The sequence below is a fragment of the Mycobacterium sp. Aquia_216 genome (genome assembly GCF_026723865.1).
In the GTDB taxonomy this organism is placed as follows: Bacteria; Actinomycetota; Actinomycetes; order Mycobacteriales; family Mycobacteriaceae; genus Mycobacterium.
In genome coordinates this window covers 634,386-691,109 of the sequence record NZ_CP113529.1, presented here as the reverse complement: position 1 = coordinate 691,109, position 56,724 = coordinate 634,386, and the positions used below count along the sequence as shown (strand labels likewise).

General features: G+C 65.5%; 54 protein-coding genes and 1 riboswitch (2 of these 55 running past the window's edge). Of the genes, 25 read left to right on the top strand and 29 right to left on the bottom strand.

All coding sequences use genetic code 11. The features are described from left to right. Positions 1-845, bottom strand: partial view of a DNA-3-methyladenine glycosylase family protein gene (locus tag OK015_RS03270; protein WP_268132402.1) — the 5' portion only. The gene continues 67 nt to the left of window position 1, outside the view; 845 of the gene's 912 nt are visible here — the first part of the coding sequence; the start codon lies at positions 843-845; its stop codon lies beyond the left edge, outside the window. A gap of 61 nt (positions 846-906) precedes the next feature. Between OK015_RS03270 and OK015_RS03265 the strand changes: the two genes are divergently transcribed. Next, the gene (locus OK015_RS03265; RefSeq protein ID WP_268129221.1) at positions 907-1,296 is read left to right on the top strand and encodes a nuclear transport factor 2 family protein; all 390 of its coding nucleotides are present in this window, start codon (positions 907-909) and stop codon (positions 1,294-1,296) included. A 15-nt stretch (positions 1,297-1,311) separates the two neighbouring features. Here the strand turns inward: OK015_RS03265 and OK015_RS03260 are convergent, their stop codons facing one another. The 3 genes from OK015_RS03260 to OK015_RS03250 form a co-directional block, all read right to left on the bottom strand. Next, positions 1,312-1,692, bottom strand: coding sequence for a DUF427 domain-containing protein (locus OK015_RS03260; protein ID WP_268129219.1), 381 nt, complete (start codon positions 1,690-1,692; stop codon positions 1,312-1,314). 366 nt (positions 1,693-2,058) lie between these two features. Beyond that, entirely contained in the window at positions 2,059-3,093 is a 1,035-nt protein-coding gene (locus tag OK015_RS03255; protein ID WP_268129218.1) for an NAD-dependent epimerase/dehydratase family protein, read from the bottom strand. Next, positions 3,090-3,596, bottom strand: a complete 507-nt coding sequence (locus OK015_RS03250) for a nuclear transport factor 2 family protein (RefSeq protein WP_268129216.1) — start codon at positions 3,594-3,596, stop codon at positions 3,090-3,092. The genes OK015_RS03255 and OK015_RS03250 overlap by 4 nt, the downstream gene beginning before the upstream one ends. Positions 3,597-3,725: 129 nt before the next feature. Here OK015_RS03250 and msrA point away from each other — a divergent pair, with 129 nt between their 5' ends. Beyond that, positions 3,726-4,241: a peptide-methionine (S)-S-oxide reductase MsrA gene (msrA, locus tag OK015_RS03245; RefSeq protein WP_268129215.1), complete on the top strand. Its 516-nt coding sequence runs from the start codon at positions 3,726-3,728 to the stop codon at positions 4,239-4,241. A gap of 6 nt (positions 4,242-4,247) precedes the next feature. Here msrA and OK015_RS03240 read toward each other — a convergent pair whose 3' ends face one another. After that, on the bottom strand, positions 4,248-5,573 hold the full coding sequence (locus tag OK015_RS03240) for a cytochrome P450 (RefSeq protein ID WP_268129213.1): 1,326 nt from the start codon (positions 5,571-5,573) through the stop codon (positions 4,248-4,250). 130 nt (positions 5,574-5,703) lie between these two features. Between OK015_RS03240 and OK015_RS03235 the strand changes: the two genes are divergently transcribed. The 3 genes from OK015_RS03235 to OK015_RS03225 are packed head-to-tail and all read left to right on the top strand — an operon-like array spanning position 5,704 to position 7,642. After that, positions 5,704-6,321 carry a TetR/AcrR family transcriptional regulator gene (locus tag OK015_RS03235; protein WP_268129212.1) on the top strand — a complete coding sequence of 206 codons (618 nt, stop codon included), beginning with the start codon at positions 5,704-5,706 and terminating at the stop codon, positions 6,319-6,321. A 55-nt stretch (positions 6,322-6,376) separates the two neighbouring features. Next, positions 6,377-6,589, top strand: coding sequence for a TOBE domain-containing protein (locus tag OK015_RS03230; RefSeq protein WP_268129210.1), 213 nt, complete (start codon positions 6,377-6,379; stop codon positions 6,587-6,589). 9 nt (positions 6,590-6,598) lie between these two features. Continuing rightward, entirely contained in the window at positions 6,599-7,642 is a 1,044-nt protein-coding gene (locus tag OK015_RS03225) for a zinc-binding dehydrogenase (RefSeq protein WP_268129208.1), read from the top strand. Here the strand turns inward: OK015_RS03225 and OK015_RS03220 are convergent. The 4 genes from OK015_RS03220 to OK015_RS03205 all read right to left on the bottom strand — a co-directional run bounded on the left by OK015_RS03220 (position 7,632) and on the right by OK015_RS03205 (position 11,156). Next, a complete protein-coding gene (locus OK015_RS03220; RefSeq protein WP_268129207.1) occupies positions 7,632-8,516 on the bottom strand; it encodes an alpha/beta fold hydrolase in 885 nt (294 codons plus the stop codon). The genes OK015_RS03225 and OK015_RS03220 overlap by 11 nt on opposite strands. Before the next feature lie 57 nt (positions 8,517-8,573). Then, positions 8,574-9,248: an IF2 family translation initiation factor gene (locus tag OK015_RS03215; RefSeq protein WP_268129205.1), complete on the bottom strand. Its 675-nt coding sequence runs from the start codon at positions 9,246-9,248 to the stop codon at positions 8,574-8,576. A gap of 27 nt (positions 9,249-9,275) precedes the next feature. Continuing rightward, entirely contained in the window at positions 9,276-9,833 is a 558-nt protein-coding gene (locus OK015_RS03210) for a CsbD family protein (protein ID WP_268129203.1), read from the bottom strand. A 159-nt stretch (positions 9,834-9,992) separates the two neighbouring features. After that, positions 9,993-11,156, bottom strand: coding sequence for a sulfotransferase family protein (locus OK015_RS03205; RefSeq protein WP_268132401.1), 1,164 nt, complete (start codon positions 11,154-11,156; stop codon positions 9,993-9,995). Positions 11,157-11,259: 103 nt separating this feature from the next. On the opposite strand from OK015_RS03205, the gene OK015_RS03200 reads away from it, so the two are divergent. Beyond that, positions 11,260-11,835 carry a TetR/AcrR family transcriptional regulator gene (locus OK015_RS03200; RefSeq protein WP_268129201.1) on the top strand — a complete coding sequence of 192 codons (576 nt, stop codon included), beginning with the start codon at positions 11,260-11,262 and terminating at the stop codon, positions 11,833-11,835. After that, positions 11,832-12,935, top strand: coding sequence for a DUF1214 domain-containing protein (locus OK015_RS03195; protein WP_268129199.1), 1,104 nt, complete (start codon positions 11,832-11,834; stop codon positions 12,933-12,935). The genes OK015_RS03200 and OK015_RS03195 overlap by 4 nt, the downstream gene beginning before the upstream one ends. Before the next feature lie 7 nt (positions 12,936-12,942). On the opposite strand, the gene OK015_RS03190 is transcribed toward OK015_RS03195, so the two are convergent. From OK015_RS03190 to OK015_RS03175, 4 genes are all read right to left on the bottom strand, one after another. After that, positions 12,943-13,989 carry an LLM class flavin-dependent oxidoreductase gene (locus OK015_RS03190; protein ID WP_268129197.1) on the bottom strand — a complete coding sequence of 349 codons (1,047 nt, stop codon included), beginning with the start codon at positions 13,987-13,989 and terminating at the stop codon, positions 12,943-12,945. Then, positions 13,989-14,513, bottom strand: a complete 525-nt coding sequence (locus OK015_RS03185) for an SRPBCC family protein (RefSeq protein WP_268129195.1) — start codon at positions 14,511-14,513, stop codon at positions 13,989-13,991. Before OK015_RS03185 ends, OK015_RS03190 begins: the two co-directional genes overlap by 1 nt. 21 nt (positions 14,514-14,534) lie before the next feature. Then, positions 14,535-15,656, bottom strand: a complete 1,122-nt coding sequence (locus tag OK015_RS03180; RefSeq protein ID WP_268129193.1) for a fatty acid desaturase family protein — start codon at positions 15,654-15,656, stop codon at positions 14,535-14,537. Positions 15,657-15,751: 95 nt separating this feature from the next. Continuing rightward, positions 15,752-16,858 carry a ferredoxin reductase gene (locus OK015_RS03175; RefSeq protein WP_268129192.1) on the bottom strand — a complete coding sequence of 369 codons (1,107 nt, stop codon included), beginning with the start codon at positions 16,856-16,858 and terminating at the stop codon, positions 15,752-15,754. Between the two features lie 69 nt (positions 16,859-16,927). Here OK015_RS03175 and OK015_RS03170 point away from each other — a divergent pair, with 69 nt between their 5' ends. Beyond that, positions 16,928-17,602 carry a TetR family transcriptional regulator gene (locus tag OK015_RS03170; RefSeq protein ID WP_268129190.1) on the top strand — a complete coding sequence of 225 codons (675 nt, stop codon included), beginning with the start codon at positions 16,928-16,930 and terminating at the stop codon, positions 17,600-17,602. Here OK015_RS03170 and OK015_RS03165 read toward each other — a convergent pair. Next, positions 17,599-18,207 carry a GNAT family N-acetyltransferase gene (locus tag OK015_RS03165; protein ID WP_268129188.1) on the bottom strand — a complete coding sequence of 203 codons (609 nt, stop codon included), beginning with the start codon at positions 18,205-18,207 and terminating at the stop codon, positions 17,599-17,601. The genes OK015_RS03170 and OK015_RS03165 overlap by 4 nt on opposite strands. Before the next feature lie 84 nt (positions 18,208-18,291). Between OK015_RS03165 and OK015_RS03160 the strand changes: the two genes are divergently transcribed. Both OK015_RS03160 and OK015_RS03155 read left to right on the top strand, forming a co-directional pair. Continuing rightward, the gene (locus tag OK015_RS03160; RefSeq protein WP_268129187.1) at positions 18,292-19,383 is read left to right on the top strand and encodes a F420-dependent hydroxymycolic acid dehydrogenase; all 1,092 of its coding nucleotides are present in this window, start codon (positions 18,292-18,294) and stop codon (positions 19,381-19,383) included. Positions 19,384-19,453: 70 nt separating this feature from the next. Then, positions 19,454-20,797 (top strand): acyl-CoA dehydrogenase family protein, encoded by a 1,344-nt coding sequence (locus OK015_RS03155; protein WP_268129186.1) that lies wholly within the window; start codon positions 19,454-19,456, stop codon positions 20,795-20,797. 16 nt (positions 20,798-20,813) lie between these two features. On the opposite strand, the gene OK015_RS03150 is transcribed toward OK015_RS03155, so the two are convergent. The 4 genes from OK015_RS03150 to OK015_RS03135 all read right to left on the bottom strand — a co-directional run bounded on the left by OK015_RS03150 (position 20,814) and on the right by OK015_RS03135 (position 22,763). Beyond that, on the bottom strand, positions 20,814-21,269 hold the full coding sequence (locus OK015_RS03150) for a MaoC family dehydratase (protein ID WP_268129185.1): 456 nt from the start codon (positions 21,267-21,269) through the stop codon (positions 20,814-20,816). An 86-nt stretch (positions 21,270-21,355) separates the two neighbouring features. Next, on the bottom strand, positions 21,356-21,757 hold the full coding sequence (locus OK015_RS03145; protein WP_268129184.1) for a DUF302 domain-containing protein: 402 nt from the start codon (positions 21,755-21,757) through the stop codon (positions 21,356-21,358). 52 nt (positions 21,758-21,809) lie between these two features. Next, positions 21,810-22,424, bottom strand: a complete 615-nt coding sequence (locus tag OK015_RS03140) for a mycothiol-dependent nitroreductase Rv2466c family protein (RefSeq protein WP_268129182.1) — start codon at positions 22,422-22,424, stop codon at positions 21,810-21,812. A 30-nt stretch (positions 22,425-22,454) separates the two neighbouring features. Continuing rightward, positions 22,455-22,763 carry a metal-sensitive transcriptional regulator gene (locus OK015_RS03135; protein ID WP_268129180.1) on the bottom strand — a complete coding sequence of 103 codons (309 nt, stop codon included), beginning with the start codon at positions 22,761-22,763 and terminating at the stop codon, positions 22,455-22,457. 133 nt (positions 22,764-22,896) lie between these two features. Here OK015_RS03135 and OK015_RS03130 point away from each other — a divergent pair, with 133 nt between their 5' ends. The 7 genes from OK015_RS03130 to ag85C all read left to right on the top strand — a co-directional run bounded on the left by OK015_RS03130 (position 22,897) and on the right by ag85C (position 30,238). After that, a complete protein-coding gene (locus tag OK015_RS03130; protein ID WP_268129178.1) occupies positions 22,897-23,328 on the top strand; it encodes an MmpS family transport accessory protein in 432 nt (143 codons plus the stop codon). After that, the gene (locus tag OK015_RS03125) at positions 23,325-26,240 is read left to right on the top strand and encodes an MMPL/RND family transporter (RefSeq protein WP_268129176.1); all 2,916 of its coding nucleotides are present in this window, start codon (positions 23,325-23,327) and stop codon (positions 26,238-26,240) included. The genes OK015_RS03130 and OK015_RS03125 overlap by 4 nt, the downstream gene beginning before the upstream one ends. A gap of 44 nt (positions 26,241-26,284) precedes the next feature. Beyond that, positions 26,285-26,782 (top strand): metallophosphoesterase family protein, encoded by a 498-nt coding sequence (locus tag OK015_RS03120; protein WP_268129174.1) that lies wholly within the window; start codon positions 26,285-26,287, stop codon positions 26,780-26,782. 58 nt (positions 26,783-26,840) lie between these two features. Next, positions 26,841-27,302, top strand: coding sequence for a MarR family winged helix-turn-helix transcriptional regulator (locus OK015_RS03115; RefSeq protein ID WP_268129173.1), 462 nt, complete (start codon positions 26,841-26,843; stop codon positions 27,300-27,302). After that, complete coding sequence (locus OK015_RS03110) at positions 27,299-28,129, top strand: ATP-binding cassette domain-containing protein (protein ID WP_268129171.1); 831 nt, start codon at positions 27,299-27,301, stop codon at positions 28,127-28,129. The genes OK015_RS03115 and OK015_RS03110 overlap by 4 nt, the downstream gene beginning before the upstream one ends. A 13-nt stretch (positions 28,130-28,142) precedes the next feature. Further along, the gene (locus OK015_RS03105) at positions 28,143-28,946 is read left to right on the top strand and encodes an ABC transporter permease (protein ID WP_442791259.1); all 804 of its coding nucleotides are present in this window, start codon (positions 28,143-28,145) and stop codon (positions 28,944-28,946) included. Positions 28,947-29,242: 296 nt separating this feature from the next. Beyond that, positions 29,243-30,238 (top strand): diacylglycerol acyltransferase/mycolyltransferase Ag85C, encoded by a 996-nt coding sequence (gene ag85C, locus OK015_RS03100; RefSeq protein WP_268129168.1) that lies wholly within the window; start codon positions 29,243-29,245, stop codon positions 30,236-30,238. Positions 30,239-30,308: 70 nt separating this feature from the next. On the opposite strand, the gene OK015_RS03095 is transcribed toward ag85C, so the two are convergent. The 4 genes from OK015_RS03095 to OK015_RS03080 all read right to left on the bottom strand — a co-directional run bounded on the left by OK015_RS03095 (position 30,309) and on the right by OK015_RS03080 (position 35,396). Further along, positions 30,309-30,998, bottom strand: coding sequence for a YoaK family protein (locus OK015_RS03095; protein ID WP_442791193.1), 690 nt, complete (start codon positions 30,996-30,998; stop codon positions 30,309-30,311). A 34-nt stretch (positions 30,999-31,032) separates the two neighbouring features. Beyond that, positions 31,033-32,382, bottom strand: a complete 1,350-nt coding sequence (locus tag OK015_RS03090) for a maltokinase N-terminal cap-like domain-containing protein (RefSeq protein ID WP_268129166.1) — start codon at positions 32,380-32,382, stop codon at positions 31,033-31,035. Positions 32,383-32,431: 49 nt separating this feature from the next. Beyond that, the gene (gene treS / locus OK015_RS03085; protein WP_268129164.1) at positions 32,432-34,216 is read right to left on the bottom strand and encodes a maltose alpha-D-glucosyltransferase; all 1,785 of its coding nucleotides are present in this window, start codon (positions 34,214-34,216) and stop codon (positions 32,432-32,434) included. A 109-nt stretch (positions 34,217-34,325) separates the two neighbouring features. Next, complete coding sequence (locus tag OK015_RS03080; RefSeq protein WP_268129163.1) at positions 34,326-35,396, bottom strand: S1C family serine protease; 1,071 nt, start codon at positions 35,394-35,396, stop codon at positions 34,326-34,328. 147 nt (positions 35,397-35,543) lie between these two features. Here OK015_RS03080 and OK015_RS03075 point away from each other — a divergent pair, with 147 nt between their 5' ends. The 3 genes from OK015_RS03075 (at position 35,544) to OK015_RS03065 (ending at position 38,797) form a co-directional block, all read left to right on the top strand. Beyond that, positions 35,544-35,981 (top strand): TIGR03668 family PPOX class F420-dependent oxidoreductase, encoded by a 438-nt coding sequence (locus OK015_RS03075; protein ID WP_268129162.1) that lies wholly within the window; start codon positions 35,544-35,546, stop codon positions 35,979-35,981. Positions 35,982-36,111: 130 nt separating this feature from the next. After that, positions 36,112-38,280 carry an elongation factor G-like protein EF-G2 gene (locus OK015_RS03070; RefSeq protein WP_268129161.1) on the top strand — a complete coding sequence of 723 codons (2,169 nt, stop codon included), beginning with the start codon at positions 36,112-36,114 and terminating at the stop codon, positions 38,278-38,280. A gap of 43 nt (positions 38,281-38,323) precedes the next feature. Continuing rightward, positions 38,324-38,797, top strand: a complete 474-nt coding sequence (locus OK015_RS03065; protein ID WP_268129159.1) for a DUF2231 domain-containing protein — start codon at positions 38,324-38,326, stop codon at positions 38,795-38,797. Positions 38,798-38,816: 19 nt separating this feature from the next. On the opposite strand, the gene OK015_RS03060 is transcribed toward OK015_RS03065, so the two are convergent. Next, positions 38,817-40,400, bottom strand: coding sequence for a FadD7 family fatty acid--CoA ligase (locus OK015_RS03060; protein WP_268129158.1), 1,584 nt, complete (start codon positions 40,398-40,400; stop codon positions 38,817-38,819). A 234-nt stretch (positions 40,401-40,634) separates the two neighbouring features. Here OK015_RS03060 and oxc point away from each other — a divergent pair, with 234 nt between their 5' ends. Beyond that, positions 40,635-42,389 (top strand): oxalyl-CoA decarboxylase, encoded by a 1,755-nt coding sequence (oxc, locus tag OK015_RS03055; RefSeq protein ID WP_268129156.1) that lies wholly within the window; start codon positions 40,635-40,637, stop codon positions 42,387-42,389. Here the strand turns inward: oxc and OK015_RS03050 are convergent. Both OK015_RS03050 and OK015_RS03045 read right to left on the bottom strand, forming a co-directional pair. Then, the gene (locus OK015_RS03050) at positions 42,373-43,305 is read right to left on the bottom strand and encodes a LysR family transcriptional regulator (RefSeq protein ID WP_268129154.1); all 933 of its coding nucleotides are present in this window, start codon (positions 43,303-43,305) and stop codon (positions 42,373-42,375) included. The two genes, oxc and OK015_RS03050, sit on opposite strands and share 17 nt — an antisense overlap. 50 nt (positions 43,306-43,355) lie before the next feature. Continuing rightward, on the bottom strand, positions 43,356-44,006 hold the full coding sequence (locus OK015_RS03045; RefSeq protein ID WP_268129152.1) for a cysteine hydrolase family protein: 651 nt from the start codon (positions 44,004-44,006) through the stop codon (positions 43,356-43,358). A 167-nt stretch (positions 44,007-44,173) separates the two neighbouring features. Here OK015_RS03045 and OK015_RS03040 point away from each other — a divergent pair, with 167 nt between their 5' ends. Together OK015_RS03040 and car are read left to right on the top strand one after the other, a co-directional pair. Further along, positions 44,174-44,929 carry a L,D-transpeptidase gene (locus OK015_RS03040; RefSeq protein WP_268129150.1) on the top strand — a complete coding sequence of 252 codons (756 nt, stop codon included), beginning with the start codon at positions 44,174-44,176 and terminating at the stop codon, positions 44,927-44,929. Between the two features lie 164 nt (positions 44,930-45,093). After that, positions 45,094-48,678 carry a carboxylic acid reductase gene (gene car, locus OK015_RS03035; RefSeq protein ID WP_268129148.1) on the top strand — a complete coding sequence of 1,195 codons (3,585 nt, stop codon included), beginning with the start codon at positions 45,094-45,096 and terminating at the stop codon, positions 48,676-48,678. 9 nt (positions 48,679-48,687) lie between these two features. On the opposite strand, the gene OK015_RS03030 is transcribed toward car, so the two are convergent. Beyond that, positions 48,688-49,281 carry a hypothetical protein gene (locus OK015_RS03030; protein WP_268129146.1) on the bottom strand — a complete coding sequence of 198 codons (594 nt, stop codon included), beginning with the start codon at positions 49,279-49,281 and terminating at the stop codon, positions 48,688-48,690. 133 nt (positions 49,282-49,414) lie between these two features. Here OK015_RS03030 and OK015_RS03025 point away from each other — a divergent pair, with 133 nt between their 5' ends. Continuing rightward, a complete protein-coding gene (locus OK015_RS03025; protein WP_268129144.1) occupies positions 49,415-50,359 on the top strand; it encodes an NADP-dependent oxidoreductase in 945 nt (314 codons plus the stop codon). 3 nt (positions 50,360-50,362) lie between these two features. Here OK015_RS03025 and OK015_RS03020 read toward each other — a convergent pair whose 3' ends face one another. Beyond that, positions 50,363-52,006, bottom strand: a complete 1,644-nt coding sequence (locus OK015_RS03020) for an NRAMP family divalent metal transporter (RefSeq protein ID WP_268129142.1) — start codon at positions 52,004-52,006, stop codon at positions 50,363-50,365. Between the two features lie 564 nt (positions 52,007-52,570). Continuing rightward, positions 52,571-52,744, bottom strand: a riboswitch (M-box (ykoK) riboswitch). A 137-nt stretch (positions 52,745-52,881) separates the two neighbouring features. On the opposite strand from OK015_RS03020, the gene OK015_RS03015 reads away from it, so the two are divergent. Further along, positions 52,882-53,541, top strand: coding sequence for a class I SAM-dependent methyltransferase (locus tag OK015_RS03015; RefSeq protein WP_268129141.1), 660 nt, complete (start codon positions 52,882-52,884; stop codon positions 53,539-53,541). A 4-nt stretch (positions 53,542-53,545) separates the two neighbouring features. Here the strand turns inward: OK015_RS03015 and OK015_RS03010 are convergent, their stop codons facing one another. Next, positions 53,546-55,540, bottom strand: coding sequence for an acyltransferase family protein (locus OK015_RS03010; protein ID WP_268132398.1), 1,995 nt, complete (start codon positions 55,538-55,540; stop codon positions 53,546-53,548). Between the two features lie 236 nt (positions 55,541-55,776). Beyond that, positions 55,777-56,724, bottom strand: partial view of an aldehyde dehydrogenase family protein gene (locus OK015_RS03005; protein ID WP_268129140.1) — the 3' portion only. The gene runs 483 nt beyond the window's last position; the window shows 948 of its 1,431 coding nt (coding positions 484-1,431); its start codon lies off the right edge, out of view; its stop codon occupies positions 55,777-55,779.

The window sequence follows — 56,724 nt, the reverse complement described above, 5'->3', positions numbered from 1 at the left end:
GCGTAGAGCACGCAGATCACCCGGTGGCGGTGCGGTCGCATCGGTTCGAGCATCTCGAGCATCGCCTCGTCATCGACGGGGTGGCCCAGCAGCGTCCAGCCGATCATCTTCGGGATGTGATAGTCGCCGATCGAGACGGCGTCGGCGTCACCGAATGCCCGCTGCGCGGTCTCGGCGGCCGTCCACTCCCCAACTCCTGGTAGCGACGTCAGCGCCTTGCGCACCTGCTCCGCCGGCCGTGACGACAGGCGTTCCAGCGAGGCGGCGCGGCGGGCGCAAGTCACCACGGCCTGGGCCCGCCGTGGATCGACATTGGCGCGATGGAATTCCCACGATGGGATGGTTCGCCAGACCTCGGCCGACGGCGGCACGCGCATGCCGGCCGGTGCCGGGCCCGGCGCCGGCGTGCCGTACTTGGTCACCAGCACCCGCCAGGACCGGAACGCGTCGGCGCCGGGGACCCGCTGCTCGATGATCGCCGGGATCAGGGCTTCCAGCACCTGCCCGGTGCGGCCCAGGCGCAGGTGCGGTACGCGCCGGTGCGCGGCGGCCACCGTCGGGTGCGTCGGCACGAAGTCCGAGGCGTCGTCGTCGGCTCCGATCAGCGCGGGCAGCCGCTCCATGAATTCCTGGGCGCCGCTGCCCCATGCTTCGCAGTACGCCGCGTCGGCAGCCGCGCGGGTGATGCGCGCCGTGACGGGTCCGCTGGGCAGCAGGCTAGTTCGCCAGATGGTGCCGTCACCCGGGAGGCGAAAGCATGGGTCCCGGGGTCCGCGGCGAAGCGGCGCCAGGGTGTGCCCGAAGCTGACCGCCCCGGGGAACGTGACCCTGCGCGCGCTCTTCACCGACAACCCCGGATTTCCGCTCTGATTGACCGTCCACTACCTGCCAAGACACTATTGCGATGTGATGACGCCGTTCGACGCTCCCAATGCCGAACTGGCCTGGATGTTCCTCCAGAGTCTGAGCGAGGACGGCGACCTCGACGAGGGTTTCGCGTTGCTCAGCGACGACTTCAGCTATTGGAGCCTGTTCACCCGCGAGTCCTACGACAAACAAGCCCTGCGGCGCGCGACCGACCGGCGCAAACAGTCCATCGAGCTCACCATCGATTTGCTCCGCTGCATCAACGAGGGCGACACGGTGGTCGTGGAGGCGCACGCCACCGGCACCAACTCCGGCGGCGAACAGTACGACACCCCGTTCGTGTGCATCTTCGAGACGCTGGACGGATTGATCGTCTCGATGCGCGAATACAGCGACACTCGCGCCCGCGCCACACTGCTCGGCGAGTGATCCGGGCGCCGGGGTCTATTCGGCGCTGACGCTGATGTCGGCCTTATCGGGGTAAAACGCGACGTGCCCGGCGATCTCGGCCACCGCGGGGTACGGCTGCTCGTAGGTCCAGATCACGTCCTCGACGGTGTCACCGGCCGAGGTGGTCACGGCGTAGTAGCTGGCATCGCCTTTGAACGGGCAGTAGGTGACGGTTTCGGTCCGAGTCAGCCGGTCCTGGGCCACGTCGTCCAGCGGAATGTATTGCACCGCAGGGATGGTGGCTTCGCGCAATTCGAGTGCCGCCGTACTGTCCGCGACGAGCTCGCCGTTGACGCGAACCTGCACCCTCCCCTCGGTCGGCGTGATGGTGATCGGGTGCCCGGCATTCGGCTCCAAGACCTGTTTGTGAGTCATGGTTATTCCTCCTCAGATGTACGGGTGCAACACCGGCCGGGTCTCAAGACTTCCCGACCTTGTTCACCGGGACCGGCCCGAATGCGTAGCGATGGTATTGCGCCATTGTGCGTAGTGCCGGCACCGCCGCCATCGCCCTGCCTACCCGGCGCACGCACGGTGAAACCAGGCCGAAAGTGTCGCTGTCGAAGACTGATTGCCATAGCAGTAGGCGCACCCCGGGAACGGCGTCGACGATGTCGCTCGGCCCGTCGATGCCCCAGTGCAGCTTCGAGCCGGAGAGACGGACGACGGGCGTACAGCGTCGCCAGCGTCGTCTGCGGCGGTCCGTTCAGATCCACGCGTATCCGGTCCATTCCGACCGAGCTAATCCGGTTGCGCGGCCGTTCGAGGGGTGCGCATCGCGGCCCAGAACCGGGCGGCCTCGCGGATCGATTCCTCGACCGGGCGTGGTTGCCAGCCCAGTTCCCGCCTCGCCTTGCTGCTGTCCACGGGTGCTTCGGCGCGCATCATCCGCACCGACGCGAGGCTGAGTTGGGCATCCGTGCCACTGAGCTTGGCCTTGAGGGTTCCCGCAGCGGCCAGGGCGTAGAGCATCGGGACTGAGATCGCGCGTTGCGGCGGCGGGACGCCGGCCTCGTCGGCCGCGATCCGGATCGAATCGTTCAACGCCATCATCTTTTCGGAGACCAGGTACCGCTCACCGACGCGGCCGTGCTCGGCGGCCAGGATCATGGCCCGGGCGGCATCGTCGACACCGACGACCTCGAGCTCAATGCCGTTCATCAGGAACGGCAGCTTGCCGAATACCGCACCGGCGATGAAGGCACCGTGCGGGGTGCCGCCCCAGTCGCCATCGCCGTACGTCGTGGACACGCACATCGCGACGGCAGGCAGCCCCGCGTCCGCGACGTAGCGCATGACCAGGTTTTCGGCTTGGACCCGGGATTGCACGTAGGGCGTCAGCCCGGCCGACGCGATCACATCGTCTTCGGTCGCCACGTGACCATGCCGTCGGCCGACCGTCGCGTAGGTGCTGGTGAAGATGAACTTGCGCAAGGGTTGATTGACGGCGACATCGAGAACGTTGCGCAGGCCCTCCACGTTGGTACGAAACAGCGGCGCCGTGTCACGCAGCCACGCGCGGGTGTCGACGACGCAGTAGTACACGTCGTCGACACCGTCCATCGCTGCGCGCACCGCATCGGTGTCGAAGACGTCGCCATGGAATCGGGTGAGCTCGAGGTCGTCGATGGAGCGGGTATTCGCGCCCTCGCGCACCATCGCCCGCACTTCATAGTTTTCTTGGTTTTCATGGGCACCCTCGGCGACGAGCTGGCGGGTCACATGCGAGCCCAGAAAACCGTTGGCGCCGATGACAAGTTTGGGTTTGGCGCTCACCGAGCGCCGCCGTACTGCTCCATGAACCGTGCGGCGTCCTCGTCAAGGGTGCCCAGTTCCTGCGCCTTGTGGCACCACTTCATCGAGGCCTGCACGAAGCGCAGCGGGTTATAGATGTCTTCCTGCTGACGCCACAGGCCGTCGCCGGCGTAGGTGATGATCGAGATGTTCGTCGCGCCGATGACGGTGCCGTCACCGGGATCCTTCATCGGATTGTCGAGTTCCATGATGACGCGCCCGGTGGGCTCGTCGATCACCGACCACAGCGACGGAAACGCGACCATGTGGCTGCCCGGAAAGCTCCCCATCGTCCGACCGATCCACTCGCGGACCTCGTCGCGGCCGTGCATGGTGCCGGCCGCGTGTTCGATGTACAACACGTCGGGCGTGTAGTGCTGGACCCAGGCGTCCCAGTCCTGCGATTGCGCCGCCGCATCGACGGTCGCTTCGAATTTCTCGAAGGCGGCGGCGAGTTCGCTACGGGAGAATTGCGGGCTGCTCACGCCAAAACTAGAACACGTTCTACCGCGCTTTGTCGAGAGCTTCGCCTCGCCGGTGCACCCCGGTCCGAAACATCAGCATAATCGGAAGGAGACTGCGACCATTCGGTCCGAGCGAAACGAGGCAATGACATGACCAACACGCAAAGGGCGATCCTCGCCGGCGGCTGCTTCTGGGGCGTGCAGGACCTGATCCGCAAGCAGCCGGGTGTGATCTCGAGCCGTGTCGGTTACAGCGGTGGTGACGTCCCCAACGCGACGTACCGCAACCACGGCACACACGCCGAGGCGGTCGAGATCGTCTACGACCCCACTGTCACGGACTACCGCGCCTTGCTCGAGTTCTTCTTCCAGATCCACGATCCGACCACCAAGGACCGGCAGGGCAACGACCGCGGCACCAGCTACCGATCGGCGATCTTCTACGTCGACGACGAGCAGAAGCAAATCGCGCTGGACACCATCGCCGACGTCGAGGCCTCGGGGCTATGGCCCGGCAAAGTCGTGACCGAAGTCAGTCCCGCCGGAGACTTCTGGGAGGCCGAGCCCGAGCACCAGGACTACCTGGAGCGCTTCCCCAGCGGGTACACGTGCCACTTCATCCGTCCCGGCTGGAAGCTGCCCCGGCGCGCGTCGGCCAGTCAATAGCGGGACTTAGCGCCGCCGCATCACAACCCGGCCGCCGTCCTTCGGGATGAACGCGACCCCGCGGCAGTGCCAGTGCTCGTCGGGGGCATCGGTCGTCTCAATGGTGAAGTGGCGCAGCACCGTTCGGAGCACCACATCCATCTCCATGTTGGCGAACGCCGCACCGACGCAGCGGCGCGTCCCGCCACCGAACGGAATCCAGGACAGCGCCGACGGTTTGGTGCCGATGAACCGCTGCGGGTCGAAGCGCGCGGGATCGGGGAACACGTCGGGGTTGTCGTGTAGCTGCGCGATGCCGACCAGCAGCGAATAACCGCGCGGAATCACCCACTCGCCGAGTTGATATGTCTCCGGGTAGATGTGACGACCGGCGAAATCGATGACGGTTCTTGCCCGTTGGACTTCCAGAATCGTCGCCTGGCGTAGCTCGTTGCCGCCACTGTCGGCCTCTTCGACGAGCGCCGCCAGCAGCTGCGGGTGCCGGCTGATCCGTTCGAAGGCCCACGCCAGCGTGGACGCGGTGGTTTCGTGGCCCGCGGCCAGCAGCGCGAGCAGCTCGTCACCAATGTCCTTGTGCGACATGGTAGATCCGTCTTCGTAGCTACTGCGCAGCAGCAGCGCGAGCACGTCGTTGCGGTCGGCGAAGTTCGGGTCCGCCCGCTCGGCGGCGATCAACTTCTCGATGACGTTGTCGTACTGATCTCGCCACACGTCCAGCCGGTACCACGGGCTGAACCGCCCATAGTTGCGCTTCGGCTTGGGTAGCGCCGCCAGACGCGAGCCGAGGGTGACCCATGGCGGGATGAGCCGGCGCAGCTCGTCGAGTTCGGCACCGTCGGCGCCGAATACCGCGCGCAGGATCGCGTTCAGCGTGATCCGCATCATCGCAGACAGCGTCGCGAACGTCGTGCCCTCCGGCCAGTCGGCGGTCTCGCGCAGCGTCTCTTCTTCGATGATGCTCTCGTAGTTCTTCATGCTCTTGCCGTGAAACGGCGGCGCCAATAGCCGTCGCCGGCGGCGGTGTTCGTCACCCTCCAGCGCGAAGACCGAACCGTATCCGAACAGCCTGCCCAGATTCGGCTGGATATTGCCGAGTTCGTCTGGGCTGCTGGTGAAGATCTGCTTCGCCAGCTGCGGGTCACTGACCGCGATGACGCGCCCCCACATCGGGAGCTTCAGCGCGAAGACGCTGCCATGGCGGCGCGACAGTCGCCGCATCATCGAGCGCCTGGACATCGCAAAGCCAAAGCCCTGCACTATCTTCGGGACTCGCACTGCCGGGGGTAACCGGACTGCGGAGACCGGCGATGCGACGGTGACTACTTCGCTCATGGCGTCATTGCTCCCTACATCTGCCCCCGCGCCAGGGGTTGGTACCGCGATGTACCACAGACCTTTCCGGGTACGGTACTCTGTAGTACCGAACCTGACAAGGGCGGATGAACCGAGAGGGCCGTCGACGATGCCATCAGCGACAACAGCGGTAGCCGCGGTTGACGTCGTGGCTGGGCAAGATCCTTTTCGGCTGCGGCTGCTCGACGGCCTGGCCACCTCGATAGGCGAGCGCGGCTACCGCGCCAGCACCGTCGCCGATGTGGTGCGCCACGCGCGCACGTCCAAGCGCACGTTTTACGACCAATTCGCCAGCAAGGAAGAGTGCTTCCTCGAATTACTGGCCGCGGACATCGAACAGCTCGGCGCGAGCATCGCCGCCGCCGTCGATCCCGACGACGACTGGCACCAGCAGATCCGTCAGGCCGTCGAGGCCTACGTCGCGTATATCGAAGCTCGACCGGCCATCACCTTGAGCTGGATTCGGGAGCTCCCCTCGCTGGGGGCGGTCGGGCGACCGGTCCAGCGCCGCGGAATACAGCTGCTGTCCGACCTACTGATCGACCTCAGCGCCAGCGCCGGGTTCCGGCGTGCCGACCTGCCGCCGTTGACCGCGCCGCTGGCGGTGATCCTGCTCGGCGGGCTCCGGGAATTGACCGCACTCGCCGTCGAAGACTCTCAGTCCGTCCGCGAGATCGTCGAGCCCGCCGTGGATGCGTGCATCGCGCTGCTCGGGCCGCGCTCCTAGCGCGATCGTGCGTCTAGGCTCGTCGAAGACCACCCCTACCCACGCAAGGACTGTGATGCGGCTATCCACCCGAAACCAGCTCAAAGGCGTCATCACCGCGGTCGACCTCGGCACCGTGATGGCCGTCGTCAAGATCAAGCTCGACGGTGGCGATCAGGTGGTCACGTCCTCGGTCACCAGGGACGCGGCGCTCGATCTCGGCCTGACGGTCGGTCAGCCGGCGACGGTGTTCATCAAATCCACCGAAGTCACCATCGGGGTCGAGTAGCGCCACGACATGACGTCGACCATGCGCGCCGAGCGCTTTTACGCTGATACCAAAACGGTTGTCCTGGAAGATGTTCCGATCCCTGAGCCGGGCCCGGGTGAAGTTTTGGTCAAGGTGGCGTTCTGCGGGATCTGCCATTCGGACCTAAGCCTGATCAACGGAACCTTCCCCGCTCAGGTGCCGGTGGTGACCCAGGGCCACGAAGCCTCGGGCACGATCGCGAAACTGGGTCCAGACGTGACGGACTGGGCCGAGGGCGATCGGGTGGTGGTCGCCGCCGGCCGGCCGTGCCAGGCCTGCGCGAACTGCCGCCGCGGCGACACGGCCAACTGCCTTCGGATTCAATTGATGGCCTTCGCCTACGACGGCGCCTGGGCCGAATACACCGTGGCCCAGGCGGCCGGGCTGACCCGGGTGCCGGACAACGTCTCGCTGGAGCAGGCCGCAATCCTGGCCGATGCGGTGTCGACCCCGTACGGGGCAGTGGTGCGAACGGGCAAGGTGGCGGTCGGCGAAGCGGTCGGCGTCTGGGGAGTCGGAGGCGTCGGGACCCACATCGTGCAGCTCGCGAGATTGATCGGTGCGGTACCGGTGATCGCCCTCGACATCAATCCGGCCGTTCTGCAACGTGCCGTCGAACTCGGCGCGGACTATGCCTTCGACTCACGCGACGACGACCTGAGCGACAAGATCGCCGAGGTCAACGGCGGACGCAAACTGGATGTGGCCTTCGACGCCGTCGGACTGAAGGTGACCTTCGAGCAGGCTCTGGCCTGTCTGCGACCCGGCGGCCGACTGGTGGGTGTCGGAATGAGCGTGGAGTCACCGAGCATCGGGCCCACGGCCATGTTCGCATTGGCCCACAAGCAGGTGCTCGGTCACCTCGGCTACCAGAACGTCGACATCGAGACCTTGGCGAAACTGGTTTCGCTTGGGCGCCTTGATCTTTCGCGTTCGATCAGTAAGGTCGTACCGCTCGAAGACGTCGGGTCAGGGATCGAGATGCTGGAGCACGCGGACGGCAGCCCGATCCGGATCTTGGTCAAGCCGTAAGGAACGTTCGCAGTCGATCAAGCACCAGCTCGGGTCGCTGCGCGACGATCCAGTGCCCGACGCCGTCGACCAGCTCCAACTCGAAATCGCTTATGCGGTCGGCGTATCCGTCCAATAGCCGCGGAGTGATCACCGGGTCGGCGGTGCCGCTGAGCCAGCGAACCGGCACGTCGACGCGAAGGTCGTCGTACTCCCCGCCCAGCCAGCTGCGCATCTCCGTGGTCTGGAAGCTGCGATACCACCGCGAACCGGCTTCCGCGTGTCCGGGCTGGCGCATGCATTCGCTGTACAGCCGGACGCTTTCGTCAGGCAGCGAGAAGCCGCCGCCGACCCACGAACCCAGTATTCGGAGAAACCGCGAGTTGGGGTCGCTGATCACCCGTGGCCCGATGACCGGCAGCAACATCGGAACCTGATACCAGAACCGCCAGAGGTCGCGAACCGTGGCGAGATCGAACTTCGCCCACGGCGCCACGGTGTTCAGCCCGAAAAAGCCGGACACCTTCTCGGGATGGCGCAGCATCAAGATGAATGCGGCGGGCCCGCCCCAGTCGTGGGCGACAAGTTTCACCCTGTCGATGCCCAAGTGGTCCAGCACGCCGGCGAGATCCTCGGCCAGCTCAGCCTTCAGGTACCGCGACCGGGGCGCCGAACTCCATCCGGCACCACGCAGGTCGGGGCACAACACGCGGTAGCCGTCGGCGGCCAGCGGACCGATCAGCTCGTGCCACTCCCACCAGTTCTCCGGGAAGCCGTGCACCAGCATGACGGCCGGTCCGTCGGGCGGGCCGGCGTCCGCGACATGGATGGTGACGCCGTCGCCGAGCTCTACGTACCGGTGTTCGACACCGTCCAACGCGGGCATTGTGACCATGCTTTGAAAAGTAGCCGTCTCTGCGCGCGCGCGACAGGCCGACCTTCGCGGGCCCGGTTAGTCGTTGGCGCGCTCCGCTTGGCGTTTCTCCTTTTCGGCGTGAGCCAGTTCCTCCAGCCGGTTCGCCTCGGCCCGCTTGCCGGCGGCCTCACTGCGCTTTTCCCGGGCGCCGTCGAGCTTTGATTCGGCAACCTTCGACGCGGCCTTCTCGGCGGCCCGAGTTCTCGTCTGAACGTGGCGTCTTGCCGATTCGGCCGCCTCTTTGCGATCGGCAGCAACCCGATCGGCTTGTCGCTTGGCCGCGGCGCTCTGCTCGTGGGCGGAATCGATTGCTTCACGCTTGCGGTCCTGTGCAGCTTCGCGCGCTTGCTTGATCTCTTGCTCGGTCGCGGCCTGGGCTTGCTGACGATCCTCGATTGCACTGTCACGCGCGGTTTTCAGCTTGTTGTCCGCTTGTTCTAGCCGCGCCGCCGCCTTCGCCTCGAGTGTTGCGGCCCGTCCCAGCGTTTCGGTGCGCTCGACGAGCGCCGCGCCGCGTTCGGCGAGCTTTGCGTCCCCGAGCGCATTGCCGACAGCAGCGTCAAGCGTGCCCAGCGACCGCTCATACATCAGTCGTGCCGGAGCTTCCGTCCCGATCCGCGTGATAACCCGATCCTCGATCAGCTGCAACGGGTACCGCGCAAGCTGGTATTGAAATCGCAAGACTGCGAACGGGACGTCGGATATTTTCATGTACCACTCCTGTGTCTGGTCGAACCGTTAAGGAAGATCGGCTTCATTTGTCAAGTCGGCGGCATCACGGCGAAGTCGCTCCGCTGCCAGTTGTTCCGTAGCGGCTACCTGTGCCGAACTTTGATGTTCGGCAGCGGCATCGGTGACTTCCTTTGCTGCATCCTGCATTTCATCGCGCTCCTCGGCTTTGGCCTGTTGCACCTGGCGCTGGGCGTCGATTTCGGCCTGAGCCTGTTTTGCCGCAGCGCTCTGCTGAGCGGCCTTGTCGGCGGCGCGCTTGCGGGCCGCCTGTTGGGCTTCGATCGAATCCTCGACGAGAGCTGCCTGTGCGTCGGCCATGAGGCGCTCATGGGTGCCTTCGACTTTCGTTTCCGCTTCTTCAGCCCGCGCCTGTCGGGCCTCAGACTCGGCTACGGCCTCAATCGCGTCAGCTTGCTTGCGCTGGTGCGCTTGGATCTGGTCGAGTTGCCCTTCAGCGGTCAGCGAATCGTTGCCGGTAAAGGCGCCGACGACCTCTTTTGCCTTGCCCTTCACCGAATCGATCAGGCCTTTACGCGCCTGGCCGGACTTGTCTTGCTCAGCCATAGAAAATCTCCTTCGGCCCGGAATGCGGGTTCATGGGTGCGAAATCCAGCGTTTCCACGGTCACGAGCGATATGACCCAGCCCCCGAAAATGGGTGGCCGCCGAGCCGTGGTGTTTTACCGGGTTCCCAATTGCCGCCGACCGAACCGGACGACTTGAGCTAGACCAGGAACCGCTCGACGTAGGGTGCGAACCGTTCGCGCACGGCGTCCTCCTGCAGCCCGAACATTTCAAACGATATTTCGACTCTTCCCAATCGGCCGCGCTGGTGGCCCGCCAGATAATCAGCGACTGCTTTACCCGCTTCGTCGGTGAACGGTTCGCCGGCCAAGGCGTAGACCCGCTCGGCAACGCCGAGTTCGTCGGCCATGAAGTCGTCGAAACGGATGTCGACCGAACGCTGCGGACCTATCGCATCGCGGTCGCGGACGAGTGCGGTGAGCATCCGATCCAGCCGGTCGATCCAGGATTTGGCGATCTGTTCCACCGGCACCGGCGAGCGGTGCATGCGCGCGGAGTAGGTGATCATGGCGATCATCGACAGTGCCACCGGCACCGGGTCCCGGTGGGTGAACACGACGATGCTGTCGGGGAACACTCGATCCAGCACCCGCACCTGCTCGAGATGCTGGGGTGACTTGAGCAGCCAGCGCTGGCCCCCGCGCAGGAACTGCATCGCCTTGAGTTGGGTGGCGAGATATTGATAGTGGGGTGTCTGGTCGTGCGCCCGGTAGTAGTCACGCCACCGCGGCACCTCGGCGAGCGTCTCGAACAGCATCGTCGAAATGTCGTTGGCCAAAAGCTGGATCTCTTCGTGCACGTGATCGGTGGTCATCTCGTGCATCAGCGGGAAATGCGGCATCACCATGTTGATCACGCCGACCGCGACGTCCATCCGCGTTCGGCGCGGATCCGGTTGGATGCCAACCTCATTCGAGAGCGGGAACGGCTCGTTGCTTTCCCAATACGGCATAGTGCGGAAGGTCGGCGGCGCGGCCAGCAGGTTATGCAGATGCGTGGTGCCGGTGCGGGGCAACCCGGCAATCACCACCGGGGAGCGCAGTTCGATGTCGTTGACTTCGGGATGCCGACGCAATAGGTCGCTCAGCAGCAGCCGGTTCTTGAGCAGCTGCAACAGTTGCCCGTAGAAGTTCACCACCCCGGCGTCGTGCAGCCCGTCTATCTCGCGCAGCGCCGCGAGATAGACGTCGAGCCGCTCCCGGTAGGTGTCCGGCCCGAAATCGTGTAGGCCGGTGTCGGCGCTGGCCTGCGCGTGCAGCGCGTCGGCATCCAACGGGCACTGGGGAGCCATCATGGCCATCATGTCGAGGATCTGCTGACCCTCGGCGCTGAATTGGGGCAGGGGCAGGTCTTCGAGACGAACTGAGTGAATGGTCACGGCGACTTATGTTACTCTGAGTTTCGTAATGGTAGTGGATTTTGGCCGACCCCGTGACCCCCGCATCGACGGCGCGGTGCTCCGCGCCACCGTCGAACTGCTCGCGGAGACGGGTTATCCCGGGCTGTTGGTCTCCGCGATCGCCGAACGCGCCGGCACCAGCAAGCCCTCGATCTACCGCCGGTGGCCGAGCAAGGCGCACCTGGTGCACGAGGCGGTTTTCCCGATCGGCGCGGCGACGGCGATCCCCGATACCGGATCGCTGTCCGAAGATCTGCGCGAGATGGTCCGTCGCTCAATGGATTTCCTGACGACACCGGCCGCACGCGCTGCATTGCCCGGGCTGGTCGGCGAGATGGCAGCCGACCCGACCCTGCATTCCAAACTGTTGGAGCGGTTCGCCGGCATTATCGGCGGCGGTCTCGCCGAGTGCCTGGCGCGGGCCGCGACCAGGGGCGAGGTCTCCCCCGACGTCACCGCCACCGAACTCACCGAGGCCATCGCCGGCATCACGCTGATCGGCCTGCTCACCCGCCCGGACGAACTCGATGACACCTGGGTCGACCGCACCACCACGTTGCTCCTGAAAGGAATCAGCGCATGACGCACGAATCGACGACCGCGTGGAAAGAGCTGCTCGCCACCGTCGGCGACCTCGACGCCTCCTTCCTGGAAGGCGACCGCGCGGTCACCGACGACCGCCACATTGCCGATGGCTACCGCATGCTGGCCACCACGCTCGGCGTGGCCTTTGACACCTACCTGTTCGCCGAGCCCGGTCGACCCCAGTTCGTCGCGGTCAACACGCCGTTTCGTCGCGATCGCCGGTGGGGCGGCGACAACACCGATGCGTACTACTTCATCTGTCCGGTCGATGCGCAACGTCGCTACCGCATCAGCGGCAACAGGGGCGACAGCGTGTACTTCTCGGTGACCGCGTACAACGAGCCCTCGCCGGGCGCGTGGTCGGACCGCATCGTCGCGATCGTCCGCGACACCGATCTCGACATCGACGCCGACGGCAACTTCTCCTTCGAATTTCCCGCGACACCCGATGCGGCCGTGCTGATGACCCGCGACTATCAAGCAAACCCGCTGACCGGGCGCCCGATTGCCTGGAACATCGAGGCGCTCGAGGACCCCGATCCGATCCGGCATGGCGACGCCGAGACCGCGGCCAGCCTGCGGGCCGCCGCGGCGTGGCTGCGCATGATGTTTGCCATCGTCCCGTTGGCGGTGGGATCGCGGGTCGATGATGAGCACGGGCTCGGGCATGAAACTGCCCACGCCGCAAATCAATTCGCCGATCCCTATCAAGTTCCCGACGCCAACTTCGGCTGGTCGGCGCGCGACGCGTGCTACTCGTACGGCAGTTTCGTGCTCGACGACGACGAGGCGCTGGTCATCACGCACCGGCCGCCGTCGTGCCGGTTCTGGAACCTGGTGGTGTGGAACCAGTTCATGGCCAGCTACGGCGCCAAGGACGCCCGTTCGTCGCTGAACAATCACAGCGCCGTACCCAACAGCGACGGCTCCGTCACGGTCGTCTTGTCCCGCGAGCTAACCGGGCACCCGAATTCACTGACGACGCTCGGCTATCCGCGCGGCAACCTCGCGTTCCGCTGGTTCCTCACCGACGCGGTGCCGCAGCGCGCTCAGGTCGAGCTGGTCAAGGTTTCGGACGCGCCGACCGCGGTGAGCTAAGCCGCCGCTACGTTTCGCGGACCAGCTCGATCGCCCGGCCCAGCGTCGCCAGCTTGGCATCGATGTTGTCGCCGGCCGGATAGAGCCGCACGGTGTTGACACCGGCGTCGCGCCATACCGCCAGCCGTGCGCGCACCATCTGCTCGGTCCCGATCAGCGTGGTGCCCAGCACCATGTCGTCGGTCACCAGCTGCGCGGCGCCGTCGCGGTCACCTGCCTGCCAGAGCTCGCGCACCGCGGCGGCGACGTCGGCCCAGCCCTGCCGGCTGTAGGCCTGGTTGTAGAAGTTCGTGCTCGACGACCCCATGCCGCCGAGGCTGAAGGCGAGCTCCTTTTTGCGATTGGCGACCACGGCGCTCAGTTCGTCCTCGTCGGCCGCGAACGCGACCTCGGCGCCCTGACAGATGTCGAGGTCCGCGCGGGTGCGGCCGGCGGCCGCGAGACCGGCGTCGAGGTGGGCGAAGTACGCCTCGCCGGCCCCCTCGGGAACGAAGCTGGTGCCCAGCCAGCCGTCGGCGACCTGTCCGGTCAGCCGCAGCATCGCCGGTGACAGCGTGGCCAGGTAGATCGGAATGGCATGCTCGGGCGCGTTCGACACCCTCATCGGCACTGCCTCGCCGGGACGAGGGATCTCAAATTCCTTGCCGGAGTAGGAGATCTTGCCTCCGCCGAACACCTGCCGCACGATGTCGACGGTTTCGGCGATGCGGGCCAGCGGGCGGCGGAACGAAACGCCGTGCAGGCCCTCGATCACCTGGGGACCAGAGGCGCCCAGGCCCAGCAAGAATCGCCCATTCGACAGGTTGGACAGCGTGATCGCGGTCTGTGCGACCAGCACCGGCGATCGAGTGCCGACCTGCAGGATGCCGGAGCCGAGCAGCATCTTCTCGGTACGCGCCGCGAGGTAGCCCAGCGCCGATGGTGCATCCGCGCCCCACGCCTCGGCGACCCAACAGACATCCAGACCCAGCTTTTCCGCCTCGACGGCCAGCGTCACCACCTTGGCGGCTTCGTCGCTGCCGCCGGACAGCTCGACCGTCGTCGCGGTGCGCATCAGCGCACTCCGTGTTCGGCCAGCCTCTTGATGGCCGCTAGGGTCTTGCTGATCGCCGTCTCGAACTCGCGCATCCGCACGAATACGATCTTTTCTTCTTTGTCCGGCATCGAGTCGATCGCCACCGACAACCCCGAGCGTCCCGGCCCCATCTGCATCCAATAGCTCAGGGCGGTGCCGCCGTCCCGGGGTGTCAGCCGGAACCGCCAGATCGACGAGGGGTAATCGGTATCGCCGACTGCCCAGGCGAATTCCCGCTGCTGGTCGTAGGCGACGATGTGCGAGGTGGTGCTCCACTCCCCGAACGCGTCGTGCTGGCTGTACCCGACGAAGCGGGCACCCACCTTGGGCCGATCGGCACCGGAGGCCCACTCCACGGATTGCAACTCGTTGCTGAACGTGGGCATCAGCTTGATGTCCGAGATCAGGTTCCAGACGCGGGCCGGATCGGCGTCAATCCACGTCGTCGCTTCCACCGTCGGTTTGTCCGCGTAACGTGCACCGGTCCATTCCACGCAACCCATTGTCCCCCACCCGGGGCGGACTCAGGCCGCGACGGGTTCCCGGTCGGCCGGCTTGCCGGCCGTGATCTTCGGCAGCAACGAGGACAGTTTGCCCGGGTCCGGGAAGGTCAGCTTGACGATCTTGCGCACCACGGTGCCGAACTGCTGCGGGAGCGGGCCCTTGTTGTAGGGGATCCCGTAGCGCTCGCAAATCTCCTGCACCTCGTCCGCGATGTCCGAATAGCGTCGGGCCGGCATGTCCGGGAACAGGTGGTGCTCGATCTGGTGCGACAGGTTGCCGGACAGCAGATGGAAGATCCTGCCCCCGGTGAGATTGGCCGAACCCAGCACCTGGCGGAAGTACCACTGGCCGCGGGACTCGTCCTTGGTTTCCTCGATGGTGAATTCCTGGGTGCCGTCCGGGAAGTGACCGCAGAAGATGATCATGTACGACCACACGTTGCGCATCAGGTTGGCCGTCATGTTGCCCGTGAAGACGAACGGCGCGAACGGGCCGGCCAGCAGCGGGAAGGCGACGTAGTCCTTGAGCGTCTGGCGCTTCGTCTTCTTCCAGATCGCCTTCAGCGTGTCCAGTTTTTCCCACACCCGGATCTCACCGGAGCGGATCTTCTCGGTCTCCAGTTCGTGCAGCGCGACGCCGTATTGGAACAGCACCATCAGCAGGAACGCGTACAGCGGGTTGCCGATGAAGTACGGGCTCCACTTCTGGTCTTCGCTCATCCGGATGATGCCGTAGCCGATGTCGCGGTCCATCCCGACGATGTTGGTGTGGGTGTGGTGCATGTAGTTGTGCGAGTGCCGCCATTGGTCGGCCGGGCAGGCGGTGTCCCATTCGAAGGAGCGCCCGGAGATGTTCGGGTCGCGCATCCAGTCGTACTGGCCGTGCATGATGTTGTGGCCGATCTCCATGTTGTCCAGGATTTTCGCGACGCCCAGCATCGCGGTGCCCAGTAGCCAGGCCGGCGGCAGGTACAGCAGAACGCGTCCGCCGACTTCCAGCGCCCGCTGGGCCTTGATGACGCGGCGGATGTAGTCGGCGTCTACTTCGCCGAGGTCTGCCATCACGCGATCTCTGATGGCGTCGAGTTCACGGCCGAACGTGTCGGCCTGCTCGGGGGTAAGGGCGGTCTTGTCGTGTGACATGGCTCCTCCTCCTAAAGATTGGTGGGACTGTGTTGTTGGGCTTGTGTCGGTGGCGAAGACCCGTGCGCCCGGCTGCGCCGAGCTTGCGATCGCCGCTAAAGCGCGAGGTCGACGTCCCCGACGGGGACGGATACGCAGATCTGGATGTCTTCGTCCGGGGCGGTGGAGACCGCGCCGGTGGTCAGGCTGCGCACGGTGCCGGAAACCTTCCGACGCGTGCACGTGTGACAGATGCCCATCCGGCATCCGCTCTCCGGGGTCAGCCCGGCGGATTCGGCCTGCTCGAGCAGCGAGCGGCCGTCGTCGACGACGTCAACGTCGCTGTCAGCGAACGTTATTCGGCCACCCGACGGGTTCGCCGGCGCCGTGATCACCGGTGGCACGAAGCTCTCCGTGTACACGTTGTCACAGTGCTCGCCGACGGATTCGACCAAAGCGGTTGGGCCGCACACGAATACCGCGTCCGGCGAGGGCATTGCCGCATTGAGGTGCTCGACACCGAAGCGTCCGACGAGGTCGCCCGAACCCGAACGGGTGAACCCGTGTAGCACCCGCACACCGGGCATCGCGCTCAGCTCGTCGCGGTAACAGGCCTCCGCGGGCGTGCGGGCGTAGTGGACGAACGCGATTTCCGCCCCCTGGTTTTGCAAATGGCCCTCGGCGACCAGGGTGCGCACCATCGCCATGACGGGCGTGATGCCGCTGCCGCCGGAGACCAGCAGGATCCGCCGGGGACGTTGCGCCGGCAGGACGAAGTCGCCGCCGACACCGGTCAGCCCGACCACCATGCCGCTGCGGGCCTGCTCGTACAGGTGGTTCGAGACCAGGCCGTCCTCGTGGTGGCCGATGGTCAGCTCGAGGGTCAAGGCGCCTTCGGCATTGGCCGGTGAATAGCAGCGGGTGTGCCGGCGGCCGTCGATGTCGAGCGCGAGGTTGACGTACTGACCGGCCTTGACGGCATGGGTGGACGTGAAGCTCCCGTTCGGAGCGAGGGTGAGGGTGACGCTGCGCGGCGTGGTACGGCGCACGTCGACGACCTTGGCGCGGGCTTCGCCCTGTGTCCAGGTGGGATCTACCAGCTCGGTGTAGCGGTCCACGCCGTGCGGGCCGGTGAGCAGGTCAACCAGATCGGAACCGAGGATTCGGTCCCGGAAAGTCTTAGCGAAGCTGCGACGCGAGGTCTGACTTCTTTCAGTGAACATATGTACACCGTCCTCTCCGACGCCGCAGCTAGTCAAGGGTTTGTGCAGCTCTGTGGTAGGCTTCACATAGTGAACGGTCGTACTCCTAGCTCACGGCCGCACCGGTCTAGTCGCGAGCGCTCACGGGAAAGTCCGTCGCGCGAAGAGCGCAAGGAAGCGACCCGGCGCGCCATCATCGCTGCGGCACTCAAGCTGCTGCAGGATCGCAGTTTTTCTGCCCTGAGCCTGCGCGAGGTGACCCGCGAGGTCGGGATCGTGCCCGCGGCGTTCTATCGGCACTTCGAGTCGATGGAGGCCCTCGGTCTGGTGCTCATCGACGAGTCGTTTCGCAGCTTGCGCGACACTCTGCGCGATGCGCGCGCCGGCAAGCTCGACCCGAACCGGGTGATCGAGTCGTCCGTCGAAATCCTGATCGCCAGCGTTGCCGATCGGCGCGAGCACTGGCGTCTGATCGCCCGCGAGCGCAACAGCGGGCTGAGCGTGTTGCGCTACGCGATCCGCACCGAGATCCGGCTGATCACCTCCGAGCTCGCCACCGACCTGGCGCGCTTCCCGGGGCTCAACGCCTGGAGCACCGAGGATCTCAACGTGCTGGCGACCCTGTTCGTCAACTCGATGATCGTGATCGCCGAGGCGATCGAAGACGCCCAGTCCGCCGAAGCGCTGGAAGACATCCGGCGTATCGCCGTCAAGCAGCTGCGCATGATCGCGATCGGTATCGCCGGCTGGCGCAGCAACCCTTAACGCGGATCCCGCCACATCGCCCATAGCGGTGGGCCGCCGTTGGGCAGCGCGATCTCCTGGGTGACCGTGAAGCCGAAGCGCAAGTAGTAAGGCACATTTTCGGGCTTACTCGACTCGAGATACGCCGGAGCATGCTCGGCGTCGCAGCGGTCCAGCCGCGACCGCATCAACACCTGACCGTAGCCCTGGCCGCGGACCGACGGGTCACTGCCGATCGCGGCCAGATACCAGTGCGGCTCCTCGGGATGCTCGCGCTTCATCGTCTCCTGGATGCCCCGCGCCATCCCGGTCCGCAGCCCGAACACCCGCAGGAAGGCCGGCGTCATCGCGAACTGGGCCCAGCGCGATTCCTGCCATTGATTCGGCGGATCCCACAGGGCAGCCGCACCGATGCCGGATTCGTCGTGGGCCACCTCGACCCCGCCGAGAGGCAGATGATGGTGCCGGGTCATGGCGGCGAACATCCGGGTCAGATTCGTGGTCCGCGTCATGCTGTCGGGAAATATCCAGGCCATCACCGGGTCGTCGAAAAAGGCCCGGGTCAAAGTCGCCGATAGCTCGTGCACGTCGGCTTTGCGTGCCGGACGTGCCCGGGGAGGAGCCATGCCGCCCAGGCTAGTGGGTGCCCCGCGGAATGAACACGGAAATTCCCCGGGCGTGACGGTGCGGGCCGTGGGTACCCTGGCCCGATGACCGGACTCTCGCGACGGACATTCGGGCGCATCGCGACAGGGGCGGGCGTGCTCGGCGCCGGCGGATTGGCCGGCGCTTGCGCCGGCGACCACCGCGGCACCCCCGCCGCTACCCCGCTTCCGGTAGCAAAGGGTGTGGGAATCACCTTGTCGCACGAACAATTTCGCACCGATCAGCTGGTGGCGCAGGCTCAGGCAGCCGAAAAGGCCGGCTTTCAATATGTCTGGGCCAGCGACCACATCCAGCCGTGGCAGGACAACGAGGGCCACTCGATGTTCCCGTGGCTGACCCTGGCCCTGGTGGGCAACAGCACCAGCCGAATCTCCTTCGGCACCGGGGTCACCTGTCCGACCTACCGTTATCACCCTGCGACGGTGGCGCAGGCGTTTGCCTCGCTGGCGATCCTGAGCCCGGGCCGGGTATTTCTGGGGTTAGGCACCGGCGAGCGACTCAACGAACAGGCCACCACCAACACATTCGGCAAATACGCGGAACGCCACGACCGGTTGATCGAGGCGATTGAGCTTATCCGTCAGCTGTGGGGCGGTCAGCGAATATCTTTCGCGGGCAAGTATTTTCAGACCAACTCGCTGAAGCTCTATGACACGCCGCCGACACCGCCACCCATCTACGTCGCCGCCAGTGGTCCCAAAAGCGCAAGGCTGGCAGGACAATACGGGGACGGATGGATCACCCAATCCCGCGATCTCACGAACCCCAAACTGCTGGCCGCGCTCAGTGCCGGCGCCCACGCCGCGGGGCGTGATCCCGCGAGTCTGGGCAAGCGGGCCGAGCTCTTCGCCGTCGTCGGCGACAGCGAGGAGGCCGCCCGCACGGCGGCCCTGTGGCGCTTTACCGCCGGGGCCGTCGATCAACCCAATCCCGTCGAGATTCAGCGCGCCGCCGAGTCGAACCCGATCGAGAAGGTGGTCGCCAATTGGACGGTCGGCACTGATGCCGCCACACACATCACCGCCGTGCAATGGGTTATCGACGGCGGCGCCGTCCCGTTTTTGCATTTCCCGCAGGGCGACCCCATCGCGGCCATCAACTTCTACCGCGACTACGTCCTACCCAAGCTGCACTAAACAGTCTCCGCTCCGCTACCCGTCGCGGGCCGCGCATACGATGACATAACTCCTTCAGGGTTTATCTAAGATGCCGGCGCGACGATGCGCCGGGGAACGGTTGGCCACGGTGTGGGACTTCGAAACGGACCCGGAATACCAGGCGAAGCTGGACTGGGTGGAAAAATTCATGGTCGAGGAGCTGGAACCGCTCGATCTGGTCGCCCTCGATCCCTACGACAAGCAGAACGCCGAGATGATGGCCATCCTGCGGCCGCTGCAGCAGCAGGTGAAGGACCAAGGTCTATGGGCCGCGCATCTGGGGCCCGAACTCGGCGGCCAAGGCTACGGCCAGGTCAAGCTCGCGCTGCTCAACGAGATCCTCGGGCGTTCCCGCTGGGCCCCGTCGGTGTTCGGCTGCCAGGCGCCCGACTCCGGAAATGCCGAGATACTCGCGCTGTTCGGTACCGACGAGCAGAAGGCCCGCTATCTGCAGCCGCTGCTCGACGGCGAGATCACCTCGTGCTACTCGATGACCGAACCGCAGGGCGGCTCCGATCCCGGCATGTTCGTGACGTCGGCGACCCAGGACGGTGCTGGAAATGGGGACTGGGTCATCAACGGGGAGAAGTGGTTTTCCAGCAACGCCAAGCACGCATCGTTCTTCATCGTGATGGCGGTGACCAAACCCGACGCCCGCACGTACGACAAGATGTCGCTGTTCATCGTCCCGGGCGAGACCCCGGGCATCGAGATCATCCGCAACGTCGCGGTCGGAGGCGAGTCGGGCAAGCACGGCTCGCACGGCTACGTGCGTTACAACGACGTCCGCGTGCCCGCCGATCACGTGCTAGGCGGTGAAGGCTCGGCCTTCATGATCGCGCAGACCCGCCTCGGCGGCGGCCGCATCCATCACGCCATGCGCACAATTGCGCTGGCGCGCAAGGCTTTCGACATGATGTGCGAGCGGGCGGTGTCACGCCAGACCCGGCACGGCAAACTGGCCGACTTCCAGATGACCCAGGAGAAGATCGCCGACAGCTGGATTCAGATCGAGCAGTTCCGGCTGCTGGTGCTGCGCACCGCGTGGCTGATCGACAAGCATCACGACTACCAGAAGGTGCGCCGCGATATCGCGGCCGTGAAAGTCGCGATGCCCCAGGTGCTGCACGACGTCGCGCAGCGCGCCCTGCACTTGCACGGCGCGTTAGGGGTTTCCGACGAGATGCCGTTCGTCAAGATGCTTGTCGCCGCCGAGTCGCTGGGCATCGCCGACGGCGCCACCGAACTGCACAAGATGACGGTGGCCCGCCGCACGCTGCGCGAATACCAGCCTGTGACAACGCCCTTCCCGTCGGCGCACATACCCACCCGGCGGGCCGAAGCCCAAGCCCGGCTAGCGGAACGACTGGAGCACTCGGTCGCCGAGTTCTAACCGCCGAGCAGATGCATCAGGAAATGTAGCGGATGATGCTCTCGGCGACACAGGCCGGTTTCGGCGATCCGTCCACCTCGATGGTCGTCGACATCGTCCCCTGCACGGTGCCGTTGCCCAGGTCCTCGACGCCGACCAGCGACGTCGTCGCACGTACCTTGGAGCCCACCGGTACCGGCGACGGGAAGCGAACCTTGTTCAGCCCGTAGTTGATTGCCAGCTTGATGCCCTTGACGGTGTACATGTCGTGTTGCAGCCGAGGCAGCAACGACAGAGTCATGAAGCCATGAGCGATGGTCTTGCCGAATGGACCGTCCTTCGCCCGTTCCGGGTCGACGTGGATCCATTGGTGGTCGCCGGTCGCGTCGGCGAAAAGGTTGACCTCTTCCTGAGTGATGGTCACCCAGTCGCTTTGCCCGATCGTCTCGCCCGTGGCGGCGGCCAAGTCGGAGACTGACTCGAAGGTACGCATGCTTTCTCCTCTGCTCGCGGGTAAGCATAGAACTCGTGAGGCTGCTGCCGATTGCCGATACCCCTGTCCCGGCGCGCGGCAAAGAGTTACCCCAGTGCGCCGATCGCCGCCTGTAGTTTGGCGGCGGCCTGGTCCGCGACGTCCTGCAAAGCCCCCGACTCGCCTGTCACTTTGACCATGAGTTGGGGATCCATCGCCTCGACCAAAACGGCATCGCCTTCGCGAGCGGGGTCGGACCGCACCACCACGTTGCACGGCAGTAACTGGCCGATCTGGCGGTGGATGCCCAGCGCGCGATGCGCCAGCGCCGGGTTGCAGGCACCCAGGATGATGTAGTTCTCCATATCCTCCCCGAGCTTCTGCTGCAGCGTGGCTTTCACGTCGATTGTGGTCAGTACGCCGAAACCCTGTGCGGCCAGCGCCTTTGTCGTCCGGTCCACCGCGTCCTCGAACGAGGTGTGCAGCGTGGTCCTCAATCCTGACGTCATTTGTTCCTCCTCTTTTCGGCCTTGAACTACCAAAAGTTCGCCGCGCTCCGGGCTAGGCCGCGGTGCGTGGTCGTTGCAGCTGAGTGAACTGCGCAGTCGCGACCAGAGTGGCCACCGCGTCGAACAATGCGACCGTGGTCTGCGCATCGGGCAGTGCAGTCAGGACCGGCCCGAAAAATGCGCGTCCGCCGATGCGCAGAATCGGACTGCCGCCGACCTCCCCGAGCGCGTCTTGTCCTCCCTGGTGCCCGTCCCGTACAGCTTCGTCCAGCGATGAATCGGAGACAATCGCAGGGGTTATGTCGCGCACGGCCGCCGCGTTCAAGACGTGCGCGACGAGGGAGTCGGTGATGGGTTCGGAGTGGTCGAAATATCGCTCACCAAAGGCGAAGTACGCGGCGATCCATCCGGCATCGTTCTGTTCGCGGGCGATGGCCACCATCAACCTGCCAACCTGTCGTGAGTCGCGCATCCGGGCCTGCTGGGCGGGCGGCAGTTCGCGTCCTTCATTGAGAACCGCCAGATTCATCAGTTGCCAATCGACAGCCAACCCGAGGTTCGCGGCGGCGGCGCGTAGCCAACGTGCGGTATTCCACGAGAAGGGACACACCGGGTCCAGCCACAGTGTCACCTTCGGTTTAGCTCGGTCACTTTGAACCGCTGACATTTGCTGCTTCCTTCCGTCGCAGCCGGGCGATCACGCCAGGCTTAGGAATAGCTTCTCCAGTTCATCGATCGACAGGGGTGGCTGATCCCCTGACCGCGTGATGCAGTCACGCAGGCCGGAGGCGATGATTTTGAAACCCGCGCGATCCAGCGCCTTTGACACCGCAGCCAGCTGGGTGACGACGTCCTTACAGCTGCGTCCCTGCTCGATCATCGAGATGACTCCCCCGAGCTGACCGTGCGCCCGGCGCAACCGAGTGAGGACAACTTCGATGTCGCCGGCGTCATGCCTTGCGACATCCGCTGCGCGCGGTCCGCTCTTGCCATCTTCGATTGCCATGGCTCCTTTATACCATACCCGGTAGGGTATATGCTGACGGACAGCGCTCGACCCGCACCGCATTTGGAATGCGTCGACGCGGGCAGATCATCGCTTGTCCATAAGGACGAGCACCGGCGAAGGGAATCTCGAGGTGTTGACGTTCGTGAAACGTACGTGGGTGCCGCTCGTCGTCGTGGTGGCGATTACCCTCGGAGGCCAAGCCGTCATGCGGCTGCGGGGCGTGTTCGGCTCCGACGAGATCTTTTCCGCAACCGGCGCGGCCGCCGAGCCGCTCGAAGCTTCGCACGTGAAGCGGGTCACTTACGAGGTCTACGGGGCCGCAGACTCGGCAGGAAGCGTGAGCTACCTGGATAAGAATGACCAGCCGGTACAGGCGAACTTTACCGGCCTGCCCTGGACCCTTTCGGTCGCAACGACAGTGCCGGCCGTGATCGCCAGCGTTGTAGCGCAGGGCAATAGCGACAACATCGGGTGCCGTATCACCGTCAACGGCCAGGTGACGAACGAACACGTTTCAATCGGGCGCCACGCCCAAACTTCCTGTCTGGTGAAAGCCGCATGAACGCTGACAACGCCTCCCAAGGCGAGATCCGCCCGAGATTCCCACGATTCGTCCGCAGGTTGGCGGTGCCGATCCTGGTGGCGTGGCTGCTGCTGACCGTCGCCCTCAATGTGCTTGTGCCGCCGATCGAATCAGTCGCGCGGACCCACGCGGTGACGATGTCGCCACAAGACGCGCCGGCAATGATCGCCGCCAAACACATCGGCAAGACTTTTCACGAGTCGGACTCCGACAGCATCGCGATGATCGTCCTCGAGAGCGATCACCCGCTCGGAGATGAGGCGCACCGCTACTTCGACGGCCTCGTGCGAAGATTAAACACCGACTCCAAACACGTGCAGCATGTGCAGAACCTCTGGGGGGACGCGTTAACCGCCGCCGGCGTCCAGAGCCGAGACGGTAAAGCTGCTTACGTCCAACTCAATTTGGCCGGAGACCAGGGCAGCACCCAGGGAAACAAGTCCGTCAAAGCGGTCCGGGAGATCGTTGACGGGTCCGGACCGCCCAACGGCCTGAGGGTATACGTCACGGGCGCCGCGCCCCTGACCACAGACATGAACGAAGCCGCCGACAAGAGCATGTTCAAGATGATGGGCGTGACAGGGGTGGTCATCATGATCATGCTGTTCATCGCCTACCGTTCCATCAGCACGGTGCTTCTAGTTCTCGTCATGGTCGGCTTCGAAATGGGAACGGCCCGAGGACTGGTGGCGCTCCTCGGGAACAACGGTTTGTTGGGATTTTCCACATTCGTCGTTGCCATGTTGTCGTCCTTGGCGATCGCGGCAGGAACCGATTACGCGATCTTTCTCATCGGTCGGTACCAGGAGGCGCGCCTAGCCGGTCAGGATCGAGAGACCGCCTATTACAAGATGTTTCGCGGGACATTCCATATCATTCTGGGCTCGGGGCTGACCATCGCCGGGGCCACCTTCTGCCTCCACTTGGCACGACTGTCGTACTTCAAGGCGCTGGGCATTCCGTCCGCATTGGGGCTGCTCGTTGTCGTGGCCGGTGCGCTCACCGCCGCGCCGGCCGTGGTCACCGTAGCCAGCCGATTCGGCCTACTCGACGCGAAACGGGCTGTCAAAGTCCGGCGATGGCGGCGCATCGGCACCGCTGCGGTGCGTTGGCCCGGTCCGGTGTTCGCGGTCTCACTAGCCATCGCCATCGTCGGCATCCTCATCATGCCGAGCATGAAGATCAGCTACAACGATCGCTTCTACGTACCGAGCAACCTACCGTCGAATGTCGGATATGCCGCTGCGGAGCGGCATTTCAGCGCCGCGACAATGAATCCCGATATCCTGATGATCGAGAGCGATCACGACATGCGCAATAGCGGTGACATGATCATCCTCGACAGGGTCGCCAAAGATGTCTTCCGAGCGCCGGGAATCGCCATGGTGCAAAGCATCACGCGTCCATTGGGCGGGCCGATCGAGCACACGTCCATACCGTTCCAGATCAGCGCTCAATCGATCCCGATCCAGCAGAACCTCCAATTCATGAAGGACCGGACGGCCGACATGCTCAAGATGAGCGACGACCTTGGCGCCATGATCGGCTCGATGCAGCGAATGCAGGGCCTGCTAGGACAAATGAGCGGCGCGACCCGTCACATGGTCGGCGATATGCACGCCATGCAGGCCACGCTGGACGGGATGCGAGACCATCTAGCGGATTTCGATGACTTCGCCAGGCCGCTCCGCGGCTATCTATATTGGGAGCCACACTGTTTCAACATCCCGGTGTGCTGGGCCTCCAGGTCGGTATTCGAGGCGATCGACGGTGTGGACAAATTCAGCGAGAACATGAGCACGCTGATCAGCGACCTGAACAATGTCGATGCCACATTGCCTCAGATGCTCGCTGAGTTCCCGCCGATCATCGCCATCGCCCAGTCGATGCAGGACACCCTGCTAACGATGCACAGCAGCTTCTCGGGTCTGGTCGCGCAAATGGCACAGATGACAGACACGGCGGGCGCGATGGGCCAGGCCTTCGACGCCTCCAGAAGCGGGGACTACTTCTACCTTCCTCCGGAAGCGTTCCAAAATGCGGACTTTCAGCGGGGTTTGAAGCTATTCCTTTCACCGGACGGCAAGGCTGCGCGCTTTGTCATCATTCACGACACGGATCCTGCGACTCCGGCAGGCATCTCCGCGGTCAAGCCGGAACTGGCGGCTGCGCAGCAAGCCGTGAAGGGCACGGCCCTGACCGACGCCAAGTTCTACCTCGCCGGCACTGCGGCGATATACCGCGACATCCAGGCAGGATCTCAATACGACCTGCTCATCGTCGGAATCGCCGCTCTGACACTCATTTTCGCCGTTATGGTGCTCATCACCCGGGCGTTGGTGGCGTCCCTGGTGATCGTCGGTACGGTTCTACTCTCACTCGGCGCCGCCTTCGGGCTGTCGGTGCTGGTGTGGCAACATATCTTGGGCTTGGACCTGAACTGGATCGCACCGGTGTTCGGGTTGATCATTCTGCTGGCTGTCGGTTCCGACTACAACTTGTTGCTGGTGTCACGGTTTCAGGAGGAGTTCGGCGCCGGGCTGAAAACCGGCATCATCCGTTCGATAGGGGAGACGGGTGGTGTCGTGACGGTTGCGGGGCTCGTTTTCGCCTTCACCATGATGTCCATGGCCGCCAGCGATCTCCGCTCGATCGGTCAGGCCGGCACCACAATTGGACTCGGCCTGCTCTTCGACACTCTCGTCGTGCGCTCCTTGATGACACCGTCGATCGCAGCGCTGCTCGGGCGCTGGTTCTGGTGGCCGATCCGCGTGCGCCCGCGGCCGGCCGGCCAACTGCTCCGGCCATCCGGACCGCGTCGACTCGTTCGTTCGCCTCTTCCCGGTGAGGGTGTCTCGACGCCAGCCACCAAGCTCCAGACAGCGGGATGAAGGCCGGCGGCCGACAGACCACGAAGAACGCCCACAATGGGTTGGTGAGGCTGCTGTTGATTGCCGATACCCATGTCCCGGTGCGCGCCCGCGATCTGCCCGCGCGGGTGTGGGAGGAAGTCGAGCGGGCCGACGTCGTCATCCATGCCGGCGACTGGATCGCGCTCGAGTTGCTCGACGAGCTGGAGTCCAGGGCCGCGCGGCTGATCGGATGCTGGGGCAACAACGACGGCCCGGAGTTGCGGGCGCGACTGCCGGAGCGTGCGGACGTGACGTTGGCGGGCGTGCGCTTCACGGTCGTGCACGAAACCGGCGCCTCATCCGGCCGCGAAGCCCGGATGTCGCGGCTGTATCCGGACAGCGAGGTGCTGGTTTTCGGACACAGCCACATTCCGTGGGATAGCACCACCAAGACCGGGCTGCGCCTGCTCAACCCGGGCTCGCCCACCGACCGCCGCCGTCAGCCGTTCCGCAGCTACATGACGACCAGCGTCGATGACGGCACCGTGACGGACGTCATGCTGCACCACCTGGACAAGTAGCCCAGATATAAGCCCTACATAGCTGGCACACATATATAGCTCGTAAACAGAGCTGTATATGCAAGCGCTGGGATCACGCACCGACCTGGTCACCGACGTGTTCGGCGTCGTCGGCCGATTCCGCCGCCAGCTACGCAGGTCTGCCGGCCGGGGACTCGACTCCGCGCGGTTCACCGAGTCACAGTCAGAGCTGCTCTGGCTGGTCGGCCGGCGGCCGGGAATCTCGGTCCGTGCCGCGGCAGGCGACCTTGGGCTGGTGCCCAACACCGCCTCGACGCTGGTCTCCAAGCTGGTGGCCAACGGCTCACTGATCCGAACCGTCGACGATACGGACCGACGCGCCTGCCAGCTTCGGCTCGCCGAGACCACCCAGCAGATCATCGACGCATCGCGAGCGGCCCGGCGCGCGCTGCTGTCCGAGGTGTTGGGCGAACTCGATCACGACCAAATCAATTCTCTGACAAAGGGGTTGGAGGTTCTCGACACGGTGGCCCGCAGATTACAGGAGAGACGACCATGACGAAATTACTACCGATGGCAATCGACTGCCGGCACCTGACCTTCCACTACGGCCGGTTTACCGCCGTCGACGACTTGACGTTGCAGGTGCGGCCCGGCGAAACGATGGGCCTGCTCGGACCCAACGGCGCGGGAAAGACGACGCTGGTGCGGATGCTCACCACGCTGACCCCGGTGCAGCGCGGTGAACTGCGCATCTTCGGGCTGGACTCCCGCCGCCAGACCATCGACATTCGTAGCAATATCGGCTATGTGCCGCAACAACTTTCGATCGAGCCCGCACTGACCGGCCGGCAGAACGTGGAATGGTTCGTCCGGCTGTACGGCGTGCCGCGCGCCGAGCGTGCCGACCGTGTCGAGCAGGCGCTGGTTGCCATGGCGCTGCTCGACGTGGCCGACCGGCTGGCGGGGACCTATTCGGGCGGCATGGTGCGTCGCCTGGAAGTGGCGCAGGCGCTGGTCAATCGCCCCTCACTGCTGGTGCTCGACGAGCCGACGGTCGGTCTGGACCCGATCGCCCGCGACGGCGTGTGGACTCAGGTCCAGCGCATGCAGGCCCAGTTCGGCATGACCGTGCTGCTGACCACGCACTACATGGAGGAAGCCGACGCCTTGTGCGATCGCGTCGCGCTGATGCATCGCGGCGTCCTACGCGCCGTCGGCACTCCCACCGAGTTGAAGTCCAAGGTCTGCCCCGGCGCCACGCTCGAGGACGTATTCCGCCACTACGCCTCTTCGGACCTGCGCGGCGACCCGTCGCCCGAATCATCGACATCCGATTTCCGCGAGATCCGGTCCAGTAGAAAGGTTGCCAGCCGTGCGAGTTGATCACGCCAGCGAAATGCCGGCAGCCACCCTGGTGCGCGCACCGCGCGGTTGGCAACGGGTCAGCGCAACGTTCGGCCGCATGGGGGCGTTCGCGATCGTCGAATTGCAGAAGCTGCGGCATGACCGCACCGAACTTGTCACCCGAATGGTGCAACCGGCGTTGTGGCTGCTGATCTTCGGAACGACATTCAGCAAGTTGCACGTGATCAACACCGGATCGGTGTCCTATCTGGCTTTCCTGGCACCGGGCATCATCGCCCAGTCGGCGCTGTTCATCTCGATTTTCTATGGCATACAGATCATTTGGGATCGAGACGCCGGCGTGCTGGCCAAGCTGATGGTGACGCCGGCGCCGGCGTCGGCACTGATCACCGGCAAGGCGTTCGCGGCCGGGGTGCGCTCGGTCGCCCAGGTCGTCGGCGTGCTGGCGCTCGCTTATCTGATGCGGGTCGGCCTGACCGTCAACCCGCTGCGAATCCTGGCGGCGATGAGCGTCGTCATGCTCGGCGCCGCGTTCTTCGCTTGCCTGTCGATGACATTGGCCGGGCTGGTTCGCAGCCGAGATCGTCTGATGGGCATCGGGCAGGCCATCACGATGCCGTTGTTCTTCGCGTCCAACGCGCTGTACCCGGTCGACGTCATGCCCTCGTGGCTGCGTGTGCTGAGCACCGTCAACCCGCTGAGCTACGAGGTCGACGCCCTGCGGGCGCTGTTGATCGGCACCCCGCTGCACCCGCTGGGCATAGTCGTGTTGATCATGGCGGCCGTGCTCGGAATTGCCACGGCCTCAACGCTTTTGCGTCGCCTAGTGGCGTGACGCCGTTCGCCATCGACTGCCGACCGCGACATCGACGTAAGCGTGACGACACGCCGCGCGTGGGCGCGCTGGTGTCGATCTCGCGGTGACCTGCCGGTGGCGCGACGTCGCGTGCGGTTCCGCAAGCCAACCGTGACCTGAACGAGACGATTCCTGGCCGACTCTCAATCGTTAGCCAACCGCGATCTGCCACCCCGGCCGCGACAAACGAATTAGACCCTCCCACTGTGTTTCACTCCCGGAGAACAGATTCCACCGCGCAACGCGGCAGATGAAAGTTGGGATGGGTAAGAGCTATGACATTCGTTGAGAAGTTGCGTGGCGCTGCGACAACCATGCCGCGCCGGCTGGCTATCGCGGTTGTAGGCGCTGCCCTGTTGTCCGGTCTGGTCGCTGTTGTTGGCGGCTCGGCGACTGCGGGGGCGTTCTCGAAGCCGGGTCTTCCAGTGGAGACCCTGCAGATTCCATCACCGTCGATGGGTCGCAACATCAAGGTTCAATTCCAGGGCGGCGGACCGCACGCCGTGTACCTGCTCGATGGCCTGCGCGCGCAGGACGACTACAACGGCTGGGACATCAATACCCCGGCGTTCGAGGAGTTCTACCAGTCCGGCCTGTCGGTGGTCATGCCCGTCGGCGGCCAGTCCAGCTTCTACAGCAACTGGTACCAGCCGTCGTCAAGCAACGGCCAGACCTACACCTACAAATGGGAGACCTTCCTGACTCAGGAGATGCCTCTCTGGTTGCAGGCCAACAAGCAGGTAGATCCGCTCGGCAACGCCGCGGTGGGCCTGTCGATGTCGGGCGGCTCCTCGCTGATCCTGGCCGCCTACTACCCGCAGCAGTTCCCGTACGCCGCGTCGCTGTCGGGCTTCCTCAACCCGTCCGATGGCTGGTGGCCGACGCTGATCGGCTTGGCGATGAGCGACTCGGGCGGTTACAGCGCCAACAGCATGTGGGGTCCGTCCAGCGACCCGGCGTGGAAGCGCAACGACCCGATGCTGCAGATTCCGCGGCTGGTCGCCAACAACACCCGCGTCTGGGTGTACTGCGGTAACGGCACACCGAGCGACCTCGGCGGCGACAACATGCCGGCGAAGTTCCTCGAGGGCCTCACGTTGCGCACCAACGAGCAGTTCCAGAACACCTATCTGGCCTCGGGCGGACGCAACGGGGTGTTCAACTTCCCCGCCAATGGGACGCACTCGTGGCCGTACTGGAACCAGCAGCTGATGGCCATGAAGCCCGACATCCTGCAGGTGCTGAACACAGGCAGCGCTCCCGCCGCCTGACCCACCCAAAACCACCATCGGCAGTGGCGCCCGGTCGGCGCCGCTGCCGATGCTGGTTGGTTGCCCCGGACTAATCTAGGGCGGCGCGCCGGTCCATGTGGAAGTAGGTGATGCCGGTTGTCATCGCGCACACGCCGGAGGCCACCACCAGCATCCAGGTGCCATTGACCACCAGGCTGATGCAGCCACCGACCGCGGCGCCCAGCATGAAACTCGCGAGCAGCAGGAAGTACCCGAGCCAGTCCGCCGCAGTTCCGCCGGCGAGGTGCCGTTCGATGCCCTGGCCCATCTTGACCAGGGTGCCGGTCACATAGCTCAACGGCACCGACACCTCGCCGTTCTTGACGAACGACGTGTTCAACGCGCCGACGCCGAAAACGACCAGCATGATCGGCGCGAAATCGAGCATGTTCTCCTGCCACCCCTCGTCGACCACGTCGAGCGCGGTGGCGGCGATCAGGCTGAAGGTGGTCAGCACGGTCGGTCCGTGCGGGTGCGCCGACCAGAACCGGCGACGGCACGCCGACGCGACCACCACGCCGGTGACGAAGCACAGCATCAGCACCCCCGCCGATATCGACAGCAGCACGTCATGCCGGAAGTACCCCAGCACCGCGCGCTGGGCATTCCCGGTCATGAAGGTGACAAAGTAGCCCTCGGAGTGGGTAAATGCGGTCGCCCCCAGGACACCGGCCAACCCGGCCAGCACCCACGACAATCGAGCCTCGCTGTCGAAAACCTCACTTGCCACACGGGACATGCTTTCAAATCCCCGTCGCCGACGCAGCGGCCTGCTAGACGGCGGTGAGCCGGGCGATGGACCGCAGCGGGATCGGCAACCACCCCGGCCGGTGCCGCGCCTCGTAGCCGGCCTCGTACACGGCCTTGTCGAGTTCGTAGGCGGCCAGCAGCTGCGCGGAGTCCCGGGGATCGGCATCCGACGCGGCCGCGTATCCGTCGCAGAACGCGCTGCGATTGCGCTCGACCCATTCCCGGGCGCGGGCAGCCAGCTGCTTGTCGCCCCCGTGGTCGACCAGCGGCCCGTAGGCGGCGTACTCGAACGACCGCAACACGCCGGCCACGTCGCGCAGCGGTGAATCCGGGGCCCGTCGTTCGTCCAGCGGCTGGCCCGGCTCCCCCTCGAAGTCGATCAGCACCCAGCTCTCCGGGGTGCGCAGCACCTGGCCCAGATGCAGATCGCCGTGTACCCGCTGAACGGTGATCGTCTCGCCGACCAGCTTGCCGAAGCGCTGTTCGATCGAGGCCACGTGCTCCTCGAGTTCGGGGACCAGCGCCGCGGTCGAGGCCAGCCGCGCCAGCACGTTGTCCACCGGGAAGGTGGCTTGCGCCGTTCCGAGGGATTCGGCCAGCGTGGCGTGCACCGACGCGACGGCCTCCCCGAGCCGGTAGGACTCACCGGCGAAGTCGCCGCCGACCTCGTAGGCGTACAGGTCGCCCTCGGCGAACAGGTCGCGAACGCTGGCCGTGGCCATCGCCCAGCCTTCGGCGGCGTTGGACTCGAACTCGGTGACCATGCCCAACGGGCACGCCGTGTCCTCGGCGCCGTCGGCACCGGCGATCTCGTAGGTGCCCAGCAGCCGGGCCACATTGGGGTTGCCGGCCCTGCCCAGCACCCGGTTCAACTCGATGTCCGGGTTGATACCGCTACTGACCCGCCGGAAGACCTTGAAGATGGCGGATCGATCGAAGATCACGCTGGTGTTGGACTGCTCGGCATCGGCGACCCGCGGCATCGCGTCCAGCGGAAGCGTGACACCCGGCTCCTTGCGGAACACCACCTGGGTGCCGGAGGAGTCGCGGGCGGCAGCCGTGTCGATCAGCGACAACAGAAACTTGGGCGCCTCGGTTTCGTACAGCGCGTCGTAGCCGGTCTGGTCATCGGCCGAGCCGATGGTGGCAACCGTGTTGAACTCGGTGAACGGCTCGACGTCCCAGCCCACCAACACCTGATAGCGCTCCGGGGGCCCGCTGGTGTAGGTGGCGTCGACGAGCACCAGGTCGAGGCCGTCACGCAGCGGGACGACGACCGCGGGTTCGGCGCTGGACAGCTCACGGTTGCGGCCGGCATACCAACGTTGCTGTGGCAGCCATTCGCTCCAAGGCAGCTTGGCTGACTGGGTCATGGGCGCCACTCCTCCTCGTCGGTTCGCACTGCATCGTCGTGGGCGCGGGTCATGACTTCTCCTCCGATGCGCACAGCTGGAACCAGTAGAACCCATGTCCCGGCAGTGTCAGCAAATAGGGCAGGTGACCGATACGGGGGAACTCCACCTGCCCGGTGAGCTCGATCGGCGTGTGACCGCTCCAATGTTGCAGGTTCAACTCCAGAGGCTGGGGAAACCGCGACAGGTTGTTCACGCACAGCACAATGTCGCCGTCGTCCGGTGCCTGGCGCAGGAACGCCAGCACCGACGGGTTCGACCCGCCGAGTTCCTCGAAGCTGCCGATGGCGAAGGCGTCGTGCCGACGGCGCACTGCCAGCATCGTGCGGGTGAAGTTGAGCAGCGACGTCGAGGTGTCGCGCTGAGCTTCCACATTGACCGCCTGATAGCCGTAGACCGAATCCTGACTGGGCGGCAAATACAGCCGGCCGGGGTTGGCGTTGGAGAAGCCGGCGTTGCGGTCCGGGGTCCACTGCATCGGGGTGCGCACCCCGTCGCGGTCACCCAGCCAGATGACATCGCCCATCCCGATCTCGTCGCCGTAGTACAGCACCGGCGAACCGGGCAGCGACAGCAGCAGCGCGGTGAACAGCTCGATCTGGTTGCGGTCGTTGTCCAGCAGTGGTGCCAGCCGGCGCCGGATCCCGACGTTGGCCTTCATCCGCGGGTCCTTGGCGTACTCGGAGTACATGTAGTCGCGTTCTTCGTCGGTGACCATTTCCAGCGTCAGCTCGTCATGGTTACGCAGGAAGATCCCCCACTGCGCCATGTCCGGGATCTCGGGTGTCTGGGCGAGGATCTCCGAGATCGGGAACCGCGATTCGCGCCGGACCGCCATGAAGATCCGCGGCATCAGCGGAAAGTGGAACGCCATATGGCATTCGTCGCCGCCGGTGCTGGCGTCGCCGAAGTACTCGACGACGTCGGCAGGCCACTGATTGGCTTCTGCCAGCAACACCCGACCGGGGAACTCGTCGTCGACGACCTTGCGGACCCGCCGCAGGAACGCGTGCGTCTCGGGCAGGTTCTCGCAGTTGGTGCCCTCGCGCTCGAACAGGTAGGGCACCGCGTCCAGCCGGAACCCGTCGATCCCGAGATCGAGCCAGAAGCGCAGCACGTCGATCATCGCTTCCTGCACGGCCGGGTTGTCGTAGTTCAGGTCCGGCTGATGCGAGAAGAACCGGTGCCAGTAGAACTGTTTGCGCACCGGGTCGAACGTCCAGTTCGATTCCTCGGTGTCGATGAAGATGATGCGGGCATCGGTGTACTTCTCGCTGGTGTCGCTCCACACGTAGAAGTCGCCGTACGGCCCGTCGGGGTCGTGCCGCGACTCCTGAAACCACGGGTGCGACTCGGATGTGTGGTTCATCACCAAATCGGTGATCACCCGGATGCCCCGCTGGTGAGCGGCGTCGATCAGCGCGACGAAATCCTCGACTGTGCCGAACTCGGGCAGCACCTTGTAGAAGTCGCGGATGTCGTAACCGCCGTCCCGCAGCGGCGAGTCGTAGAAGGGCGGCAGCCAGATGCAGTCGATGCCGAGCCACTGCAGGTAGTCCAGGCGCTGCAGCAGCCCGCGCAGGTCACCGGACCCGTCCGCGTTGCCGTCCAGGAACGCCCGGACCAGCACCTCGTAGAAGACCGCGTGTTTGAACCACGTCGGATCGGCCGGCAGTGAGGCGGCGATCTCAAAGTCCTCCGCGTTGGGGTGCTCGACTACACCCCCTTCGACGTGACTACCTTCCGCGGGATCGTGCTCGGAACCCTTTTGCGAGGCGTCGGTTGCGTCGTTCATCAATTCCACGATGCCACGTGTACCCGAGGCGGGCCTGTCGGAATCACCCAGCTAATTTGCCGTGACTGCAACCGAATTGGCCGCCGGCCAGCACGTACGCGGGTCGGGATCAGGCCGGCGGCCCGTCTCCCAATGTCACGGGCGCGCTGCGGTCGCCGCCTTGAGCAGAGCGCCAGTGCAGCGTGATGACGTCCCCGGGATGGTGCGGGACGAGCACATCCGTCATCGCCGTGGGGCCGTTGATCGGGACGTTGTCGACGGCGGTGATGATGTCGCCGGGCGCGATTCCACTGCCCGCGGCGGGACCGCCGTCGACCAGGCGCTGAACTCCCGCGCCATTGCCACCGTTCTCGGCAACGCCCAGGCCGAGGAAGGCCGTGGGGCCGATGTGCACGGTGTTGGAACCGGCGCCGGACCGGATCTGACCCGCCACGCCCATCGCGCGACCGATCGGAATGGCGAAACCCTGACCGCCCGACATCTTGTAGCTGTCGGTGGCGGCCGTGTCCACCCCGACCACCTGCCCGGCGTTGTTGACCAGCGGCCCACCCGAGTCGCCGGGCTTGATCGCGGTGTCGGCCTGGATCAACCCGCCCAGGCTTTCGTTGGCACCGGTGAGGGTGTCGGTGGCCGAGACGCTCTGGTTGAGGGCGACGACTCGGCCCGGCACCACGCTGGGCGCCCCGCCCTGGCCATGGGTGTTGCCGAGCGCCACGACCGGCTCCCCGATCGCGACGCCGCCACCGATAACGGCGGCAGGCAGGCCGCCCGCGCCCCGCAGCTGCAGCACCGCGATGTCGGCGCTGCGGGAGTACCCGATCACGTCGACGGCGTAGGTCTGACCATTGCCGACGTCGAACGCGCTGATGTCGGTGGCCGCCGAGATCACGTGGTTGTTGGTCAGCACCACGCCGGCGGGATCGATCACGATGCCGGTTCCGGCCCCTATCGCGTTGTTGTAGCCGAACCGGGTGCTGATGTCGACGACCTGCGGTCCGACTTGCGCCGCGATCGCGGCGGGGTCCAGCGGGAAGATGGGCGCGTCGCGGAACCGGTCCTGTGCCAGGGTTGACGGCGATGCAGCTGCCGGGACCGTCGTCAGGCCCAGGCCCAGTCCGACCACAGCCAGCACGCTGACCAACCATGACCACCAGACTGAGCGGGGGTGCCCTTTGCTCATCCCGTACCTCCCTGCATCGGGGTGCGAACCAGAAGCGGCCCAGCCTCTACGTCTGGACCGCACAAATTTGTGTACCTCACCGTAATGCAGGTAGCTAGTTCAGGCCGCACGGACGCTGACCAGCTATTGCACCCCTAAGCTGGCACGGTGGGCGAATTCGACCCCAAGGTCAGGTTCACGCGGTCACCGGTGGCGCGACTGGCAACCAGCTCGGCCGACGGAAGACCGCACCTGGTGCCGGTGGTTTTCGCGGTCTGCGAGACCTCTACGGCGGACTCCCCCGACCACCACGACATGGTGTACACCGCCATCGACGCGAAACCGAAAAGCACGCAGCGGCTGCGTCGGCTGGCGAACATCGCCGACAACGCACGGGTCAGCCTGCTCGTCGACCACTACGCCGACGATTGGACACAGTTGTGGTGGGTCCGGGTCGACGGTGACGCGTCCATTCATTCCGACGGCGCGGCGATGCACACCGGCTACCGACTTTTGCGCGCGAAATACCCTCAGTACCAATCGGTTTCGCTGAACGGCCCGGTCATCGCAATAGCCGTGCGCCGCTGGTCGAGCTGGCACGCCTGACCACGCACGCCGCGGGCCGCAATTGGCAGACCCGTGGCCTTGTGTTGGGCGACCGTTGGGAGAAAGGTTGCCTCATACGTTCTGTGAGCTAGGACACACCGTGCCCGACCGAGCGAAGTGGAGGAAGGTCATGGCGGACAAGGCGAACGCTTCGGCGGGCACAGGAGCCGCTCCCACCGCGAACCGTCCTGGCGATGTGCGCAACATCGTCCTGGTGGGGCCCTCGGGTGGCGGCAAGACGACCCTGGTTGAGGCTCTGCTCGTCGCGGGCGGCGTGCTGACCAGGGCGGGCTCGGTGACCGACGGCAGCACCATCTGCGACTACGACGACGCGGAAATCCGCCAGCAACGGTCGGTCGGCGTTGCGGTCGCCTCCCTCGTGCACGGTGGCATCAAGATCAACCTGGTCGACACGCCCGGATACGCCGACTTCGTCGGTGAGCTGCGCGCCGGATTGCGCGCCGCGGATTGTGCGCTGTTCGTGATCGCCGCCAACGAGGGTGTCGACGAGCCGACCAAGTCACTCTGGGCAGAGTGCAACCAGGTCGGCATGCCCCGCGCCGTGGTGATCACCAAACTCGACCACGCCCGCGCAAGCTACCTCGACGCCCTGCAAGCTGCCCAAGACGCGTTCGGCGACAAGGTTTTACCGCTCTATCTGCCGACCTCTCCAACCAACTGCGCCGGTCTGATCGGTCTGCTGTCGAGGCAGCGCTACCGGTATTCCGGTGGCACGCGCAGCATCGAGCCGCCGGATCCCTCGGATGCCGACCGGATCGAAGACGCGCGCGGCACGCTGATCGAGGGAATCATCGAGGAATCCGAGGACGAGTCCTTGATGGACCGTTATCTCGGCGGTGAAATGATCGACGAGGCCGTGCTGATCGAAGACCTGGAGCACGCCGTCGCCCGGGGATCGTTCTTCCCGGTCATCCCGGTCTGCAGCGGCACCGGGGTCGGCACCCGCGAATTACTCGAGGTCGCCACCCGCGGTTTCCCGTCGCCGATGGAACATCGGATACCGGAGGTGTTTACGCCACATGGCGCTGCGCATGCCGGGCTGGCTTGCGATGCCGAAGCGCCGCTGTTGGCCGAGGTGGTGAAGACGACGTCGGACCCCTACGTCGGCAGGGTAAGCCTGGTCCGGGTGTTCTCCGGGACCATCAGGCCCGACACGACGGTGCATGTGTCGGGCCATTTTTCGTCCTTCTTCGGCGGTCCCGACGGGACCAACGGCAATAGCAATACCCACCCCGACCACGACGAAGACGAACGCATCGGGGTGCTGTCCTTCCCACTCGGCAAGCAGCAACGGCCCGCACCCGAGGTGGTGGCCGGCGACATCTGCGCGATAGGCAAACTCAGCCGTGCCGAAACCGGCGACACCCTCTCCGACAAGTCCGAGCCGCTGGTGTTGAAACCGTGGGCCATGCCGGAACCGCTGCTGCCGATTGCCATTGCGGCGCATACCAAGACCGACGAGGACAAACTGTCGGTCGGGTTGGGCCGGTTGGCCGCCGAGGACCCGACCCTGCGGATCGAGCAGAATCAGCAAACGCACCAGATCGTGTTGTGGTGCATGGGCGAGGCCCATGCCGGCGTCGTCCTCGAGGCCCTGGCCAACCGGTACGGCGTCACGGTAGACACGGTGCAATTGCGTATCCCGTTGCGGGAAACCTTCAGCGGCAAGGCAAAAGGCCACGGTCGCCACGTCAAGCAGTCGGGTGGGCATGGCCAGTACGCGGTCTGCGACATCGAGGTGGAGCCGTTGCCGGAGGGCTCCGGATTCGAGTTCGTCGACAAGGTCGTCGGCGGAGCGGTACCGCGGCAATTCATCCCGAGCGTGGAGAAGGGTGTCCGCACACAGATGGAGAAGGGTGTGCACGCCGGTTATCCGGTGGTCGACATCCGGGTCACCCTGCTAGACGGGAAGGCCCACAGCGTGGACTCGTCGGACTTCGCGTTCCAGATGGCGGGTTCCCTGGCATTGCGCGAGGCCGCCGCGGCGACGAAAGTGGCCCTGCTCGAGCCGCTCGACGAGATTTCGGTGCTGGTGCCCGACGATTTCGTGGGCGCGGTGATGGGTGACTTGTCGGGTCGGCGCGGCCGCGTGCTCGGCACCGATACCGCGGGCCAGGAACGCACGGTGGTGCGGGCCGAGGTGCCTCAGGTCGAGCTGACCCGGTATGCGATCGATTTGCGTTCGCTGGCGCACGGGGCCGCGTCCTTCACCCGTTCGTTTGTCCGCTACGAACCGATGCCGGAGTCGGCCGCGACGCGGCTGAAGGCTACTGTCTGAAAGCACCTGACAATAAGCCAGATTGGGAGCCCCGGACTCGAGTATGTCGACAATTAATGGACTGCCTGCCCATATCCTGCTCAATCATTTCGTGGTCGTCCTGGGTCCGCTGACCGCGATTCTGGCGATCCTGTGTGTGGTGTGGCCCGCGGCGCGGCGCCGGCTGATCTGGCTGGTTCTGCTACTGGCGGTGGGCACGCTCGTGCTGACCCCGTTGACGACCAGCTCGGGCGTCTGGTTGTCGGCTCGCGTCGGTGCGCCGACGCCGGCGCTCACCACCCACGAGCAACTCGGCTCAACCCTGATCTACATCGTGGCGGCGCTGGCGGCGACGGTCACGGTATTGGCCGTCCTGCACGTTCGTGAGGCGCGCGGTGTGGACCTGAAGCTCACACTGCACGCCGTGGCCGGGGTACTGGTGGTCATCGCGGCCGTGGCCACGCTGGTGCAGACCTATCGCGTCGGCGATTCGGGCGCCCGGGCCGCCTGGGGAAACGTGACCTCGTCAACCCAGTGAGGTTGCCGCACAGCCCTTCTCACGCGGCTGGGCCGAACTGCTGGGCGACGGCGCGGCGGTCCAGCGAGCCCTTGGCGGTGTGCGGCAGCTCGCGGGTCGCCAGGAAGGTGGCGGGCACCTCGTAGGGCGCCAGCCGCTCGCGGCAGAATTCCGTGAGCTCCTCGGGGCTCGGCGGAGTCGCGCCTCGGCCGACGATCACCGCGGCCACCGTCTCGCCGTACATCTTGTCCGGCAGACCGAACACAGCCACCTCCAGCACGTCGGGGTGGCTGGCCAGCACGCCCTCGATTCGCTCCGGAGAAATCTTCTCACCGCCACGGTTGATGAGTTCCTTGATTCGCCCGCGGATGCTCAGATCGCCCTCGGTCGACAGCGACCCCAGATCACCGGTGCGCAGCCAGCCGTCGGTGAAGTTGGCGGCGGTGATCGCCGGATCGCCGAGGTAGCCGCGCACCACGGTCGGGCCGTGCAGCCAGACCTCGCCGACGGCTTCGGCAGGAAGGGACTGCCCGTCGGACCCGACGATGCGGATCTGCGGACTGGTCGAGCGCCCGACGAGACCTGTTATCTCGGCGGGGTTTTCGTTTTGGTCGACTCCGGTGGTGGTGACCTGATGGGTGGCCTCGGTCATCCCGAATGCACACACCACGGTTGCGCCGAACGTATCCTGCAGCGCCTGGGCCGTTTCGGTGGTGAGCGGAGCACTGCAGCTTCGGATGAAGCGCAACGCGGCGCGCCCGTTGTCCGGCTGCTCAGGCTTGTTGCGCTCCAACAGGATCTGGTGAATCGTCGGAACCGCGGTGTACCAGGTGGCCCCGACCGCGTTGATGTCGTCCCAGAAGGTGTGCGCGGAGAATTTCCCGCGGGCCGGCAACAGCACGGTCCCGCCGGATGCCAGCGTGGACAGCAAAGCGGCGACCAGGCCGTGGCCGTGGTAAAGCGGCATCACCGCGACCGTCGCGTCCGTCGGGCCCAGCCGGTAGGCGGCGATGATGGCCCGCACCGAGCTCTCGAGGTTTCCGTCAGTCCACGGGACCATTTTCGGCATGCCCGTGGTCCCGCCGGTGAACATGATCATCGCGTCCTCGCGCTGCAGCCCCTCGGGCGTCGACACGTCTGGATCCGGAGCCGTCGCCGCGTCCAGCTGGACTGCCGGAGCGCTCCCGTCACGGTTGACGGTCACCGCGATCGGCCACCACCGCAACCCCGATTCCGACTTGTCGCCGGGCTCCTCGCCGTCGGTGAGCACCACCCGCGCGCCCGCCGCCTCGCTTCGGACCCGCTGGTCGCGGAGGGGCAAGGCCGGGTCCAGGGGAACCGCAATCAGCCCCGCACGCGACGCCGCCAGCAAGCCAACGACGAATTCGGCATTGCTGCCGGAGCGCAGCGCGATCCGGTCCCCCGGCCGCAGGCCGCCGCCCTTCAGTCGGCCGGCCAGGTCGTCAACCAGCCGGATCAGATCCCCGTAGTTCACCGATAGCCGATCCGCGGTGACGACGAGCGCCGGCGAGTCCGGCTGTCGAGCGGCCGCCACCGCGACCAGATCGGCGATGCGCGGGGATTCGTCGGTCGATTCCGCCGCCGGGGTGATCAAGTCAGACATCGCCGTGCTCCTTCCGCTTTCTCGAATGTGTAGCAGCACCTGATTGCACGATGCAGAGAAACCCCCGTCTGCGTCCAATACTCTTCTGCTCAGGATCGATAATCGGCGACTATTGACGCTAGACCACCGGTCGATAAGCGCCGTGAATCGCTGCATAGTGGCTTGGTCTTGGACACCGGCCGGGCACCCGGACCACAGTATGGGCAACGGCACAGACACACGAGGAGTCGGGACATGACCGCACCTTCCGCAACATCTGCCGAGTCGGCGGCGGGGTCGGAGAACGCTCCGCTGACCGACGGCTTCCACCTCGTCGTCGATGCGCTGGCGGCCAACGACATCGACACCATCTACGGGATCGTCGGCATCCCGATCACCGACCTCGCCCGGGTCGCGCAGGCGTCCGGCATGCGGTACATCGGTTTCCGGCAGGAGACTTCCGCCGGCAATGCCGCCGCTGCCGCAGGGTTTCTCACCCGCCGACCCGGCGTGTGCCTGACGACATCCGGACCCGGATTTCTCAACGGGCTGCCCGCACTGGCCAACGCCACCACGAACTGCTTCCCGATGATCCAGATCTCCGGATCCAGCAATCGAGCGCTGGTCGATTTACAGCGCGGCGATTACCAGGACCTGGATCAGCTCAACGCCGCGCGGCCGTTCGTGAAGGCGGCCTACCGCGTCGACCGGGTCGAGGACATCGGACGCGCCGTCGCACGCGCGATCCGCACCGCTGCTTCCGGCCGGCCGGGCGGCGTTTACCTCGACATCCCGGGAGTGGTGCTGGGCCAGGCCATGGATGCCGCGGCCGGAGCCGAGAGCGTCTGGCGGGTCGTCGATCCCGCCCCCCGCCAGCTGCCGGCACCAGAGGCGGTCGATCGTGCGCTGGACGTGCTCACCCGGGCACGCCGGCCACTGATCGTTCTCGGCAAGGGCGCCGCGTATGCCCAGGCCGACGCCGTGATTCGGGATTTCGTCGAATCCACCGGAATTCCGTTCCTGCCGATGTCGATGGCCAAGGGATTGCTGCCGGACTCGCATCGGCAGTCCGCAGCTGCCGCCCGGTCACTGGCCATCGCCCGGGCCGATGTGGTGCTGCTGGTCGGCGCTCGGCTGAATTGGCTACTCGGCCACGGCGAATCACCGCAATGGTCCGCGGACGCCAAGTTCGTGCAGGTCGATATCGCGGCGTCGGAGTTCGACAGCAACCAGCCGATCGCCGCGCCGCTGGCCGGCGACATAGGGTCGGTGATCTCCGCGCTACGTGATGGCCTGGCCGTTCGTCCTATCACCGTGCCCACGGACTGGACAGACGAGCTGGCCGATCGCAGAGCGCGCAACGACGCCAAGATGAGCAAGCGCCTCGCCGAAAATCCGTACCCAATGCGCTTTTACAACGCACTGGGCGCCATTCAGTCAGTGCTGCAAGCGAATCCAGATGTCTACGTGGTCAACGAAGGAGCTAATGCGCTGGACCTGGCCCGCAACGTCATCGACATGGAACTGCCGCGGCACCGCCTCGACACCGGAACCTGGGGCGTGATGGGGATCGGCATGGGCTTCGCGATCGCCGCCGCCGTCGAGATGGGCCGACCGGTCGTCGCCATTGAGGGCGACAGCGCATTCGGGTTCAGCGGCATGGAGATCGAGACCATCTGCCGTTACCGACTGCCGGTGACGGTCGTCATCCTCAACAACGGCGGCGTCTACCGCGGCGACGAGAAGCCCACCGGCGGCAGCCCGGCCCCCACCGTACTCAACGCCGGGGCACGGCATGATCTGCTCGCAGAAGCTTTCGGCGGCAAGGGATATCACGTCGACACCCCCGCAGAACTGGAGTCGGCGCTGACCGAGGCACTCGCGGCGAACGGGCCGTCGATCATCGACTGCGCACTCGACCCGGCGGCCGGGGTGGAGAGCGGACATCTGGCCAGTCTGAATCCGACCAGCGCGGCCACCCGGGAGTCCGCGGTCAGCGCCGGTGCGTGACTCCCAGCAGTTGGGCATTGAAGAATTCGTCGAGTGAAAGCGCTTGCGCGGACGCGACGAGCGCGCGAGCAACCGGCGATCCGGGGCCGGCGGCGTTGGTGGCCAGTGCGATCTCGGCTTTCACGACCGGATCCACCATTTCGACGGCACGGATCTCTGCGCCCAGCTGCGACGTCCACAGCCAGGTGTGCGGAACGATGCATGCCCAGTTGCCTGCGGCGACCTGCGCGAGTAGCGAAGCTACAGAGTCGGTCTCGACCTGAGGGGTGACCGCGATGCCGTGGCGCTCGAAGGCTTCGTCGATGATTTGGCGGTCTCGCATGTCAGCGGTGAGCAATGCCAGCGGCAACTGCGCGGCATCCGGCCACCGCAACGTCGATGCGCCGGACGGCAACATGTCGGCCGCCGACAGCAGCACGTAACGCTCCGCATACAGCGGTACCAGGTCCACATCGTGGGCCTCATCGGGTGACGCGTGCACGATCGCGGCATCTAACTCGAATTCGCGCAAGCGCCGGTACAGTTCCGTGGCCGCTAACCGGGAGTGGATTTGCACCTTGGCCAACGGATGTGCCGAACAGAAGGCCGACAGCACCAGCGATGCCGTTGTCGATGCCGTCGGCACGGTGCCCAGCCGAAGTGTTCCGGTGATCCCCGACCGCACGGCGTGCACCTCGGCCTTGAACGCATCATGCTCGGCCAGAATCCGCTTGGCCCACACGACTAGTCGCTCGCCTTCGGGGGTGAGGCCCTCGAAGCTGTGTCCGCGGTTGATCAGCGTGACGTTGAGCTCGCGTTCCAGCTTGGCGATCGCCGCGGACAACGCCGGCTGCGACACGTAACACTTTTCGGCGGCCCGGGCGAAGTGGCGCTCCTGGGCTACCGCGACGAAGTACTCCAGTTGACGGAAGAGCACCCGCACCTCCTCGCTGTCCGGGCACTGGTTCCGCTGAGGTTAACGCCTCGCTAGCCCGCCAGCCAATGCAGCGTCTCCGACACGTCGTTGACCGCAACACCGATGGCTCGGCATTCGTCGACTCCGCGTTCGTAGACACCCGACATCGCATCGGACACGAGCACAATGCGGAAGTCGCGCTCAGAGGCCTCGTAGATCGACGCCCTGGGACAGTTCGGGAAGTTGCAACCCGCGAAGACCACTGTATCGCTGCCGCTTTCACGCAACCGTCGCTCGAGGGTGGTGCCGTAGAAGGCACCCCATCTCGGCTTGTACATCACGTGCTCGGCGGTCCCCACTTGCTGCCAGTCGCCACTCAACAGCAATTCATGGTCCAGCTCAACGGCTTTGGGCAACAGCTCCGCGGCGATCTGCGAACCGCAGCTGCCCGGCAACGCAATTCGCGCTCCCCGTTCGACGGATTGCCGCCGAACCAGATCGACGTTCGACCCATCCGCCCGGTAAAGCCGCACCGCATGGACGATCGGCAACCCGCGCTCCCGGAAGGCTCTCGCCAGCTTGGCAATTGCCGGTATTAGCGCGCCGGTGCCCGAAACCGGCATCGGGGCGTCTCCAAGATCGAGGAAGTCGCGCTGCATATCGATCAACACCAACGCCGCCGAGCCCGCGTGTGGACGAATGTAGTGATCCGCTGGCGCCATGCCCGCCCCCTCGCCGCAGGTCGCCCGTGCCGGGATCGAACCCAACCGGTGATCGGATCGTTATCGTGGAGACGGGCGGGAGTGTCATTGTTTGCTAAAAGCCGTAATAGTCAGACAGCCAGTAGAATATCGTCGTGCTGATCGCACCATGTCGGAGGGTGGACGCCATGCGTCGTGGGGTTCGTTATCTATTTGTTATGGTCGCGATCACGGGCCTGGGCGTGGTGGGATCCGGCTCCCGCGCCCTCGCCTCGGTCCCGCTACCCGAACCAGTCCCCGCAGTTGCCTCGATTTTGCCGGCCGATGGCGCGGTGGTAGGGGTTGCGCACCCGGTCATCGTGAGATTCAGCGCGCCGGTGTTAGACCGTGCCGCGGTCGAACGGTCCATCCACGTCGCCTCGCCGAGCAACATCGCCGGACACTTCGAGTGGCCCGAGAACAATGTCGTCCAATGGGTTCCGAACCAGTACTGGCCTGCGCACAGCCACGTTTCGGTGGGCGTGCAAGAGCTGACGACGGGCTTCGACACCGGCGACGCGTTCCTCGGTGTAGCCAGCATCTCCGGCCACACCTTCACGGTCACCAGGGACGGGGAACTACTGCGCACGATGCCCGCCTCGATGGGCAAGCCCAGCCGGCCGACGCCGGTCGGCAACTTCACCGCCCTCGAGAAGCAGCGCAGCGTGGTCATGGACTCGCGGACGATCGGTATCCCGCTGAGCTCCCCCGAGGGATACAAGATCACCGCTCAGTACGCGGTCCGCGTCACCTGGAGCGGCGTGTACGTGCACTCGGCGCCGTGGTCGGTCGACTCCCAGGGCCACTCCAACGTCAGCCACGGCTGCATCAACCTGAGCCCGGACAACGCCGCCTGGTACTTCAACAACGTCAACGTCGGCGACCCTATCCAGGTCGTCGCGTAGCAGCGGCCCCGGGTAAACCGGCACCAGCAAATCTCTGACGCGGCCGTGACGCCGCGCGGGCACGCACCCCGGCACGCGTGTGGGGACGGTCACACTCGACCGGTGGAAGACTCGTAGCGGGCCGGTGGTTTGCGCTAGAGGGCGGTGCGAACGAGAGGGCGGACATGACTACCGATGCGAAACGCGGGAACGGCACCGTTACCGGTCCGCAGGGCACGGCGCGAGAACAAGTCGCCGAGCGCATCCTCCGGTTGGAGACGACCGACGAGCAGTACCGAAACGCCACGCCGGATCTCGCGTTGCAGGCGGCGGCGCGCCAGCCGGGCCTTCGCCTGCCGCAGATCCTGGAGTTGTTCGCCGAGGGCTACGCGGACCGCCCTGCCCTGGGATGGCGGGCGCGCGAGTTGACGACCGATCCGGCGACCGGGCGCACCACCCCCCGGCTGCTGCACCGATTCGACACCATCAGCTACCGCGATCTGTGGGCCAACGTGCGAGCGGTCGCCTCGGCGTGGCGCCACGACGGGGCCACCTCGGTGACGCCGGGTGACGTTGTCGCCACCCTCGGTTTCGCCAGCCCGGAGTATCTGACGCTCGATCTGGTGACCGGCTACCTCGGTCTGGTGGCGGTGCCTCTGCAACACAACGCCACGGCGTCGCGGTTACAGCCGATCGTCGCCGAAATCGAACCGCAAATACTGGCCACCGGGGCGGGGTATCTCGACCTTGCCGTCGACGCGGTGCTCGGTAGTTCGTCGTTGCGGCGCCTGGTCGTCTTCGACTACCAGCCGCAGATCGACGACCAGCGGGAGAACCTGCAGCGCGCACAGGACAAGCTGGCAGACGCCGGCATGCCGGTGACCATCGAGACCTTCGATGAATTGGTCGAGCGCGGCCGCGCGTTGCCACCCGAGCCGATGTACACCGGCGAGACCGATGAGCGGCTGGCGATGATCATGTACACGTCGGGAAGCACCGGGCTGCCCAAAGGCGCCATGTACACCGAACGCATGGTGTTGAAGCTGTGGACCAACGAGCTCTATCCAGACTTCGCGGACATACCGGTGTTCAATGTCAACTTCATGCCGCTCAACCACGTGGGCGGCCGGATACCGCTGTCGTCGGCGTTCCAAGCGGGAGGCACCAGCTACTTCGTACCGGAGAGCGACCTGTCCACGTTGTTCGACGACTGGAATCTGGTGCGCCCCACCGAGATGGGCATGGTGCCTCGGGTGGTCGAGATGTTGTACCAGCGCTACCAAAGCGCGGTGGAACGGCTGATCGGTGCGGGCGCCGCACCCGAGGCCGCCGATGCGCAGGCGAAAGCCGAACTGCGCGAACAGGTTCTGGGCGGACGAGTGATCACCAGCTTCTCCACCACCGCACCGCTGGCCGCTGAGATGAAGGACTTCATCGAGTCCTGTTTGGACGTGCATGTGCTCGACGGCTACGGCCTGACCGAGGTGGGGATGGTGTTCAAGGACGGTGTGGTCACCCGGCCGCCGGTACTCGACTACAAACTGATCGACGTTCCCGAATTGGGTTACTTCCACACCGATAAGCCCCATCCGCGCGGCGAGCTGCTGATCAAATCGCTGACCGCATTCGGCGGATACTTCAAACGGCCCGACGTGACGGCGAATGCGTTCGACCCCGACGGCTACTACCGCACCGGCGACGTGATGGCCGAGGTTGGCCCGGACCGTCTTGTCTATGTCGACCGGCGCAACAATGTACTGAAGCTGGCGCAAGGTGAATTCGTCGCGGTGGCGCGCCTGGAAGCTGTTTTCAGCGGCGCCGCCCTGGTTCGGCAGATCTTCGTTTACGGCAACAGCGAACGGCCTTACCTGTTGGGCGTCGTGGTCCCGACTGCCGACGCCCAGGAACGGTTCGCCGGCGACCCCGACGGCCTCAAGACCGCATTGAGCGAATCCCTGCGCCGCACCGCCAAACTCGCCGAGCTGCAGTCCTATGAAGTACCCGCGGACTTTCTGGTCGAGACCGAGCCGTTCAGTGAAGACAACGGCCTGCTGTCGGGGGTCGGAAAGCTGCTGCGACCCAAGCTCAAGGAGCGCTACGGCGAGCGGCTCGAGGAGCTCTACGCCGAACTCGCGGCCACCCGGACGGCCGAACTGCGCGCCCTGCGCGAGGGTGCGGCCGACCGGCCGGTGATAGAAACCCTGACGCGCGCCGCCGAGGCGTTACTGGGCTTGGCCGGCGGCCCGCCGGGACCGGATGCCCAGTTCCTGGAGCTGGGCGGCGACTCGCTGTCCGCGCTGACCTTCTCCAACCTGCTGCAGGACATCTTCGACGTGGAAGTTCCGGTCGGCCAGATCATCAGCCCGGCATCCGACCTATGCCAGCTCGCGGAATACGTTGAATCCGAGCGTGAATCCGGCTCCAAGCGGCCCACGTTCTCGACCGTGCACGGGCGCGGCGTCACCGAAGTCCGCGCGTCCGAGCTCACCCTGGACAAGTTCATCGACGCCGAGACCCTGGCCGCAGCTGCGAAGCTGCCGCGCTCGACCGGCGCACCCCACACGGTGCTACTCACCGGCGCCAACGGCTACCTCGGCCGCTTCCTGACCCTGGAATGGCTCGAGCGGCTGGCCGAACGCGGCGGGAAACTGATCACCATCATCCGGGGCACGGACACCGCAGCTGCCACCAGGCGACTGGAAGCGGTCTACGACAGCGGGGATCCGCAGTTGTCGGAGCGGTTCCAGACCTTGGCCGCCGACCACCTCGAGGTCATCGTCGGCGACATCGGTGAGCCGAATCTTGGTCTGGATCAAGCGACTTGGGAACGTCTCGCGCAGACCGTGGACATGATCGTCCACCCGGCCGCGCTGGTCAACCATGTCCTGCCCTACGACCAGTTGTTCGGCCCCAACGTGGTGGGCACCGCCGAATTGATCCGCCTGGCGATCACTGCTCGAATCACACCGATCACCTACCTCTCGACCGTATCGGTGGCCATGTCGGTCGATCCCGCCAAATTCCTCGAGGACGGCGATATCCGCACCGTCAGCCCGGTGCGGCCCCTCGACGACAGCTACGCCAACGGATACGGCAACAGCAAGTGGGGCGGTGAGGTTCTGCTCCGCGAGGCACATGACCTGTGCGGCCTGCCGGTCGCGGTCTTCCGGTCCGACCTGATCCTTGCGCACAGCCAGTACGCGGGACAGCTGAATGTGCCGGATATGTTCACCCGGTTGATATTCAGTCTGCTGGTGACCGGCATCGCACCATTCTCCTTCTACCAGACCGACACCCAGGGGCACCGGGCCGTCGCACACTTCGACGGCCTGCCCGCCGACTTCGTGGCGGAAGCGGTCACCACGCTCGGTGAGCAGACAGCAACGGCCACTGAGGATTCCGATAGTTATCGGTCCTTCGACGTGATGAACCCGCACGACGACGGCATCTCGCTGGATGTATTCGTGGACTGGTTGACCGCCGCCGGTCACGACATCCGGCGCATCGACGACTACGACGAATGGCTGCAACGATTCGAGACCGCTATTCGGGCGCTGCCCGACAAGCAGCGCCAGCTTTCCGTGCTGCCGCTGCTGGACGCCTACCGCAAGCCCGAGCAGCCGCTGCGCGGCGCGCCGGCGCCGACGGATGTGTTCCGGACAGCAGTACGGGCAGCCAAAATTGGTGCGGACAAGGATATTCCGCACTTGTCGGCACAGCTGATCGAGAAGTACGTCGCCGATCTGCGGCTGCTCGGTCTGGTCGGCTAGCCCGAAAGGCTAACTGTGCAAACCGTTCTTGACCGCGGCGGCTTGCTTGCGGCCGACGTCGATGGCGATCCCCGGATCGATCGGGTCGCTCGGCGCGCTGTCGAATTCGAGGTTGACGAGCGCCCTGCCTTCGGTGAACAACAACACCGCGATCGCCTGCGAATTATCCGACGACGTGCCCGAGATCATCGCGCCGTTGGAGCCGACATCGACGGGCTGCCAGGTGCCGGCGACCTTCTTCGCGTAGTTCGTTTTGGTGTTCTCCAGGCCGGCCGCTGCCATCGAGGGATCGGGGACGACCAAGATGGTGTCCCCGATTCGCCGGCTGTTGTCGGCATTGACGAACAGTTGCGAGACACCGGTGGTGTTGTTGAAGTTCAGCACCGGCGGCTCCGGCGCGGTGAAGTCTCCACCGAGATCACCGGGCTGGATCAGCAATGAGCTGTAATCCGGGGGAGGTCCAGACGAGGTCGCTGCCGAAGTCGCAGCGCTCGGGGACGGCGACGTCGAAGTCTTGCCGCTGTGACCGCAGCCGGCGATCGCGATGCCGAGCACAATGGTGGTGACCGCCCAACCGGTGACAGCCATCCGAGCGGGTCCCATGGGCGTTCCTTTCTAGGACGAGGTCAGCGCATATGAACATACGCGCACGCATCAAAGGACAGGCGCAGGTTCGCGCCCGTCCTGGCCGACGGCCGGGGTGGAAAGCATCGATTCACGCATTGAGGAGATCGAGATGACGGCTTCAGTGGCACGCGCCGTACGGTTCGACCGTTACGGGGGACGTGACGTGCTGTACGTGACAGATATCGACATGCCGACGCCCGCCCGGGGTGAGGTCGTGGTCGAGGTCCGTGCCGCCGGCATCAATCCTGGTGAGGCCGCCATCCGGTCGGGAGCGATGCACGACGTGTTCCCCGCTACGTTTCCCTCCGGGGAAGGCAGCGATCTCGCCGGTGTGGTCACGGCCACCGGCGCCGGGGTCACCGAGTTCGCGGTCGGCGACGAGGTGCTGGGGTTCAGCTTCCAGCGATCTAGTCATGCCACCCACACCGCCGTCCCGGTAGACCAGTTGATCCGTAAGCCCGCTCAATTGAGTTGGGAGGCAGCCGGTTCGCTCTATGTCGTCGGCGCGACGGCCTACGCGGCCGTCCGCGCGGTCGCGCCGCAGCCGGGCGAGACCGTCGCCGTGTCGGCGGCTGCCGGCGGGGTCGGCAGTCTTGTCGTCCAGCTGCTGGTCCTGCGCAAGGCACGAGTGCTCGGCATCGCCGGAGAGGGCAACGCCGAATGGCTGCGGGCACACGGCGTCATCCCGATCAGCTACGGCGACGGGTTGGCCGAGCGGCTGCGCGAGGCGGCGCCGGACGGAATCCAGGCGTTCATCGACCTGTTCGGCCCGGACTACGTCCAGCTCGCCGTGGATCTCGGGGTGGCACCGCAGCGCATCGACACGATCATCTCCTTTCAGAAGGCCGGCGAGGTCGGCGCCAAAACCGAAGGCAGCACCGACGCGTCCACCCCGGAAGTGCTGACCGAAATCGCCGACCTGATCGTCAGCGGCGCCCTCGATTTCGACATTGCCGCGACCTTTCCGCTGGAGCAGGTGGCCGATGCGTTCGAGGAACTCGAACGCCGGCACACGCACGGCAAAATTGTTCTGCTGCCCAACGGTTCGCCGTAGCGGTCAGGTGACGCCGACCTCGACGATCTTGACGACCACAAAGACGACGGCCAGCACCAGATAACCGCGCAGGATCAGCAGTCCGGCCCGGCGGATGGGCGATATGGCCGGGCGGGTAAGCGCGGCCATATCGGGGGTCTGCCAGTCCAGCCGGTCCTGTCGGCGCTGAGCCCGCCGCTGCGCACGAGGGGCCGACGGGATGTGCTGCGCCTCGCGATCGCCACCGTGGCGCCGACCGGCGATGATTGCCACTGCGCCCCCGACGACGCCGAGCGCCGCACCGGCCGCAAGCCCGTCCTCGAGGCCGGCGGCGGAAAGGTCCGGGAAGAACGTGGCCGCCGTCAAGGCCAGCGACAGCAGCACCAGTGACCACACGATCGCCCAGGCAATGACGTTCTGCCGCACCGTGTTCACCCAGGGTCCCAGCACCGCCCGGTCATTGCAGAGCAAGACCAGGAACACCGTCGCCGACGGCAACAGGATTCCGGCCAGCGCCTGCACGCCCTGGGTGACCAGCCCGAGGATGTGATCGGGGCTGAACGCCACCGCGGCCGACGCTACGAGCAGTAGCGCATAACCGCCGTAAAACCACGGCGCCTCGCTGATCTTCCAGTGCAAAGAGTGCCGCTTGCCCATTGCGTCACCGATGGCGTAGATGGTGGCCAGCCCGATTGCGTTGGCCCCGATCAGCGAACCGTCGAGCAGGATGATCGCGAACAGCACGCCCACCGGGTGGCGCAGGCCGCTGGCGACCGCACCGGCATCGGTGAAGCTGCCGGCGTCTCCGGTGAGACCGAAGGCGGTCACCGCCATCAGCACCGTCGCCCCGACGATGACCACGACGATGCCGATGATCAAATCTGCTCGTGCGTAAGGAATCCAGCGTGCGGTGATGCGCTTGTCCACCACGTTGGACTGCTGAAAGAACAGCTGCCATGGCGCCACCGTGGTACCGACGATCGCGATGATCAACAGCAGGACTTCTGCGTTCAGTCCACCCGGGAACTGTGGGATCAGCCCGCCGACAGCTCTATTCGGGTTTGGATGCACCAGCAGCAACATCGGGATCATCACGACATTCACCGCGATCAGCAAGAACATCAGCGCTTCCCACCGCCGGAACGAGCCCCCGGCCACCACGGCGAACAGCAGTACCGCGGCGGCAGGGATCGCAACGATCTTCGGACAGCCCAGGAATCCCAACGCCAGCGCTACACCGATGAATTCGGTGACGATGGTCAGCGCGTTCAGCACCAGCAGATCGCCGATACTGAAGGCGCCCCAGAACTTTCCGAAACGCTCGAAGATCAGCCGTGCGTGCCCGACCCGGGCGACCGCACCCAAGCGCAGCACCATCTCCTGGTTCACGTATAGCACCGGAATCAGCAAGGCCAGCGTCCACAACAGGTTCATCCCGTAGTCCTGACCGGCTTGGGCGTATGTCGCGACGCCGCCGGCGTCGTTGTCGCCCACCATGACAATCAATCCGGGACCGGTGATGACCATCAGCGTGCGCAACCGCCGCCACCGGCCGCTGAACGCACCGGCGCCGTCGCGCGCGATACGGCCGAACGCTCCGACGATGTCGCCGGTGTGCGCGGAATCCAGCGCGGGCCCGCCGTGCGGCGGGCTGGTGATCAACGCCATGGGTTTCTCGCTCTCCAGGTTCGGGCTACACAGATTGAGTGCTCAACGCACCCCAGCAGGGCGCAACGAATCAGCGGTGGTTGCCTGCACTGCCGGATGACTCGCCGCCCGGCGCGGCCGTGAGCACGGCGATCGGCATCCGCGACAGATACAGGTTCGCCCGCTCGTCGGGTGTCGGGATGTGCATGGCGCACAACCTGTTTGTCAGGAGCCGACCCGCACGCAGCATCGACCGACCGCGCAAGCTCTTAAGGCCGCGAATACGATGTACAACAACAAAAGTCATGATCTTCCCCCTGTTGGAAGCCCGATCGATTCGTCGGTGCGCCAAGGGCAGCCCGGCATTCGCCGGTACCCGCTCGCCGTCAATACGGTTGCGGGACAGCAAAAACCAAGCTGTATCAGCGGAAAGAAACGCCGGAACCGGATCGGATCAAGATGGATTTCGGATGGGAACTATCGCCGGGACTCATCTGGCCCTCACCTCCTCACGGCCGTGACACACGGGGGTGTCGCTACTTCCACACGCGGGAGGGGAACGAATGCCCGGACATGAGCCGAGCGGCCGCACCCCTCTCGTCGGAGCTTCGGCACTGCACGGCGTATCTGGACGATGTCCAGAAGCCACTTGGGCTCAACCCTTGTGTCCGGGAAGAGCTGTCCTGACCCGGGGCGTCTCTCGACGTTCGGGGTCAGTGGCCTGTGTCCGTGCAGACGCCTCACCTACCGAGGTGCTTGCTCGTCCATGCTGGCACCGCGACCTACCGTTCGTCAAACGACTTAGCGATCTCTTTACGCTGGGCGTGGCCCCCGTCACATTTACTGATCGCCGGTCATGGGCTGGGCGAATTCCGCCAGGGCATACCCTCGATGGCATGGCCACAACGTTGCAAGATCCTCGCGTCGAGACCGTGCTCGACCGGATGTACACCGAGACGAAGAACCAGATGTCGCTGTTGCGGGAGCGGCACGGTCAGTTCGATAGGCCGATGACCACCGCGGAGCGCGCCGAGGCGATGAGCGAGTTCTACATTCCGGTGACCCCGGAAGCCGGCCGGCTGCTGTACGCGCTGGTGCGGGCCACCCGCCCAACCACGGTTGTCGAATTCGGAATGTCGTTCGGTATCTCGGCGATTCATCTTGCGGCAGCGGTACGCGACAACGGCGTCGGGCGCGTGGTGACCACGGAGCTCAGCAAGACCAAGATTGCCGCCGCGAAGAAGACGTTCGCCGAGACCGGTTTGGACGACGTGATCACCATCCTCGAAGGAGATGCGCTGACCACGTTGGAGGACCAGAAGGGAGCGGTCGAATTCGTCTTGCTCGACGGTTGGAAGGACCTCTATCTTCCGGTGATCAAGCTGCTCGAACCTCGGCTTACCACAGGCGCTTTGGTCGTCGCCGACAATGCCAGCGCGCCCGACATGGCGCCGTACCTCGATCGCGTGCGCGATCCAGCGAACGGCTACACCAGCTTCAATTTCCTGGTCCGGGAGCGCGACAGCATGGAAGTCAGCTGCCGCACCGACGACTAAGCGCTTAGCGCAGCGACTCTTCGAGCCACGGCGTCAGCCACTTGACCCCTTCCGGGGTGAGGTGGACGCCGTCACTGCGCACCTTGATGCCGTCGACCTTGACGGTGTACACACCGTCGGGGCAAAGCTTTTTGTTCAGATCCAGGATCTGCACATTCGGATGCTGGGCAACGTTTTTGCGCAGCATGGCGTTCCATTGGTTGACCCGATCCGGCTGGTCCTCCGGATATAAACGGCCATCCGGCTTTTCACCGCCCCGGCTGTAGGGCACGGTGGCGACGACCACTCGAACCCCGCTGGCGCTCACGATGTTCAAGGCACGCTCCAGTTCGGCGTTGAGATACGCGTCGAACGTCGGATCACCGATATGCGTCCACTGTCCTTCGTTGACCCGGTCCACCGTCTCCCAGCGGCCGATGATCAGCAGCGCGACATCCGGTTGGTCTTGCGCGATCTGCGTTGCCCATCTGCCCGGCCACGTGTCGCATTCGGCCCGCTGATCCAGGGTTTGGCCGAGGTAGCGGTACGGTGTGCCGCGGACCAGGCTGCAGCCGATGACGGTGTGGTCGAGGAAGGCGTATCCGGGCGTCGGCGGAAGATAATGCATCCAGGTCCACCCGATCGAATCGCCGAACACCGAAACGGTGAACGGCCGGTTGGGGTTTCGCGGCCCGACGGGGCGGCTCCCACCCGGTTGCGCCGGGGACACCGCGGCGACCGCCGCAACATTGGGCGGCAAGCCGGGCTCACGCAACCCCGGGCCCACCGGAACCACCAGCAACGTGATCGCGGCCGCGGTGGCTACGGTCGCCGCGGCCAGCGGCAGCAACGCGACCCGCGCGGGCCGCCAGCGGCGGATGGGCTGTTCGATCAGCCACCACGATGCGCCGGCCACTACCACCGTCAGCCCGCAGCGTGCAGCGAACAGCGGGAATCCGGTCCACCCGGTGCGTTCTCCGTTGAGCGCCATAAAAATTGGCCAATGCCACAGATAGACACCGTAGGAAATGGTCCCCAGCCACACCAGCGGCGGCGCGGCCAGAATGCGGGCGATCAACCCGCGTTGCTCCAGCGCCACCGGGGCGACCACCAAGACGGCGGCAATGGCTACCCCGATCAGCAAGCCGTGCCGGAAATCGCCGACATTGCCGGTCGCATAGTGAGCCGCCGCTGCCAGGCCGGCCACGCCGACCACCGGCAGCACGCGGGCAACCCGTCGCCCCCACCGGCTCCGGATCATGCACCAGCCACGGTTCAGCGACGGCCAATCCCGCACCAGCAGAGCCGCTGCCGCCGAGCCGACCAGCAACGCCTGGGCGCGGGTATCGGTGCCGAAGTAGATCCGGTCGCGCGTGGTGTCGGAGACGAAGACGATGGCGGCCGCCGCGGAAGCCAGCGCCCCGAGCGTGGCAATCACGAAGGTGGCGAACCGCACCCCGCCGACGGTGGCCTTCATAAAGTAGCGCTTGGCCCGCGCCGCCAGCAGCAGGGTCACCACGATCAGCAGAACCGGCCAGACGAAGTAGTACTGCTCCTCGACGCCGAGCGACCAGGCATGCTGCAGCGGCGACGACGCGCCCTGCGTGAAGTAGTCGGCCTTTTGCGCGACGAAGCGCCAGTTCGCCACCCACAGGAACGCCGCGATCGCGTCGTCGCGTAACCCGGTGAGCGCTCGGGCCGGGAGAAGTTCGCGGGCCGCGCCGACAGCGAGAACCATCAGCACCAACGCCGGCAATAGCCGGCGGGCGCGGCGAATCCAGAAACCGGTCAGGTCGATCCGTCCGGTGCGCCCGAGCTCGTCGAGCAAGAGCGAGGTGATCAGGAATCCGCTGAGCACGAAGAAGACGTCGACGCCGAGGAACCCACCGCTCATGCCCGGAATGCCGCCGTGGTCGGCGAGTACCAAGGCAACGGCTACCGCGCGAAGTCCGTCCAGTGCGGGAATGCCGCTACGCCGCTCGGGCTGATCCCAAATCGCCAGCCGGCCGAACCGGCGCACCGGTGCCACCCATCGGCGCCGCCCATCAGAAGGAGCCGGCGCGGGATCCGTCCCGCCCGGCTCAGACCTCGCCTTGAGCGCGCTCTGACCACCCAGCCGCCCGGCGCCGTAGTTGCTGCCGATACTTCGTCGCCCCTCCTCTTGACCTCAGCAAGCTTAGAGGCGGCCCCGTCCGATCCCGCGAAGACACGCGATGGCTTTCGGCGGGTAATGCCTTCCTATTTCGACCCAAAGTGTCAAGCCTTGTCGGGTGCGTAGCCCAACGTGCTCTTGACCTCCAGATACTCGTGGAAGCCGAACTCACTCCACTCTCGGCCGTTGCCACTGCGCTTGTAGCCGCCGAAGGGCGCGTTCATGTCGAAGGCATGGTTGATCGTCACCCAGCCGGCCCGGATCTTGCGGGCAACCTCGCGGGCCTTTTCGAGGTCGGCTCCCGAAACGAACCCGGCCAGGCCGTATTCGGTGTCGTTGGCGATTTCGACGGCATGGTCGATGTCGTCGTAGCCGAGGATGCACAAAACCGGCCCGAAGATCTCCTCACGCGCGATCGTCATGTCGTTGGTGACGTTCGCGAAAACGGTGGGCTTGACGTAGTAGCCCTTGTCCAGGCCCGCCGGCCGGCCCGGGCCTCCGGTAACCAGGGTCGCGCCCTCGTCGACGCCCTGCCGGATCAGCCGCTGGACCTTGTCGAACTGCGTCTTCGACGCCACCGGCCCGATAGTCGTCCCTGCGTCAGGATGACCCACCGTGACCTTCTCGGCTGCCTCCCGCGCGACGGAGATTGCCTCGGCCATACGGGAATTCGGGACCAGCATGCGCGTCGGCGCGTTACAGCTCTGGCCTGAGTTCGGCATCATGTTGGCCACGCCGGCGCTGACGCCCTGGGCGAAGCCGCTGTCGTCGAGCACGATGTTGGGACTCTTGCCACCCAGCTCTTGGGTCACTCGTTTCACGGTCGGGGCAGCAAGCTTGGCGACCTCGATGCCGGCGCGGGTGGATCCGGTGAACGACACCATGTCGATGCCGGGGTGGCTGGCCAGGGCCACGCCCACGCCCGCGCCGTCGCCGTTGACCAGGTTGAACACCCCCGCCGGCACGCCTGCGGCATCCAGGATTTCGGCGAAGATGTGGGGCGAATACGGTGCCACCTCAGAAGGTTTCAGGATGACGGTGCAGCCGGTCGC

Coding starts and splice junctions, on each gene's coding strand:
- OK015_RS03150 (WP_268129185.1), bottom strand. CDS start 21,269: ATGCGTACCTTCGAGTCAGTCTCCGACTTGGCCGCCGCCACGGGCGAG.
- OK015_RS03200 (WP_268129201.1), top strand. CDS start 11,260: ATGGTAGTGGATTTTGGCCGACCCCGTGACCCCCGCATCGACGGCGCG.
- OK015_RS03135 (WP_268129180.1), bottom strand. CDS start 22,763: ATGGCAATCGAAGATGGCAAGAGCGGACCGCGCGCAGCGGATGTCGCA.
- OK015_RS03160 (WP_268129187.1), top strand. CDS start 18,292: ATGACCGGACTCTCGCGACGGACATTCGGGCGCATCGCGACAGGGGCG.
- OK015_RS03220 (WP_268129207.1), bottom strand. CDS start 8,516: ATGGTCACAATGCCCGCGTTGGACGGTGTCGAACACCGGTACGTAGAG.
- OK015_RS03185 (WP_268129195.1), bottom strand. CDS start 14,513: ATGGGTTGCGTGGAATGGACCGGTGCACGTTACGCGGACAAACCGACG.
- oxc (WP_268129156.1), top strand. CDS start 40,635: ATGACCGCACCTTCCGCAACATCTGCCGAGTCGGCGGCGGGGTCGGAG.
- OK015_RS03140 (WP_268129182.1), bottom strand. CDS start 22,424: ATGTCAGCGGTTCAAAGTGACCGAGCTAAACCGAAGGTGACACTGTGG.
- OK015_RS03125 (WP_268129176.1), top strand. CDS start 23,325: ATGAACGCTGACAACGCCTCCCAAGGCGAGATCCGCCCGAGATTCCCA.
- OK015_RS03165 (WP_268129188.1), bottom strand. CDS start 18,207: ATGGCTCCTCCCCGGGCACGTCCGGCACGCAAAGCCGACGTGCACGAG.
- OK015_RS03095 (WP_442791193.1), bottom strand. CDS start 30,998: ATGTCCCGTGTGGCAAGTGAGGTTTTCGACAGCGAGGCTCGATTGTCG.
- OK015_RS03070 (WP_268129161.1), top strand. CDS start 36,112: ATGGCGGACAAGGCGAACGCTTCGGCGGGCACAGGAGCCGCTCCCACC.
- OK015_RS03225 (WP_268129208.1), top strand. CDS start 6,599: ATGACGTCGACCATGCGCGCCGAGCGCTTTTACGCTGATACCAAAACG.
- OK015_RS03260 (WP_268129219.1), bottom strand. CDS start 1,692: ATGACTCACAAACAGGTCTTGGAGCCGAATGCCGGGCACCCGATCACC.
- ag85C (WP_268129168.1), top strand. CDS start 29,243: ATGACATTCGTTGAGAAGTTGCGTGGCGCTGCGACAACCATGCCGCGC.
- OK015_RS03175 (WP_268129192.1), bottom strand. CDS start 16,858: ATGTTCACTGAAAGAAGTCAGACCTCGCGTCGCAGCTTCGCTAAGACT.
- OK015_RS03045 (WP_268129152.1), bottom strand. CDS start 44,006: ATGGCGCCAGCGGATCACTACATTCGTCCACACGCGGGCTCGGCGGCG.
- OK015_RS03215 (WP_268129205.1), bottom strand. CDS start 9,248: ATGAAAATATCCGACGTCCCGTTCGCAGTCTTGCGATTTCAATACCAG.
- car (WP_268129148.1), top strand. CDS start 45,094: ATGACTACCGATGCGAAACGCGGGAACGGCACCGTTACCGGTCCGCAG.
- OK015_RS03190 (WP_268129197.1), bottom strand. CDS start 13,989: ATGCGCACCGCGACGACGGTCGAGCTGTCCGGCGGCAGCGACGAAGCC.
- OK015_RS03205 (WP_268132401.1), bottom strand. CDS start 11,156: ATGATGGCCATGATGGCTCCCCAGTGCCCGTTGGATGCCGACGCGCTG.
- OK015_RS03030 (WP_268129146.1), bottom strand. CDS start 49,281: ATGGGACCCGCTCGGATGGCTGTCACCGGTTGGGCGGTCACCACCATT.
- OK015_RS03195 (WP_268129199.1), top strand. CDS start 11,832: ATGACGCACGAATCGACGACCGCGTGGAAAGAGCTGCTCGCCACCGTC.
- OK015_RS03090 (WP_268129166.1), bottom strand. CDS start 32,382: ATGACCCAGTCAGCCAAGCTGCCTTGGAGCGAATGGCTGCCACAGCAA.
- OK015_RS03155 (WP_268129186.1), top strand. CDS start 19,454: ATGCCGGCGCGACGATGCGCCGGGGAACGGTTGGCCACGGTGTGGGAC.
- OK015_RS03105 (WP_442791259.1), top strand. CDS start 28,143: ATGCCGGCAGCCACCCTGGTGCGCGCACCGCGCGGTTGGCAACGGGTC.
- OK015_RS03025 (WP_268129144.1), top strand. CDS start 49,415: ATGACGGCTTCAGTGGCACGCGCCGTACGGTTCGACCGTTACGGGGGA.
- OK015_RS03060 (WP_268129158.1), bottom strand. CDS start 40,400: ATGTCTGACTTGATCACCCCGGCGGCGGAATCGACCGACGAATCCCCG.
- OK015_RS03080 (WP_268129163.1), bottom strand. CDS start 35,396: ATGAGCAAAGGGCACCCCCGCTCAGTCTGGTGGTCATGGTTGGTCAGC.
- OK015_RS03065 (WP_268129159.1), top strand. CDS start 38,324: ATGTCGACAATTAATGGACTGCCTGCCCATATCCTGCTCAATCATTTC.
- OK015_RS03180 (WP_268129193.1), bottom strand. CDS start 15,656: ATGTCACACGACAAGACCGCCCTTACCCCCGAGCAGGCCGACACGTTC.
- OK015_RS03110 (WP_268129171.1), top strand. CDS start 27,299: ATGACGAAATTACTACCGATGGCAATCGACTGCCGGCACCTGACCTTC.
- treS (WP_268129164.1), bottom strand. CDS start 34,216: ATGAACGACGCAACCGACGCCTCGCAAAAGGGTTCCGAGCACGATCCC.
- OK015_RS03145 (WP_268129184.1), bottom strand. CDS start 21,757: ATGACGTCAGGATTGAGGACCACGCTGCACACCTCGTTCGAGGACGCG.
- OK015_RS03230 (WP_268129210.1), top strand. CDS start 6,377: ATGCGGCTATCCACCCGAAACCAGCTCAAAGGCGTCATCACCGCGGTC.
- OK015_RS03115 (WP_268129173.1), top strand. CDS start 26,841: ATGCAAGCGCTGGGATCACGCACCGACCTGGTCACCGACGTGTTCGGC.
- msrA (WP_268129215.1), top strand. CDS start 3,726: ATGACCAACACGCAAAGGGCGATCCTCGCCGGCGGCTGCTTCTGGGGC.
- OK015_RS03015 (WP_268129141.1), top strand. CDS start 52,882: ATGGCCACAACGTTGCAAGATCCTCGCGTCGAGACCGTGCTCGACCGG.
- OK015_RS03210 (WP_268129203.1), bottom strand. CDS start 9,833: ATGGCTGAGCAAGACAAGTCCGGCCAGGCGCGTAAAGGCCTGATCGAT.
- OK015_RS03040 (WP_268129150.1), top strand. CDS start 44,174: ATGCGTCGTGGGGTTCGTTATCTATTTGTTATGGTCGCGATCACGGGC.
- OK015_RS03235 (WP_268129212.1), top strand. CDS start 5,704: ATGCCATCAGCGACAACAGCGGTAGCCGCGGTTGACGTCGTGGCTGGG.
- OK015_RS03240 (WP_268129213.1), bottom strand. CDS start 5,573: ATGAGCGAAGTAGTCACCGTCGCATCGCCGGTCTCCGCAGTCCGGTTA.
- OK015_RS03020 (WP_268129142.1), bottom strand. CDS start 52,006: ATGGCGTTGATCACCAGCCCGCCGCACGGCGGGCCCGCGCTGGATTCC.